At 72.0% G+C, this 55,556-nt stretch carries 43 protein-coding genes, 1 tRNA gene and 1 pseudogene; 23 read left to right on the top strand and 22 right to left on the bottom strand.

The features are described 5' to 3' along the window. Positions 1 to 105: 105 nt before the first annotated feature. The 4 genes from ACFVFQ_RS32815 to ACFVFQ_RS32830 all read right to left on the bottom strand — a co-directional run bounded on the left by ACFVFQ_RS32815 (position 106) and on the right by ACFVFQ_RS32830 (position 5,115). Positions 106 to 954: an EamA family transporter gene (locus ACFVFQ_RS32815; RefSeq protein WP_383423109.1), complete on the bottom strand. Its 849-nt coding sequence runs from the start codon at positions 952 to 954 to the stop codon at positions 106 to 108. Continuing rightward, positions 951 to 1,472: a YbaK/EbsC family protein gene (locus ACFVFQ_RS32820; RefSeq protein ID WP_383423111.1), complete on the bottom strand. Its 522-nt coding sequence runs from the start codon at positions 1,470 to 1,472 to the stop codon at positions 951 to 953. The genes ACFVFQ_RS32815 and ACFVFQ_RS32820 overlap by 4 nt, the downstream gene beginning before the upstream one ends. Before the next feature lie 84 nt (positions 1,473 to 1,556). After that, positions 1,557 to 3,209 carry a penicillin-binding transpeptidase domain-containing protein gene (locus ACFVFQ_RS32825; RefSeq protein ID WP_383423113.1) on the bottom strand — a complete coding sequence of 551 codons (1,653 nt, stop codon included), beginning with the start codon at positions 3,207 to 3,209 and terminating at the stop codon, positions 1,557 to 1,559. Between the two features lie 166 nt (positions 3,210 to 3,375). Next, positions 3,376 to 5,115: a dolichyl-phosphate-mannose--protein mannosyltransferase gene (locus ACFVFQ_RS32830; protein WP_383423115.1), complete on the bottom strand. Its 1,740-nt coding sequence runs from the start codon at positions 5,113 to 5,115 to the stop codon at positions 3,376 to 3,378. Positions 5,116 to 5,218: 103 nt separating this feature from the next. Here ACFVFQ_RS32830 and rsmI point away from each other — a divergent pair, with 103 nt between their 5' ends. From rsmI to ACFVFQ_RS32865, 7 genes are all read left to right on the top strand, one after another. Beyond that, entirely contained in the window at positions 5,219 to 6,127 is a 909-nt protein-coding gene (rsmI, locus tag ACFVFQ_RS32835; RefSeq protein WP_383423117.1) for a 16S rRNA (cytidine(1402)-2'-O)-methyltransferase, read from the top strand. Positions 6,128 to 6,369: 242 nt separating this feature from the next. Then, positions 6,370 to 6,846, top strand: coding sequence for a hypothetical protein (locus tag ACFVFQ_RS32840; RefSeq protein ID WP_383423119.1), 477 nt, complete (start codon positions 6,370 to 6,372; stop codon positions 6,844 to 6,846). Between the two features lie 33 nt (positions 6,847 to 6,879). Continuing rightward, a complete protein-coding gene (locus tag ACFVFQ_RS32845) occupies positions 6,880 to 7,755 on the top strand; it encodes a TatD family hydrolase (RefSeq protein WP_383423121.1) in 876 nt (291 codons plus the stop codon). Positions 7,756 to 7,817: 62 nt separating this feature from the next. Next, complete coding sequence (locus ACFVFQ_RS32850) at positions 7,818 to 9,026, top strand: ubiquitin-like domain-containing protein (RefSeq protein WP_383423189.1); 1,209 nt, start codon at positions 7,818 to 7,820, stop codon at positions 9,024 to 9,026. Beyond that, positions 9,023 to 9,922: a 16S rRNA (adenine(1518)-N(6)/adenine(1519)-N(6))-dimethyltransferase RsmA gene (rsmA, locus tag ACFVFQ_RS32855; protein ID WP_383423123.1), complete on the top strand. Its 900-nt coding sequence runs from the start codon at positions 9,023 to 9,025 to the stop codon at positions 9,920 to 9,922. The genes ACFVFQ_RS32850 and rsmA overlap by 4 nt, the downstream gene beginning before the upstream one ends. After that, entirely contained in the window at positions 9,919 to 10,848 is a 930-nt protein-coding gene (locus ACFVFQ_RS32860) for a 4-(cytidine 5'-diphospho)-2-C-methyl-D-erythritol kinase (RefSeq protein ID WP_383423125.1), read from the top strand. The genes rsmA and ACFVFQ_RS32860 overlap by 4 nt, the downstream gene beginning before the upstream one ends. A 130-nt stretch (positions 10,849 to 10,978) precedes the next feature. Beyond that, a complete protein-coding gene (locus ACFVFQ_RS32865; protein WP_383423127.1) occupies positions 10,979 to 12,367 on the top strand; it encodes a hypothetical protein in 1,389 nt (462 codons plus the stop codon). On the opposite strand, the gene ACFVFQ_RS32870 is transcribed toward ACFVFQ_RS32865, so the two are convergent. Further along, positions 12,345 to 13,226 carry a helix-turn-helix domain-containing protein gene (locus ACFVFQ_RS32870; RefSeq protein WP_383423129.1) on the bottom strand — a complete coding sequence of 294 codons (882 nt, stop codon included), beginning with the start codon at positions 13,224 to 13,226 and terminating at the stop codon, positions 12,345 to 12,347. The two genes, ACFVFQ_RS32865 and ACFVFQ_RS32870, sit on opposite strands and share 23 nt — an antisense overlap. A gap of 403 nt (positions 13,227 to 13,629) precedes the next feature. Between ACFVFQ_RS32870 and ACFVFQ_RS32875 the strand changes: the two are divergent. Beyond that, positions 13,630 to 14,489 (top strand): annotated as a pseudogene (locus tag ACFVFQ_RS32875) (helix-turn-helix domain-containing protein). Beyond that, positions 14,482 to 14,667, top strand: a complete 186-nt coding sequence (locus ACFVFQ_RS32880; protein WP_383423131.1) for a DUF397 domain-containing protein — start codon at positions 14,482 to 14,484, stop codon at positions 14,665 to 14,667. The pseudogene ACFVFQ_RS32875 and the gene ACFVFQ_RS32880 overlap by 8 nt, the downstream one beginning before the upstream one ends. Here ACFVFQ_RS32880 and ACFVFQ_RS32885 read toward each other — a convergent pair. Continuing rightward, positions 14,664 to 15,236, bottom strand: a complete 573-nt coding sequence (locus ACFVFQ_RS32885) for a Uma2 family endonuclease (RefSeq protein ID WP_383423133.1) — start codon at positions 15,234 to 15,236, stop codon at positions 14,664 to 14,666. The two genes, ACFVFQ_RS32880 and ACFVFQ_RS32885, sit on opposite strands and share 4 nt — an antisense overlap. A gap of 183 nt (positions 15,237 to 15,419) precedes the next feature. Here ACFVFQ_RS32885 and ACFVFQ_RS32890 point away from each other — a divergent pair, with 183 nt between their 5' ends. Further along, the gene (locus tag ACFVFQ_RS32890) at positions 15,420 to 17,222 is read left to right on the top strand and encodes an ABC-F family ATP-binding cassette domain-containing protein (RefSeq protein WP_383423135.1); all 1,803 of its coding nucleotides are present in this window, start codon (positions 15,420 to 15,422) and stop codon (positions 17,220 to 17,222) included. Positions 17,223 to 17,405: 183 nt separating this feature from the next. Then, entirely contained in the window at positions 17,406 to 18,101 is a 696-nt protein-coding gene (locus ACFVFQ_RS32895) for a response regulator transcription factor (protein ID WP_383423137.1), read from the top strand. On the opposite strand, the gene ACFVFQ_RS32900 is transcribed toward ACFVFQ_RS32895, so the two are convergent. Next, positions 18,071 to 18,400, bottom strand: a complete 330-nt coding sequence (locus ACFVFQ_RS32900; protein WP_383423139.1) for a hypothetical protein — start codon at positions 18,398 to 18,400, stop codon at positions 18,071 to 18,073. The two genes, ACFVFQ_RS32895 and ACFVFQ_RS32900, sit on opposite strands and share 31 nt — an antisense overlap. Positions 18,401 to 18,421: 21 nt before the next feature. Continuing rightward, positions 18,422 to 20,089 (bottom strand): sodium:solute symporter family protein, encoded by a 1,668-nt coding sequence (locus tag ACFVFQ_RS32905; protein WP_383423141.1) that lies wholly within the window; start codon positions 20,087 to 20,089, stop codon positions 18,422 to 18,424. Between the two features lie 278 nt (positions 20,090 to 20,367). Here ACFVFQ_RS32905 and galT point away from each other — a divergent pair, with 278 nt between their 5' ends. From galT to ACFVFQ_RS32925, 4 genes are all read left to right on the top strand, one after another. Then, positions 20,368 to 21,414 carry a galactose-1-phosphate uridylyltransferase gene (gene galT, locus ACFVFQ_RS32910; RefSeq protein ID WP_383423143.1) on the top strand — a complete coding sequence of 349 codons (1,047 nt, stop codon included), beginning with the start codon at positions 20,368 to 20,370 and terminating at the stop codon, positions 21,412 to 21,414. Then, positions 21,411 to 22,460, top strand: coding sequence for a UDP-glucose 4-epimerase GalE (galE, locus tag ACFVFQ_RS32915; RefSeq protein ID WP_383423145.1), 1,050 nt, complete (start codon positions 21,411 to 21,413; stop codon positions 22,458 to 22,460). Before galT ends, galE begins: the two co-directional genes overlap by 4 nt. An 81-nt stretch (positions 22,461 to 22,541) precedes the next feature. Continuing rightward, positions 22,542 to 23,714, top strand: a complete 1,173-nt coding sequence (galK, locus tag ACFVFQ_RS32920) for a galactokinase (protein ID WP_383423147.1) — start codon at positions 22,542 to 22,544, stop codon at positions 23,712 to 23,714. Between the two features lie 248 nt (positions 23,715 to 23,962). Next, the gene (locus ACFVFQ_RS32925) at positions 23,963 to 24,745 is read left to right on the top strand and encodes a LuxR C-terminal-related transcriptional regulator (RefSeq protein WP_383423149.1); all 783 of its coding nucleotides are present in this window, start codon (positions 23,963 to 23,965) and stop codon (positions 24,743 to 24,745) included. 18 nt (positions 24,746 to 24,763) lie between these two features. On the opposite strand, the gene ACFVFQ_RS32930 is transcribed toward ACFVFQ_RS32925, so the two are convergent. The 3 genes from ACFVFQ_RS32930 to ACFVFQ_RS32940 form a co-directional block, all read right to left on the bottom strand. Further along, entirely contained in the window at positions 24,764 to 26,782 is a 2,019-nt protein-coding gene (locus ACFVFQ_RS32930) for a beta-galactosidase (RefSeq protein WP_383423151.1), read from the bottom strand. 70 nt (positions 26,783 to 26,852) lie between these two features. Then, complete coding sequence (locus ACFVFQ_RS32935) at positions 26,853 to 27,626, bottom strand: SDR family NAD(P)-dependent oxidoreductase (protein WP_383423153.1); 774 nt, start codon at positions 27,624 to 27,626, stop codon at positions 26,853 to 26,855. Between the two features lie 62 nt (positions 27,627 to 27,688). Next, on the bottom strand, positions 27,689 to 28,186 hold the full coding sequence (locus ACFVFQ_RS32940) for a MarR family winged helix-turn-helix transcriptional regulator (protein ID WP_274915306.1): 498 nt from the start codon (positions 28,184 to 28,186) through the stop codon (positions 27,689 to 27,691). A gap of 195 nt (positions 28,187 to 28,381) precedes the next feature. Between ACFVFQ_RS32940 and ACFVFQ_RS32945 the strand changes: the two genes are divergently transcribed. Further along, a complete protein-coding gene (locus ACFVFQ_RS32945; RefSeq protein WP_383423156.1) occupies positions 28,382 to 29,206 on the top strand; it encodes a trans-aconitate 2-methyltransferase in 825 nt (274 codons plus the stop codon). A 6-nt stretch (positions 29,207 to 29,212) separates the two neighbouring features. Next, positions 29,213 to 29,356, top strand: a complete 144-nt coding sequence (locus ACFVFQ_RS32950; RefSeq protein WP_383423158.1) for a hypothetical protein — start codon at positions 29,213 to 29,215, stop codon at positions 29,354 to 29,356. 404 nt (positions 29,357 to 29,760) lie between these two features. Here the strand turns inward: ACFVFQ_RS32950 and ACFVFQ_RS32955 are convergent, their stop codons facing one another. Then, complete coding sequence (locus ACFVFQ_RS32955) at positions 29,761 to 30,462, bottom strand: TetR family transcriptional regulator (RefSeq protein ID WP_383423160.1); 702 nt, start codon at positions 30,460 to 30,462, stop codon at positions 29,761 to 29,763. Between the two features lie 7 nt (positions 30,463 to 30,469). Next, positions 30,470 to 31,492, bottom strand: coding sequence for an acyl-CoA desaturase (locus ACFVFQ_RS32960; protein WP_383423162.1), 1,023 nt, complete (start codon positions 31,490 to 31,492; stop codon positions 30,470 to 30,472). 262 nt (positions 31,493 to 31,754) lie between these two features. On the opposite strand from ACFVFQ_RS32960, the gene ppc reads away from it, so the two are divergent. Continuing rightward, on the top strand, positions 31,755 to 34,517 hold the full coding sequence (ppc, locus tag ACFVFQ_RS32965) for a phosphoenolpyruvate carboxylase (protein ID WP_383423164.1): 2,763 nt from the start codon (positions 31,755 to 31,757) through the stop codon (positions 34,515 to 34,517). Positions 34,518 to 34,595: 78 nt separating this feature from the next. Here the strand turns inward: ppc and pth are convergent, their stop codons facing one another. The 6 genes from pth to ACFVFQ_RS32995 form a co-directional block, all read right to left on the bottom strand. After that, positions 34,596 to 35,186: an aminoacyl-tRNA hydrolase gene (pth, locus tag ACFVFQ_RS32970; protein WP_383423166.1), complete on the bottom strand. Its 591-nt coding sequence runs from the start codon at positions 35,184 to 35,186 to the stop codon at positions 34,596 to 34,598. An 89-nt stretch (positions 35,187 to 35,275) separates the two neighbouring features. Further along, the gene (locus tag ACFVFQ_RS32975) at positions 35,276 to 35,857 is read right to left on the bottom strand and encodes a 50S ribosomal protein L25/general stress protein Ctc (RefSeq protein ID WP_383423168.1); all 582 of its coding nucleotides are present in this window, start codon (positions 35,855 to 35,857) and stop codon (positions 35,276 to 35,278) included. A gap of 209 nt (positions 35,858 to 36,066) precedes the next feature. Further along, complete coding sequence (locus ACFVFQ_RS32980) at positions 36,067 to 37,041, bottom strand: ribose-phosphate diphosphokinase (protein WP_274915312.1); 975 nt, start codon at positions 37,039 to 37,041, stop codon at positions 36,067 to 36,069. A 73-nt stretch (positions 37,042 to 37,114) separates the two neighbouring features. Continuing rightward, on the bottom strand, positions 37,115 to 38,599 hold the full coding sequence (glmU, locus tag ACFVFQ_RS32985; protein ID WP_383423170.1) for a bifunctional UDP-N-acetylglucosamine diphosphorylase/glucosamine-1-phosphate N-acetyltransferase GlmU: 1,485 nt from the start codon (positions 38,597 to 38,599) through the stop codon (positions 37,115 to 37,117). Between the two features lie 119 nt (positions 38,600 to 38,718). Then, positions 38,719 to 38,790 (bottom strand) — tRNA-Gln (locus tag ACFVFQ_RS32990). A gap of 29 nt (positions 38,791 to 38,819) precedes the next feature. Continuing rightward, on the bottom strand, positions 38,820 to 39,680 hold the full coding sequence (locus tag ACFVFQ_RS32995) for a hypothetical protein (RefSeq protein WP_383423172.1): 861 nt from the start codon (positions 39,678 to 39,680) through the stop codon (positions 38,820 to 38,822). Between the two features lie 156 nt (positions 39,681 to 39,836). Between ACFVFQ_RS32995 and ACFVFQ_RS33000 the strand changes: the two genes are divergently transcribed. Next, on the top strand, positions 39,837 to 41,267 hold the full coding sequence (locus ACFVFQ_RS33000; protein ID WP_383423175.1) for a sensor histidine kinase: 1,431 nt from the start codon (positions 39,837 to 39,839) through the stop codon (positions 41,265 to 41,267). 77 nt (positions 41,268 to 41,344) lie between these two features. Here ACFVFQ_RS33000 and ACFVFQ_RS33005 read toward each other — a convergent pair whose 3' ends face one another. Together ACFVFQ_RS33005 and ACFVFQ_RS33010 are read right to left on the bottom strand one after the other, a co-directional pair. Next, positions 41,345 to 41,899, bottom strand: a complete 555-nt coding sequence (locus tag ACFVFQ_RS33005; protein ID WP_383423177.1) for an SUKH-3 domain-containing protein — start codon at positions 41,897 to 41,899, stop codon at positions 41,345 to 41,347. 8 nt (positions 41,900 to 41,907) lie between these two features. After that, positions 41,908 to 42,441, bottom strand: coding sequence for a YwqJ-related putative deaminase (locus tag ACFVFQ_RS33010; RefSeq protein WP_383423179.1), 534 nt, complete (start codon positions 42,439 to 42,441; stop codon positions 41,908 to 41,910). A gap of 478 nt (positions 42,442 to 42,919) precedes the next feature. Here ACFVFQ_RS33010 and ACFVFQ_RS33015 point away from each other — a divergent pair, with 478 nt between their 5' ends. The 3 genes from ACFVFQ_RS33015 to ACFVFQ_RS33025 all read left to right on the top strand — a co-directional run bounded on the left by ACFVFQ_RS33015 (position 42,920) and on the right by ACFVFQ_RS33025 (position 49,657). Further along, positions 42,920 to 43,927, top strand: a complete 1,008-nt coding sequence (locus ACFVFQ_RS33015; RefSeq protein WP_383423181.1) for an HNH endonuclease — start codon at positions 42,920 to 42,922, stop codon at positions 43,925 to 43,927. Between the two features lie 8 nt (positions 43,928 to 43,935). Then, on the top strand, positions 43,936 to 47,070 hold the full coding sequence (locus tag ACFVFQ_RS33020; RefSeq protein ID WP_383423183.1) for an SUKH-4 family immunity protein: 3,135 nt from the start codon (positions 43,936 to 43,938) through the stop codon (positions 47,068 to 47,070). Between the two features lie 1,504 nt (positions 47,071 to 48,574). Beyond that, on the top strand, positions 48,575 to 49,657 hold the full coding sequence (locus ACFVFQ_RS33025; protein ID WP_383423185.1) for a cellulose-binding protein: 1,083 nt from the start codon (positions 48,575 to 48,577) through the stop codon (positions 49,655 to 49,657). A 97-nt stretch (positions 49,658 to 49,754) separates the two neighbouring features. Here ACFVFQ_RS33025 and ACFVFQ_RS33030 read toward each other — a convergent pair whose 3' ends face one another. Then, a complete protein-coding gene (locus tag ACFVFQ_RS33030; protein ID WP_383423191.1) occupies positions 49,755 to 51,371 on the bottom strand; it encodes an MFS transporter in 1,617 nt (538 codons plus the stop codon). Positions 51,372 to 51,842: 471 nt separating this feature from the next. Between ACFVFQ_RS33030 and mfd the strand changes: the two genes are divergently transcribed. After that, complete coding sequence (gene mfd, locus ACFVFQ_RS33035; RefSeq protein WP_383423187.1) at positions 51,843 to 55,385, top strand: transcription-repair coupling factor; 3,543 nt, start codon at positions 51,843 to 51,845, stop codon at positions 55,383 to 55,385. Positions 55,386 to 55,556: the final 171 nt, after the last annotated feature.

Consider the following 55,556-nt stretch of genomic DNA (forward strand, 5'->3'; position numbering starts at 1 on the left):
CCACAACGAACCCAGGGGCCCCGCCCCAAAACCCCAACTCCCCGCCGAAGGCGGGGAAGAGAACCCCCACGGCGGGAGAGCCAACAACGTGGGAAAAAACCGGCGTCAGCCGGCCAGCATCAGGCCGATCCCCACCACCATCACCCCCGCCGCCGCAACCCTCGGCAGGCCGAACCGCTCCTTGAAGAAGAGCGTTCCGATCACGGCGCCGACGATGATCGACGACTCGCGCAGTGCCGCGATGGGCGCCAGCGGCGCGCGGGTCTGGGCCCACAGCACGAGTCCGTAGGCGAAGACCGACAGCAGGCCGCCGAGCAGGCCGCGCAGGGCGAACGGCCGTAGTTCGGCGCCGAGTCGGCCGCGTCGGGTGGCCAGTGCGTAGGCGGGGATGGCCAGTCCTTCGAGGATCATCAGCCAGGCGATGTAGCCGAGCGGGCTGCCGGAGGCGCGGACGCCCAGGCCGTCGACGGTGGTGTAGGAGGCGATGGACAGGCCGGTGGCCAGCGCGGCGGTGATCGCCGGCCAGTGGGGGCGGGAGCCGGCGCCGCGGATGCCCCAAACGGCCAGTCCCACCAGGCCCGTTGAGGTCAGCGCGACGCCGGCCAGGGCCCAGCCGCCGGGTATCTCGTGGACGAAGACCGCGGCGAGGACGGTGACGACGAGCGGCGCGGTGCCCCGGGCGATCGGATACATCTGGCCGAAGTCGCCCATCCGGAACGACTGCATCAGCAGCGCTTGGTAGACGACGTGCAGCACCGAGGAGGCGAGCAGGTAGGGCCAGGCGCCGGCCGCCGGGAGCGGGGTGAAGCAGGCCAGCAGCGCGCCGCAGAGCGTGCCCCCGCCGCCGACGAGGGTGAAGGCCAGGAGTTGGTCGCGTATGCCGTGGGCCAGGGCGTTCCAGCTGGCGTGGGTGAGGGCGGCCAGCAGGACGGCCGCGACGACGAGCGGCGTCACGCGGTCTGCTCGCGGACGTCGACGACCTTGCCGCCGGCGTGGGCGATCAGCGTCTTCGGGTCGAGCGGGAAGACGGTGTGCGGGGTGCCGGCGGCGGCCCAGACGGTGTCGTGGGCGAGCAGGCCGCGGTCGGCGAGGACCGGCGTACGGGTGCGGTGGCCGAACGGCGGGACGCCGCCGATGGCGTAGCCGGTGGTCTCCCGGACGAGGGCGGCGTCGGCCCGCTTGACCTTCGTGGCGCCCAGTTCGGCCCGTACGCGCTCCACGTCCACCCGGGAGGCGCCGTCCATCAGGACCAGCACGGGCTCGCCGTCGGCCGCGAAGACCAGGGACTTGACGATCTGGGCGAGGTCGCAGCCGATGGCCGCGGCGGCTTCGGCGGCGGTCCGGGTGGCCTCGGGGAACGCGCGGACCTCGACGGTCAGGCCGAGGGCGGCCAGCGCCTCGGCGAAGCGCGGGTGGGCGTCGCTGACGGTGGCGGTCTCGGTGGTCTCGGTACCGGTTGCGGAATCGCTCATGGCCCGCACGGTAACGAAGGGTGTACGGGCCATGCGACCGCATTCCGGCAGCTGGGCGCCCCGGCAACGGGGCGCCCACGGGCGTCAGTTGGCGGCGAGCAGGGCGCGGACCAGCGGGCCCGCGTTGGTGCCGCCGTGGCCGCTGGCCGGGACGACCGCGGCGGCCGCCACGTCGTTGCGGTAGGCGGCGAACCAGGCGTTGGGCTTGTCCTGGTTGTCGACCTCGGCGGAACCGGTCTTGGCGCCGATGTCACCGCTGAGACCCTGCATCGCCTCGGCGCCCGTCCCGGACGTCGCGGTCAGCTTCATCAGCGACTTGAGGTTGGTGGCGGTGTCCGGCTTCATGGTGCGCGCCGCCTTGGCGAACGTCCGGTTGTCCAGCGACTGGGCGACGACGAACGGCTGGCGGAAGGTGCCGGACTGGGCGGTGGCGGCGACCGAGGCCATGTTCAGCGGGTTCATCCGGACGCCGCCCTGGCCGATCAGCGAGGCGGCCATCTGCGCGTCGTGCTGCACCGGGACGGTGCCGTCGAAGGTCGGGATGCCGGTGGCCCAGTTCAGCCCGATGCCGAAGACGTCCCGGGCCTCCTTGGTCAGGTCGTCGTCGCTGAGGTCCTTGGCGTGGCCGATGAAGGCGTTGTTGCAGGAGGCGGCGAAGCTCTGCGCGAAGGTGCCGTCCGGGATCTCGGACTTGTTGAGGTTCTGGAACTTCCAGCCGCCGACCGTGACGAACTTCGGGCAGGGGTCCTTCTTGTCCGGCGCCGTCAGCCCCTTGTCCATCAGCATCGCCGCGGTGACGATCTTCATCGTCGAGCCGGGCGCCAACGACCCCTGGGCGGCGACGTTGAAGCCGTTCGCGGGGGAGTTGGCGAACGCCAGGATCTCGCCGGTGCTGGGCTTCACCGCCGCGACGGACGCCGACTTCTTGCCCTTGACGGCGTTCTCGGCGGCGGCCTGGAGCTTGGCGTCCAGCGTGGTCTTCAGCGTGCCCGGGGTGCCCTGGGAGAGCACCTTGAGGGTCTTGTCGGGCTGCTGCTGGTTGCTGTCGGCGGCCTTGGCGCGGTGGATGTAGAGCTCCACGCCGGGCTTGCCGTTGGTCTTCGTGCCGTACTTGGTGCGCAGGCTGTCCAGCGCCGCGGTCAGCGTCGGGTGGTCCTTGGCGGTCAGCTCGGTGCCGTTGCGGTCCACCGCCTTGATCGGCGGCGCCTCGGCCTCGCCGGTGCGCAGCTCGTCGCCCTTGGCCAGGCCCGGGTAGAGCGCGGACGGCTGCCAGGCGACCTGCGGCTTACCGGTGGCCTTGTCGCGCTTGAGGGTCACCGCGCTGCCGTACGAGAAGGGGGTCTGCACGGACTTGTAGGAGATCTGCGCGCCGACCGTGTACGGCACCTTGTCGCCGGTCGGGGTGCCCGGCTTCAGCGTCACCTTGGTGAACTTCGCCTGCTGGGCGAAGGAGGCGAGCGCGGTGCGGGCGGCGTCCGGGGCGTCGGTCAGTGCGGCGGCCTTCGCGGCGTCGCCGGACTGCCAGGCCGTCAGGAACGCCTGCGCCGTGGTGTTGACTTCCTTGGCGGTCAGCGGGCCGGTCGGCACCGAGGCGCCGTCGCCCGATTTGGCATCGGCGGACCGAACGGCCTGCGGCGACGACCCGTCCGAGCCGCCGAACAGCGTGAAGCCGCCGACCACTCCCACCACCAGGGCCACCGACCCGCCGATCAGCCCGTACTTCACCTCGCGGCGCATGCCAACGATCCCCTCCCAGGAGCTTGAGGTCCTTAGGTACGCACCCAAGAACGCCCCTCGCACTCTAAGGGACACGGGCAAGCGGTGAGTCTCGATCAGGGCACGGTCCGGTGACGCACCGTCGAACCGTCGTGACGGTTTCGTCACAACCGGCGGCCGCGCCCGCTCAGACCCAGCTGTCGAACCACATCCGGTCGTGCCAGGCGCTCTTAGGGATCGGCAGGCCCGTATAGAGCGGATAGAAGTAGATGAAGTTCCAGACGATCAGCAGCACCAGGACGCCGGCGCCGACCGCGCCGAGGGTGCGGCGCCGCTCGTCGGCGCGCGGCGGCCCGATGAGCGCGCCGATCATCATCGCCAGCGCCAGGCACAGGAACGGCACGAAGACCACGGCGTAGAAGAGGAAGATGGTCCGTTCCTGGTAGAGGAACCACGGCAGATAGCCGGCCGCGACGCCGCAGCCGATCGCCCCGGCCCGCCAGTCCCGCTTAAACAGCCACCGCCACAGCACGTACAGCAGCGCGAAGCAGGCCGCCCACCACAGCAGCGGGGTGCCCAGCGCCAGCACCTCGCGGGCGCAGCCCTCGGCGGCGGTGCAGCCGTCCTGTCCGGCCTTGGGGTCCTCGTAGAAGTACGAGACCGGGCGGCCCAGGACCAGCCAGCTCCACGGGTTGGACTGGTAGGTGTGCGGCGTGGTCAGTCCGGTGTGGAAGGCGTAGACCTCGGTCTGGTAGTGCCACAGGCCGCGCAGCCAGTCCGGGAGCCAGGTGAAGGAGCCGTGCTGGCCCTCGGGGGAGGTGGCCCAGTCCCGGTAGTAGCCGCCCTTGGTGACGATCCAGCCGGTCCAGGACGCGAGGTAGGTGGCGAGGGCGACGACGACGGTGGAGACGAACGCGGGCAGCGCGTCGCACCGCAGCACCGCCCTAAACGGGTGCCGTGCGCCGGCCGTGCGCCGCGCCCCCATGTCCCACAGCACCGACATCAGCGCGAACGCGGCCAGGAAGTACAGGCCGTTCCACTTCGTCGCCGCGGACAGGCCCAGGCACAGCCCGGCCGCGATCCGCCAGGGCCGCCAGCCCAGCCGCAGCCGGCCGCCGACCTCGCCGTCCGGACGGGCCAGCCCCTCGGGCCCGTCGGGCAGCGCCGCCGCCAGCCTGGCCCGGGTGCGGTCCCGGTCCACCAGCAGGCAGCCGAAACCGGCCAGCACCCAGAACATCACGAGCAGGTCGAGCAGCGCGGTGCGGCTCATCACGAAGTGCAGCCCGTCCACCGCCAGCAGGGCGCCGGCCAGGCACCCCAGCGCCGTCGAGCGCAGCAGCCGCCGCCCGATCCGGCAGACCAGCAGTACCGACAGCGTGCCGAGCAGCGCGGTCATGAACCGCCAGCCGAAGGGGTTCATCCCGAACGCCCACTCGCCCAGCGCGATCAGCCACTTGCCCATCGGGGGGTGGACGACGTACGAGTGCTCCGGCGAGAGCAGGATCTGCGGGGGGTGGGCCAGCAGGGCGTCGTTGGCGTTCTTCGCCCAGGTGCCCTCGTAGCCGTACTGCAGCAGCGACCAGGCGTCCTTGGGGTAGTACGTCTCGTCGAATATCACCTTCCGCGGGCTGCCGAGGTTCCAGAACCTCAGCACGCCCGCGAACGCGGTCACCAGCAGCGGCCCGATCCAGCCCGACCAGCGGGCCAGCCGGGACGTGAGGTGGGGGCCGGCGCCGAGCAGCGCCCACACCCGCCCGTCCGGCTCGGGGAACGGCGCCACCAGCCGCGTCCGGATATCGGCCGACGGGCGGCCGGCGTATCCGAACCGGCGCAGGCGCCGCTGCCACACCGGGGGCCGGTCGGTCGGCTCCGAGGCGTGCGGGGCGGCCGCGTGCGTCGCGGTGGTGTCACTCGTCACCCGGCCCATCGTAGGGAAGCGGTACCGGAGGCGGGTGGCCCGCGCCGCGGGCCGGTGCCGCGCGTCACCGGCACGGGCCCGGGCACCGGCGCCGGGCTGGGAGGATGGGGAGGTGACTGGAACGCTCGTACTCGCAGGGACGCCCATCGGCGACGTCGCGGACGCCCCGCCGCGGCTCGCCGCCGAACTGGCCGCCGCCGACGTGATCGCCGCCGAGGACACCCGTCGGCTGCGCCGGCTCACCCAGGCCCTGGACGTGGTCCCGGCCGGCCGGATCGTGTCGTACTTCGAGGGCAACGAGGCGGCCCGCACGCCGGAGTTGGCCGACGCGCTGGCCGGCGGGGCGCGGGTGTTGTTGGTCACCGACGCCGGCATGCCGTCGGTCTCCGACCCCGGCTACCGGCTGGTCGCCGCCGCCGTCGAGCGGGGCGTGAAGGTCACCGCGGTGCCCGGCCCGAGCGCGGTGCTCACCGCGCTCGCGGTGTCCGGGCTGCCGGTGGACCGGTTCTGCTTCGAGGGCTTCCTGCCGCGCAAGGCGGGGGAGCGACTCTCCCGGCTCCGCGAGGTCGAGGGCGAGCGCCGCACCCTGGTCTACTTCGAGGCCCCGCACCGCCTGGACGACACCCTCGCCGCGATGACCGAGGTCTTCGGCGCCGACCGCCGCGCCGCGGTCTGCCGCGAGCTGACCAAGACCTACGAGGAGGTCAAGCGCGGCGGGTTGGGCGAGCTGGCGACCTGGGCCGCCGAGGGCGTCCGCGGGGAGATCACCGTCGTCGTCGAGGGCGCGCCCGAGAGCGGGCCGGGGGAGCTGGACGCCGAGGAGCTGGTGCGCCGGGTGCGGATCCGGGAGGAGGCCGGGGAGCGCCGCAAGGAGGCGATCGCGGCGGTGGCGGCGGACGCCGGGCTGCCCAAGCGGGAGGTCTTCGACGCCGTGGTGGCGGCCAAGAACGCCGCGAAGGGCACCACCAAGGGCGCGACCAAGGACGCGGCAAAGAATTCCGGGTCCGGGCTGCCCTCCTGAGCGTGCGCACGCTCGGGAGAGCATAAAAGCCCAGCTCACGGGCCTAATGCGACCGCCGGGAAGGTAAATGGTCGGCATCGAAGGTAAAGCGATCATCCCGGATCTGGTGCGTTTGTCCTACGAGCTGCCAAATCTGGGCCAATAGGTGCCAGGTCGGCTGCGCTCCCGTCGCGAAAGGCGTTTTCTGGGAACCGGGACGTTCGGTCCCCGGAGAGCTTGTCCAGCGGACAAGAGGAGCGCACATGAGCGACATCACCAAGACCACCGGCAGCGCTTCCGGCGCGGCATCCGCAAGTCCCCTCCCGCCCCAACCCCGACGGCCCGAGCCCGCCGCCCACGAGGCGTACGCCTTCTGCTGCATGAGCTGCGGCCACGGCTGGGAGCAGGCGTACGAGATCGAGCACCAGGTGGACCCCAAGGGCGTCACGCACGCCGTCTACTACGCGGACGGCGAGCGCGTCCCGTCCCCCCTGACCCATCCCACCTGCCTCAACTGCGGCGGCCACGTCGTCCGCATCATGCGCTCCGGGCAGGTCTCGATGGTGTCCGACGCGATCGCGCACCTGCACGAGCGTCCGCATCACCGGAAGACCACCCACCACGAGGAGGAGGCCGGTCCCCGCTCGGACGACGGCCGCACCGGCAGCACCGCCGACCCCGAGCGGCACCGCTGGCACCTCTCCGACCTGCTGCACCCCTTCCAGCACCACCACAAGTGAGGCGCCGGCCGCGGTCCTCGTAGGATCGCGGCCATGGCCCCGCAGGACAAAGACACCCCGCCGCCGCTGCCGGAACCGCTCCGGGTGCCGGTCGCGGACTCGCACACCCACCTGGACATGCAGGAGACGACGGTCGAGGAGGCCCTCGCCAAGGCGGCGTCCGTCGGCGTCACCACCCTCGTCCAGGTCGGCTGCGACGTGCACGGCTCCCGCTGGGCCGCGGACACCGCCGCCGCCCACGAGCGGGTGCACGCCGCCGTCGCCCTACACCCCAACGAGGCCCCGCGCATCGTGCTCGGCGACCCCGACGGCTGGTCCCGGCAGGGGGCGCGGGACGCCGGGGGCGATGCCGCCCTCGACGACGCGCTCGGCGAGATCGACGCGCTCGCCGCCCGCCCCGAGGTCCGCGGCGTCGGCGAGACCGGCCTGGACTACTTCCGCACCGGCCCCGAGGGCGCCGCGGCCCAACAGCGTTCGTTCCGCGCCCACATCGAGATCGCCAAGCGGCACGGCAAGGCCCTGGTCATCCACGACCGCGAGGCCCACGACGACGTGCTGCGCATCCTGCGCGAGGAGGGCGCGCCCGACCGGGTCGTCTTCCACTGCTACTCCGGCGACGCCGCGATGGCCAAGACCTGCGCCGAGGCCGGCTACTTCATGTCCTTCGCCGGCAACGTCACCTTCAAGAACGCGGGGCCGCTGCGCGGCGCCCTCGCCGTGGCCCCGCCCGAGCTCGTCCTCGTCGAGACCGACGCGCCCTTCCTCACGCCCGCGCCGTACCGCGGACGGGCCAACGCGCCCTACCTCATCCCGCACACCCTGCGCGCCATGGCCGAGGTCAAGGGCATGACCGAGGACGCGCTGGCCTTGGCAATCGCCGAGAACACCGCCCGCGCGTTCGACTACTGACCCCCGCGGCCCGACTCGCGCCACCCCCGCGCGAGTTGGGCCCGTCGCCCGCGCTCCGCTACATTCCGCGCTTGACCGGTTACCGGACGACACCCGTGGCAGGTGGAGCGTTGAGTCCTTCGCAGAGCGGACACCGCACCAGACGCGGCGGCCACCGCCGACGCCCCGCCGTCGACGCGCCCGAACACCTCCGCCGGCTGGTGCCCCGCGCCCTGGTCGTCGCCTTCCTCGCCGGCGGCACCACCGCGTTCGTCGCCCACGACAAGGCCGTCAAGCTCAGCGTCGACGGCCACCCCCGCACCCTGCACACCTTCGCCGACGACGTCGACGGGCTCCTCGCCGACCAGGACCTGGCCGTCGGCCCGCACGACATCGTCGCCCCCACCACCGACACCGACCTCGCCAGCGGCGAGGAGGTCGTCCTCCGGCACGGCCGGCCCGTCCACCTCACCCTCGACGGGCACCAACGCCGGGTGTGGACCACCGCCGCCACCGTCGAAGAGGCGCTGCACCAACTCGGCGTCCGCGCCGAGGGCGCCTACCTCTCCGCCTCCCGCTCCCAACCCATCGGCCGGCACGGCCTGGAGCTGGCGGTCCGCACCGAACGCACCGTGGTCTTCCGCGCCGACGGCCGCGAGCACCGGGTCCGTACCACCGCCGCCACCGTCCGCGAGGCCCTCGCCGAGGCCGGCCTGGCACTGCGCGACCAGGACACCACCTCGGTGCCGCCGGACAGCTTCCCGCGCGAGGGCCAGACCGTCTCCGTGCTGCGGATCACCGGCACCACCGAGGTCCGCGAGGAGCCCGTCCCGTTCCGCACCGTCAAGCGGCCCGACCCGCACCTGACCCGCGGCACCGAGGAGGTCGTCCGCCCCGGCGCGCCCGGGCTGCGGCGGGTCACCTACCGGCTGGAGACCGTCAACGGGGTCCGCCGCAAGCCCCGGAAGATGGCGGTCGAGACGGTCACCGCGCCCCGCCCGCGGATCATCCGGGTCGGCACCGCCGCCCTGCCCACCTCGGTGCGCGGCGCCGACGGCCTCGCCTGGGGCGCGCTCGCCCGGTGCGAGGCCGGCGGCCGGCCGGACGCGGTCGACGCCACCGGCACCTACGGCGGCCTCTACCAGTTCGACGTCGCCACCTGGCACCGGCTCGGCGGCACCGGCCGCCCCCAGGACGCCCCCGCCCAGGAGCAGACCTACCGGGCCAAGAAGCTCTACGTCACCAGGGGCGCGAGCCCCTGGCCGGTCTGCGGCCGTAAGCTGCACGGGTGAGCGAGCGCAAGACCACCGACGAATCCGGCCCCCTGCTGGGCCCCGCCGATGTCCGGGAACTGGCCGCAGCGCTGGGCGTACGCCCGACCAAGCAGCGCGGCCAGAACTTCGTCATCGACGCCAACACCGTCCGCCGGATCGTGAAGACCGCCGACGTCCGCCCCGACGACGTGGTCGTCGAGGTCGGTCCGGGCCTCGGGTCGCTGACCCTGGCCCTGCTGGAGGTCGCCGACCGGGTCACCGCCGTCGAGATCGACGACGTGCTCGCCGCGGCCCTGCCCGCCACCGTCGAGGCCCGGCTGCCCGAGCGCGCCGACCGCTTCGCGCTGGTCCACCAGGACGCCCTGCACGTCACCGAGTTGCCCGGCCCGGCGCCCACCGCGCTGGTCGCCAACCTCCCCTACAACGTCGCGGTCCCCGTCCTGCTGCACATGCTGGAGCGGTTCCCGACCATCGAACGCACCCTGGTCATGGTCCAGGCCGAGGTCGCCGACCGGCTCGCCGCCGGCCCCGGCAACAAGGTCTACGGCGTCCCCTCGGTCAAGGCCAACTGGTACGCCGAGGTCAAGCGGGCCGGCGCCATCGGCCGCAACGTCTTCTGGCCCGCCCCCAACGTCGAGTCCGGCCTGGTCTCGCTCGTCCGCCGGGCCGAGCCGCTGCCCTCCCGCGTCTCCCGCCAGGAGGTCTTCGCCGTCGTCGACGCCGCGTTCGCCCAGCGCCGCAAGACGCTGCGGGCCGCCCTCGCCGGCTGGGCGGGCTCGGCGCAGGCCGCCGAGGCCGCGCTGGTCGCCGCCGGCGTCTCCCCACAGGCCCGCGGCGAGTCCCTGACCATCGAGTCCTTCATCGCCATCGCCGAGCACAAGGTCCCGGCCGCGGACCAGGAGGCCCCCCGATGACCCGCAGCGTCACCGTCCGCGTCCCCGCCAAGGTCAACGTCCAGCTCGCGGTCGGCGGCCGCCGCCCCGACGGCTTCCACGACCTGGCCAACGTCTTCCTCGCCGTCGGCCTCTACGACGAGGTCACGGCCACCCCCGCCGACGCCCTCACCCTCACCTGCACCGGCCCCGACGCCGACCAGGTCCCGCTCGACGACTCCAACCTCGCCGCCCGCGCCGCCCGCGCGCTGGCCGCCCGCCACGGTCTCGACCCGCACGTCCACCTCCACATCGCCAAGGACATCCCGGTCGCCGGCGGCATGGCCGGCGGCAGCGCGGACGCCGCCGGCGCCCTGCTGGCCTGCGACGCCCTCTGGGGAACGGCCACCCCGCACTCCGAACTCCTCTCCCTCTGCGCCGAGTTGGGCAGCGACGTGCCGTTCAGCCTGGTCGGCGGCGCGGCGCTGGGCCGGGGCCGTGGCGAGCTGTTGGAGCCCCTCCCCGTCGGCGGCACCTTCCACTGGGTCTTCGCGGTCGCCGACGGCGGCCTGTCCACCCCCGCCGTCTACAAGGAGTGCGACCGCCTGCGGGACACCGCGGGCCTCGGCGCGACCACCGCCGACGTCCCCGACCCGGAGCCGTCCCCGGCACTCCTGGACGCCCTGCGCGCCGGCGACGCCACCGCGCTGGCCGGGGCGCTCGCCAACGACCTTCAGGCGGCGGCCCTTTCGCTCCGCCCGGCGCTGGCGGCCACCCTCGCCGCCGGCACCCACGCCGGCGCGCTGGCGGCCCTGGTCTCCGGCTCCGGCCCGACCACGGCCTTCCTGGCGCCCGACGCCGAGGCCGCCGAGCGGATCGCCGCCGCCCTGCGCGCCTCGGGCACCTGCCGCACGGCCCGCGCCACGTCCGGCCCCGCCCCCGGCGCGACGGTCCTCACCAACGGCTAGACCCACCACGGCCGTTCGGTGGCTCTTCGGTGGCTTGCGGCTCTTCGGTGGCTTTTCGGTGGCCGATCCGTGTCCGTACCGTGTCCGCCGCCCGGCAACCGTTCGACACGCCGTTCGAGTCTGATCGTGCATGACGGATTCACGAGCGGGCATCGGACGGCGACGCGCGACCACGGTGGGGGCGGCCGCCCTGGCGGTCGTGCTCGGCGGGGCGGTGGCCTCCTGCGGTCCGGAGGGGGCCCAGGGGGAGGAGCGGCCCGGGCGGGCGAAGCTGACGTTCAAGGACACCCCGCACACGCAGTACCTCCGGTGGTACTCCGAAGCGGACCGCACCGAACTCGGCCCCCAGAACGAGCTGTTCTATGTCGATCTGGCGGCGACCCGGCTCTCCCCGGGCACGAGCCCGCTGAGCGCCCGGAACATCAAGGTGACCGTCGACCTGTCGGCCGTGAAGACGGCGACGTACCACACCATGAGCGCGGAGAACGGATGCAAAGCCTCCGGTCACCTCGTCACCTGCACCCCGAAGAACATCGGAACGGGTGACTCCGCGAACCTGCTGCTGTTCCAGATGACGTCGCGGGCGAGCGCGGTGAAGGGCCAGGCCGAGCCCGTGAAGATCACCGTGTCCAGCGCCAACGCCCCCACCATCCACCACACCACACAACTGGTCCACGGCGCACCGCGCTTGACCGCGCCCACGGAAACGGAGCGGACCGGTGTGCAGCCCGGCTCCGCGCTGGAGCTGCGGCCGGCCTTCGGCAACCAGGGGCAACTCGACGTCGACGATGACCTCAACGTCGTGGTGCGGGTGAACGGGCAGGCGACGCTGCGCGAGCGGTACCGCAACTGCCGCTACGACAAGGCCGAGGCGCCGACCAGGGCGGTGTGCACGTTCCCCGGCCCGCTGCGGGCGGGGGCGGCCTACGAGACCGCCGAGCCGATCACCGCGGCGATCGCCGACACCGGGCGCCAGGGACACTTCACCTACGCCGTGTACCGGGCTCAGGACACCCCGGCCTCCGCACTGCTGCCCGCCTCGGCCCCGCGGGGAACCGCCGCGCCGCTCGCCCTCCGCCCCGTCGACGGCGCCGAGTTCACCGGATACAGCGCCGACCAGGCCGTCAGCGGCACCATCTTCCGCACCACCCGGACCGACGACGCCCAGGTCAACGGCTTCACCCTCAGGGGCAAGGTCGGCAAGGAGACCTCGCTCGACCTGATGGATGTGGACGGCTACTACGAGGGCGACACGGTGCTGACCCTGCCGGAGGGCATCAGCGTGGCGGGGAGCCGCGAGGGCGACGTGAGCGAAGACCTCTACTGCTCCTACCTCGACAGGAAGAACCGGAAGGTGCTCTGCCCCAGCCCCCGAACCACCCAACCGACGCTGCGCTTCCGCATCGACAAGCGGGTCGAGGGCGCGCGGGGCACGATCTCCGTGCAACCCGACCCGGTGCATGCGGACCCGGACCCGTCCAACAACAGCGCCCCGATCAGGGTGGAATACGTCGACTGACGGCTCCGGCGTCGGAGCGGCAGTCGCCGCACAGTCCCGGCTGCGGTGAGCGGAAGGCGCGTTCGCAGCCGTCGCAGGTCTGGAGGGGGGCGGGGCGTGCGGGCGTCGGGGGCGCGGCCGGGAGGGGTGGGGGAAGTAAGGCCGTGAGGCGGTGGGCGAGGAGGGCCGCTGGACTTCGGAGGTCGGACGGTAGATCGGCCGCGAGGGTGCGGCGTACGGCGTCGGGTGGCGCCTCCCGTTCGAGCCAGGTGGCCACGGCGGGGGTGAGGCGCGCCACGTCCGCCTCGGAGAGCAGCAGGCGCGGATCGTCGCGCCGCAGCTCCGTGAGGATGCGGTGGGCCAGGCGCGCCCCGTCCGGGCTGGGGCGACGCGGTGCGGGAAGCGGCGTACGTGCCGGTTTCGGTGCTGGTTTGGGTTTCGACGTCGGCTTCGCCTCGTGTTCCCGTTCCGGCCTCGGAGCCCGTTGGGCGGGACGGGCCGTGGGACAGGGACCCGCCCCCGGCTGGTTGTACGAGACCGTGCGCGTCACCACCTGCCCGCTCGGCAGCCGCTCCCGCGTGCGCTTCAGGTACCCGGCCGTCTCCAACTCCCGCAGCGCGGAGGCGATCCGCGCCTCGCTCTCGGGGAAGCGGGCGGTCAGGCACTTGATGCCGATGCGTGCCCCGGCGGGCAGTGACTGGATGTGCAGGGCGAGCCCGATCGCGACGAGCGACAGCCCACGGTGCTGGGCGAGGTGGTTCCCGACCACCGTGAAGTGGCTGGTGTGACGGGAGTTGACGTGAATGACACCGGACGAGGGAGTTGGTGCGGGAACGCGGGACATGGGACGGGCGGGCGCGCTAGGGTTCTTGAGAGCCATCGGGAAGGTTGTGTCTTCCTTGTTGGTTAGGCCCTCGTTCGGGATGGCCGTCCCGGCCGGGGGCCGAAGTATGTGTGCGGTGGTGCACTTGTCGCGGCGAGCATATGCCGCTCAACCCTCCTGAAATCCAGCCGAGTTGGCTCAAGTCACCCGTGTGGGTGGCGGGAGCGGTGGGGAGGTCGGAGGGGTTGGGGGAGGTGCTTTCCCCGGTCTTTGAGTCTTTACGTCGCGCCGGGCCGCGACGTGGCCCACCGGGTCGCGGGAACGCACGACCCGGTGGCACCCGAGCGAGCCACCCACATGTGCGCATTGCGAAGAATCGCCCACGCGGCGGCCCCGCCCGCGCGTAGCGTGCCGGGGAATCGCGTTGTACCAGGCAACCAGCAAGCAGCGGTGGTGAGTTATGTCCCCTCGCAAAGACACCGATCCTTCGGCCAGTGTCCCGTGCTTCTACGGCGCCGAGTTGCGCTATCTACGTGAGCAGGCCGGGCTGACGTTGGAGCAGTTGGCGGAGGGTAGCTTCCGCGGCATCCCGTTGATCAGCCGCATCGAGCGCGGCGAGTGCGGCATGCCGATGGACCTGGCCATCCACATCGACAAGAGGCTCGACACCAACGGATTCTTCGAGCGCCGCTGCGAGGCGGTGGCGAAGGCCCGGCGGGCGGGTCACGCGGAGTACTTCGCGGACGTGTTGGAGATGGAGCAACGGGCGGAGGCGATCGATGACTGGGCGCCGATGCTCGTTCCTGGCCTGCTCCAGACACCCGCGTACACGCGGGCGGTCGTACGAGCAGCGCATCCTCGGGAGGCGGACGCAGAGGTCGAGGGGAAGGTGACGGCCCGGATGACCCGAGCGGCGATCTTCGAGGCGGAGAGGCCCCCGAAATTCTGGGCGATCCTCAACGAGTCAGTGATCCGCTGTCAGGCACTCCGGGCGAACAGATGGCGGAACTGCTGGAGCACATCGCAAAGGTGGTCAGGGACACGCACTCGATTGTGCAGATCGTTCCGGAAGTCGACGGCCTCCATCCGTTCATGATGGGCATGACCAGGATCATGACGTTCTCAGACGCGCCTCCGGTCGCTTACACCGAGGGCTTGCACAGCGGCCAACTCATCGACTATCCGCCGCTCGTGAAGCAGTACCGCGAGTCGTACGATCTGCTCAGGGCCGCCGCACTGTCGCCCGCGGCGTCTCTGTCCGAGATCGAGACAGCGGCAGGGGTCTTCCGAAATGGCAAGCACGGCAAGCGACTTGAGTAACGCTACGTGGCGTAAGAGCAGCTACAGCAACGGCTCTGGTGGCGAGTGCGTCGAGGTGGCCGACAACCTCCCCGGCATCGTCCCCGTCCGGGACAGCAAGGATTCGCAGGGGCCCGCGCTGGTCTTCTCCGCTGCCGGGTGGTCGTCGTTCGTGTCGGCCCTCAAGGGCGACGCCTAGAGCTCGTCGATGACGGTCAGGTCGATGTCGATGGGGTAGGGCACGGTGAGCTTGACGCGGTCGTGGTAGATGCCGGTCAGCGCGTATGTGCCGGTGGCTTGGCCGAGCTCGTGGACCTGGACGACCGGGTGGTCGTCCGAGCCCGCCATCTCGACCAGCCAGAAGTGGGGGATGCCGGCCGCGGCGTACCTGCCCGGCTTCAAGTTGCGGTCGCGGGCTTCGGAGTCCGGTGAGACGACCTCGACGGCGAGCAGGACGTCGGCTGCCGTGAAGTGGTCCTGGTCCAGGCCGGTGTCGGCTTCGGCGCGCACGACGGAGATGTCGGGCTCGGGGCCGTTGTGCCTGTCGAGGATGACGGTCATGTCGCGGACGACCTTGGCCTCGGCGGGGCGGCTCGCACGCAGGCCATGCTCCAGGAGGCTGACCGTGCAGGAGTGGAAGAGGTTCTGCGGGGCCGCGAAGACCAGGCTTCCGTCGATCATTTCCGTGTGCGGCGGGAGGTGCGGCAGCGTGAACAGGTCGTCCACCGTGTACCCACCCACCGGGGGCCTCGGCCAGTGTCGTTCCATGGGCGGGATTCTTCGGCCTGTCGGCTCACGGGAGCGGCCGTATCGGGGTCGCGTCATCACAAGGGGTGACGGACAAGGTGCCCTCGCGCCCGCCTCCTCCTGCCCCCAGGGCACCCCTCCCGCGCCGACTACCCTTGGAGCCCGACCGAGCCCCGTCAGGGGGACGCACAGACCAGGAGTGAGATGGCCGCCAACCTCGTCAATCTGGAAGCCGTCGACAAGGTGTACGGGACGCGTGCGCTGCTCGACGGCGTCTCCCTCGGCGTCAACGAGGGGGACCGGATCGGCGTCGTGGGTCGTAACGGCGACGGCAAGACGACGCTGATCCGGATCCTCGCCAAGTTGGAGGACGCCGATGTCGGGCGGGTCACGCATGCCGGGGATCTTCGGCTGGGCGTGCTGACCCAGCACGATTCGCTGGACCCGGCCGCGACCATCCGGCACGAGGTGATCGGGGACCTCGCCGATCACGAGTGGGCCGGCAACGCCAAGATCCGGGACGTGCTGACCGGGCTGTTCGGGGATCTGCATCTCCCCGGCTTCACCGACGGCCTGGACACCGTCATCGGGCCGCTGTCCGGTGGCGAGCGGCGGCGGATCGCGCTGGCCAAGCTGCTGATCGCCGAGCAGGACCTGATCGTGCTGGACGAGCCGACCAACCACCTTGATGTGGAGGGCATTTCGTGGCTGGCGCGGCATCTGGCCGGCCGGCGGTCCGCGCTGGTGGTCGTCACCCACGACCGGTGGTTCCTGGACCAGGTGGCGACCCGGATGTGGGACGTGCAGCGCGGCACCGTCCACGAGTACGAGGGCGGGTACAGCGACTACGTCTTCGCCCGGGCGGAGCGGGAGCGGATCGCCGCCTCCGAGGAGGCCAAGCGGCAGAACCTGATGCGGAAGGAACTGGCCTGGTTGCGGCGCGGTGCGCCGGCGCGGACCAGCAAGCCGCGGTTCCGGATCGAGGCGGCCAACGAACTGATCGCGGATGTGCCGCCGCCGCGGGACAGCAGTGAGCTGATGAAGTTCGCCACCACGCGGCTGGGCAAGACGGTCTTCGAGTTGGAGAACGTCACCGTTCAGGCCGGGCCGAAGGTGTTGCTGAAGCATCTGACGTGGCAGTTGGGGCCGGGGGACCGGATCGGTCTGGTGGGCGTCAACGGCGCGGGGAAGACCTCGCTGCTGCGGACGTTGGAGGCGGCCGCCCGTAGCGGGGGCGAGCAGCAGCCGGCGGCCGGCAAGGTCGTGGTCGGCAAGACCGTGAAGCTGGCCTACCTCTCGCAGGAGGTCGCCGAGCTCAATCCGGCGCTGCGGGTGCTGGAGGCCGTCCAGCAGGTCCGGGACCGGGTGGACCTCGGCAAGGGCCGGGAGATGACGGCGGGTCAGCTGTGCGAGAAGTTCGGGTTCACCAAGGAGAAGCAGTGGACGCCGGTGGGGGACCTCTCCGGCGGTGAGCGGCGGCGGTTGCAGATCCTGCGGCTGTTGATGGACGAGCCGAACGTGCTGTTCCTCGATGAGCCGACGAACGATCTCGATATTGAGACGTTGACGCAGCTGGAGGATCTGCTCGACGGGTGGCCGGGGTCGATGATCGTCATCAGCCACGACCGGTACTTCGTGGAGCGGACCACGGACCGGGTCTTCGCGCTGCTGGGCGACGCGGCGCTGCGGATGCTGCCGCGCGGCCTGGACGAGTACCTGGAGCGCCGTCAGAAGGTGATCGAGGCGGCGACGCCGGCGCCCGCGCAGCCGGCCGCCGCGGCGCCGAAGAAGCCGGCCGCGGTCAATCGCGCGGCGCAGAAGGAGCTCCAGCGGATCGAGCGACAACTGGACAAGATCGGGGAGAAGGAGGCGGCGCTGCACGCGCAGATGGCCGAGCACGCCACCGACTTCGAGAAGATCGCCGGGATGGATGCCGAACTGCGTAAACTGGGCGCGCAGCGCGAGGAGTTGGAGCTGCGCTGGCTGGAGCTGGCGGAGGACGCGTAGGGCTGGTCGTGCGCCCTCGCCGCCCCGCGCGCGGCTCGTGCGCGGGGGCGGCAATCGGCCCCAAATGGCGTGGATTCCCGCGTTCCGGTGGTGTTCTCCAGCCTAGGGGGAGCGGATCGGCAGCCGAGCGTGTAGCTTCCCGGGAACACACAGCCGGGCAGCGACGTGGAGGGGGCTGGTTCGATGGGCGTGCGGCTCATGGTGGTCGACGATCACCGCCTGCTCGCCGAGGCGCTCGCCTCGGCCCTGAAGCTGCGCGGGCACCGCGTCCTGGCGGCCGCCGCGCCCAGCGCCGGGGCCGCGGAGCTGGTGGTGAGCCGGGCGCCGGAGGTCTGTCTGCTGGGCACCGCCGGGCCCGCCGAGCCGGGCGCGTTCGAGCCGGTCGTCCGGATCAAGAAGGAGCGGCCGCAGGTCGCGGTGGTGGTGCTCGGGCCGGTGCCCAGCCCGCGCGGGATCGCCGCCGCCTTCGCCGCCGGCGCCTCCGGCTACGTCCGCAACGACGAGCGCATCGAGGGCGTCGAACGGGCCATGATCAAGGCCCGGGCGGGCGAGGCGGCGGTCGCCCCGCAACTGCTCCAGCAGGCGTTCGAGGAGCTGCTGCACCCCGCCGCGCAGCCGGACGACGAGGGGGCGCGGCTGCTGTCGCTGCTGACCCCGCGCGAGGTCGAGGTGCTGATCCGGGTCGCCGAGGGCGAGGACACCCGGGTGATCGCGGCGGGCATGGACATCGCGCCGAGCACCGCCCGCACCCATGTGCAGCGGGTGTTGATGAAGTTGGAGGTCGGCTCCCGGTTGGAGGCGGCCGCGCTGGCCGCCCGCACCGGGCTGCTGGAGCGGGTCCAGCGGGCTCAGCCGCCCGCGCCGCGCCCGGCCTCCTGACCGTCCCTCGGGTCCTGTGGGGTCGCGTCGTCCATCGCGGCCGGCGGGGCGAGGGGCCGCAGCCGCAGCCAGACCAGGAAGGCCGCCCCGAGCACGAACATGCCCAGGCCCGTCCAGAGGTTGACGTTGATGCCCTGGGCCTTCTTCAGGTCCGCGTCGGAGGCGGTGAGCCCGGCGACGGTGACCAGCACGCCGTAGACGACGAACAGGCCGCCGATGATGCGCCGGACGTCGAAGAGCCGGGCGGCGGTGGCCGACCTGCGCTCCAACTCGCTCACTTCGTGCTGTAGTTCAGACATGGTGGGTCTCCGGGGCTTCGTTCAGAGCGAGTAGGGCAGGTAGCACAGCGCGGCGAGGGCGACGGCGCCCCAGCCGAGCAGCGCGGGCTTGCGGTACCAGGCGTCGTCGCCCTTGGCGGGCGGTTCTTCCAGGCCCGGCGCGGTCGTTCCCCAGACCAGTCCGGCCAGTTCGGCCGCCGGCTTGGGCTCGGTGAAGAGCGTGACGGCGACCATCACCACCGCGCCGGCGACGAAGCCGACGATCGCGGAGACGAAGTTGGCGCCCTGGTCGGTGGGGATGGCGATGATGCCCTGCTTGTAGATCCAGAAGTAGTTGACCATCGCGGCGGTGGTGCCGGCGAGCAGGCCCCAGACGCCGGACTTCATCGACGCCCGCTTCCAGCACATCCCGATGATGAAGACCACGAACATCGGCACGTTGAAGAAGGAGAACAGGGTCTGGAGGTAGCCCATGATGTTGGAGAACGACGAGGCGATGAAGGCGGTGCCGATCGAGGCCAGCACGCCGATCGCGGTGATCAGCCGGCCGAAGCGCAGGTAGTAGTCGTCGGGCCGGCCCGGCTTCACGTACTTGGCCCAGATGTCGTAGGTGAAGACGGTGTTGAAGGACGAGACGTTGGCCGCCATGCCGGCCATGAAGGCGGCCAGCAGGCCGGTGACGGCGATGCCCAGCACGCCGTTGGGCAGCAACTCCTGCATCAGGTAGGGGATCGCGTCGTTGTACTGCAGGCCGCCCGGGGCGCCGATCTTCGGCACGAGGACGGCGGCGACCAGCCCCGGGATCATCACCAGGAAGACGATGAACATCTTCGGGAACGCGGCGATGAGCGGGGTGCGTTGGGCGGCGGAGAGGTTCTTGGCGGACAGTGCGCGCTGCACCTCGGCGAAGTTGGTGGTCCAGTAGCCGAAGGAGAGCACGAAGCCGAGACCGAGGACGATGGTCAGCCAGTTGGCGCCCAGCGGGTTGGCCTGGCCTATGCCCGTACCGCCCCAGGCCGTAAGGAAGTTGTGGCCGTGCGAGGCGGTGAGCGAGTGGGTCAGGCCGCCCCAGCCGCCGACCCGCTTGAGGCCGAGGACGGCCAGCGGGATGAGCGCGGCGAGGATCACGAAGAACTGGAGGACCTCGTTGTAGATCGCCGAGGAGAGCCCGCCGATGGTGATGTAGGCGAGGACGAAGAGCCCGGCGACGACGATGGCCACCCACTGCGGCCAGCCGAGCAGCGCCTCGACGACGATCGACAGCGCGTAGAGGTTGACGCCCGCGATCAGCACGGCGGCGAAGGCGAAGAGGACCGAGCTCAGCAGGTGCGCGGACTTGTCGAAGCGCTGGAGCAGGAACTCCGGTACCGAGCGGACCTTGGAGCGGTAGTAGAAGGGCATCATGACCAGGCCGAGGAAGACCATGGCCGGGATGGCGCCGATCCAGTACCAGTGGACGACGGCGACGCCGTACTGGGCGCCGGTCGCCGCCATCCCGAGGATCTCGGTGGCGCCGAGGTTGGCGGCGACGAAGGCGAGGCCGGTGACCCAGGCGGGCAGCGACCGTCCGGAGAGGAAGAAGTCCAGGCTCGTCTTCACGCTGCGTCGGGCGGCGAACCCGATGCCGAGGACGACGACGAAGTAGAGGGCCAGGATCGTGTAGTCGAGCCCGTTGGTCGGGAGGCGTAGCCCTTCGGCCAGAGTGATCATGGGGGACTCATTTCGGGAGCACAGCGTTGTGCGCGGGGGTGTGCGCGAAGCGAACGCACAAAAAAGTACGCACAGGCGACCGAAAACTGAATAGTTTTGTTTGATTCAGTTGTTTGATCATGGCTGAACGGTGTTGATTCTGCGGCGATTTGCCGGTTGAGTCCGCTATGCCTGGCCGAGAAGTCGCCCCCGATCCCGCGTTGACGATGCTGTTGGGTTGTGCTTCATTGTGTTTGTTTCTGTTTGGGTGGTGTGGTCGCCATGATGAGGAGCTCCCGGTGAAGAAGACGACGACCCGGCTCGCGGACGGCCGGGAGCTGATCTACTACGACGCCTCCGGCGCCACCGACCGCACCGCCGTCGACCCCCGCCCGCTCGACCCGGTCGCCACCGCCTCCGAGATCCGCGCGGACCCGCTCCTCGGCGACGCCGTCGCCATCGCCTCGCACCGCCAGGGCCGCACCTACCACCCGCCGGTCGACGCCTGCCCGCTGTGTCCCTCCCGCGCCGGCCGGCCCACCGAGATCCCCGCCGACTCCTACGACGTCGTCGTCTTCGAGAACCGCTTTCCCTCCCTCGCCGGCGACCACGGCCGCTGCGAGGTGGTCTGCTTCACCCCCGACCACGACGCCTCGTTCGCCGACCTCACCGAGGAACAGGCCGCCCTGGTCCTCACCGCCTGGACCGACCGCACCGCCGCCCTGTCCCAACTCCCGGGCGTGGCACAGGTCTTCTGCTTCGAGAACCGCGGCGCCGAGATCGGCGTCACCCTCGGCCACCCGCACGGCCAGATCTACGCCTACCCCTTCACCACCCCGCGCACCGCCCGGATGCTCGACTCCCTGGCCGCCCACCGCGCGGCCACCGGTCGCAACCTCTTCGACGACGTCCTCGCCCGCGAACGCGCCGACGGCCGCCGCCTCGTCCTCGACGGCGCACACTGGGTGGCCTTCGTCCCCTACGCCGCCCACTGGCCCTACGAGGTGCACCTCTACCCCAAGCGCCGGGTCCCCGACCTGCTCGCCCTCGACGAGGCGGCGCGCACAGAATTCCCACAGATCTACCTGGAAGTCTTGCGCCGGTTCGACCGGATCTTCGGCCCGCAAGCGGACCCGACGCCCTACATCTCCGCCTGGCACCAGGCGCCCGTGCACGCCGCGGACCGCGACCAATTCGCCCTCCACCTAGAGCTCTTCACCATCCGCAGGACTCCCGGCAAGCTGAAGTTCCTCGCGGGTTCCGAGTCCGGCATGAACGTGTTCATCAACGACGTGCCGCCGGAAGCCGCGGCCGAACGACTGCGAGAGGTGGCGACCACGCCATGAGCAAGTACCTGGTGACCGGCGGGGCGGGCTACGTGGGAAGCGTGGTGACCCAGCACCTGCTGGAGGCCGGCCACGAGGTCACGGTCCTCGACAACCTCTCCACCGGCTTTGGCGACGCCGTCCCCGCCGGCGCCGCGTTCATCGAGGGCGACCTCCACGACGCCGCCCGCTACGTGGACGACTCCTACCGCGCCGTCCTGCACTTCGCCGCGTTCTCCCAGGTCGGTGAGTCCGTCGCCAAGCCCGAGAAGTACTGGCGGAACAACGTCGGCGGCAGCATGGCCCTGCTGGCCGCGATGCGCGACGCCGGCGTGCGCACCCTGGTCTTCTCCTCCACCGCCGCCACCTACGGCGAACCGGTCGGCACCCCGATCACCGAGACCGACCCCACCGCCCCCACCTCCCCCTACGGCGCCAGCAAGCTGGCCGTCGACCACATGATCAGCGGCGAGGCCACCGCCCACGGACTGGCCGCCGTCTCGCTGCGCTACTTCAACGTCGCCGGCGCGTACGGCAGTTGCGGTGAGCGCCACGACCCGGAGTCGCACCTCATCCCGCTCGTCCTCCAGGTCGCCCAGGGCCGCCGCGAGGCGATCTCCGTCTACGGCGAGGACTACCCCACCCCCGACGGCACCTGCGTGCGCGACTACATCCACGTCGCCGACCTCGCCGAGGCCCACCTCCTCGCCCTCGGAGCGGCCCGCCCCGGCGAACACCTCATCTGCAACCTCGGCAACGGCAACGGCTTCTCCGTCCGCGAGGTCATCGAGGCCGCCCGCAAGGTCACCGGCCACCCGATCCCCGAGGTCACCGCCCCCCGCCGCCCCGGCGACCCCGCCATCCTGGTCGCCTCCGCGCACACCGCCACCACCCACCTCGGCTGGCACCCCACCCGCCCCGACCTGCACCAGATCGTCGCGGACGCCTGGGAGTTCGCCAACCGCGCCAGCGGGCCCGCTATTTCCAGCGACTCCAGCGCGTCCGCCCTCTCCAGCCCGTCTGCCAATTCCCACGCGTCCGCTATTTCCAGCCCGTCCGGCGTTTGAGGACGAGCCCGCCAGGGCGATCCCTGGCGGCACCCCCACGCACCCGCACTGGCCCCACAACCACCGCACGAAGGACCCCGCGTGAACGACACGTCGCCCGGCGCAGCCCCATCCGCGGCGGCCTTCCGCCAGGAATACGGCGCGGCCCCCGCCGGGGTATGGGCCGCCCCCGGCCGCGTCAACCTCATCGGCGAACACACCGACTACAACGCCGGCTTCGTGATGCCCCTGGCCCTCCCGCACACCACCCTCGCCGCCGCCGCACCCCGCACCGACGGCCTGCTCCGCCTGACCTCCGACGGCGCCGCCGGCGGCACCGTCGAGCTGCGCCTGGACACCCTCCACCGCACCCCGGACGCCGGCTGGGCCGCCTACCCCGCCGGCGTCGCCTGGGCGTTGCGCGAGGCGGGCCACCGGATCGGTGGCGCGGACCTGTACTTCACCAGCACCGTCCCGCTCGGCGCCGGACTCTCCTCCTCCGCCGCCCTCGAAGTCGCCACCGCCCTGGCCCTGAACGACCTTTACGGCCTGGGCCTGCCCCGCCCCGAACTGGCCCGGCTGGCCCAGCGCGCCGAGAACGCCTTCGTCGGCGTGCCCTGCGGAATCATGGACCAGACCGCCGCGGCCTGCTGCACCGCCGGCCACGCCCTCTTCCTCGACACCCGCGACCTCACCCACCGCCACGTCCCGTTCGATTTGGCGGCCGCGGGGCTGCGCCTCCTGGTCGTCGACACCCGCGTCCGGCACCAACTCGGCGACGGCGCATACGCCGAGCGACGCGCCGGATGCGAACGGGGCGCGCGGGCGCTCGGAGTGCGCGCCCTGCGCGACATCCCCGTCGCGCTTCTGCCCGAGGCCCTGGAAAAGCTGGCCGACGACCCGGTCGTGCGGGCCCTGGTCCGACACATCGTCACCGAGAACGACCGCGTCGAGCAGGTCGTCGCCCACCTCGACGCCGGCCGCCCCCGCGCCATCGGCCCCGTCCTCACCGCCGGACACGCCTCGCTCCGCGACGACTTCAGGATCTCCTGCCCCGAGCTCGACCTCGCCGTCGAGGTCGCCTGTGCGGCCGGCGCGCTGGGCGCCCGGATGACCGGCGGCGGCTTCGGCGGCTCCGCGCTGGTCCTGGTCGAGGAGGCCGCCGCGGAGCCGGTCACCGAGGCGCTGCGCACCGCGTTCGCGGCCGCCGGCCACACCCCGCCGCGGGTCTTCCCGGCCGTCCCCGGCGCCGGCGCCCGCCGGCTGACGCCCTGAGCCCACCGGCCGGGCCGTGCGCCCCCGTTGCTCCCGTCACTTTCGTCAATCGCCTTCCGCTTCCGCACCCCGTCCGTACGCTGGCTTAGGCGTCGGCGGGGGGTCGGCGCGGATCAGGGGGCGGGACCGTGCGGGACCGCGTCCGGGGTGGGCGGCCCGGGCCGCGGCGCGCGCCGCACGGCCGGAGGCGATCTTCAATCCGGGCGCCGTGCCCGCTATGGTCCGTTCACCGAGACAGGGGGTCTTGCGTGCAACGAATCCGGGTCCTGGTGGTGGACGACCACCGCATCTTCGCCGAATCCCTGGCGGCCGCGCTGGCCGCGGAAGTGGATGTGGACGTCGCCGCCGCGGGCAGTGCCCCGGCGGCGCTCCGCACCCTCGAAAGGGCCGCCGCGGACGGCCGCCGCTTCGACGTCCTGCTCGCCGACGCCGACCTCGCCGCGCCGCTGATGGCCGTGCCGCCCCAGGGACCGGCCCGCGACGGGGTGCCCCGCGAGGGCCCGCCCCGCGGCCACCCGCTCGACGGCATCGCGCTCGTCTCCGTCCTGCGCAACAGCCATCCGTACCTGCGCACCGTGGTCCTCGCCGACCGGGACGACCCGCGCCGGGCCGCCGCGGCGCTGCTCGCCGGCGCCTCCGGCTGGGTCGCCAAGGACTCCTCGCTCTCCCGGCTGCTCGCGGTCATCCGCGGGGTGCTGCGCGAGGAGACGCATCTGCCGCCGGCGCTGCTCACCGGCGTCCTGCGGGAGCTGACCGCGGCCCGCAAACACCGCAGCGAGAGCGAGCGGTTGGTGGAGTCGCTGACCCCGCGCGAACGCGAGGTGCTGCGCTGCATGGTCGCGGGCCTGGGCCGCAAGGCCGTCGCCGAACGGCTCTTCCTCTCCCCGCACACCGTCCGCACCCACATGCAGAACGTGCTCGGCAAGCTGGGCGTGCACTCCACCCTCGCCGCGGTCGCCCTGGCCCGCCGCGCCGGCGTCGGCCCCGCCGACCTCGAACCGGCCACGGCGGGGCCGCTCACCATGCCCTAGGGCAGCCCCCCGGGCGGGTCACGCCACCGTGCCGTCCCCGTCCCCGTCCGGTCCCGGCCCGGTCAGCACCGCCACTCCCCGGGCGGCCAGCGTCACCCGCGTCACCGCCGCCGCCCGGGGCTCCCTCGCGTCCACCAGCGGCTGAGGCAGCGCCACCTGAACCGCCCGGCTCCCGTGGTTGAGCAGGAACAGGTACCGGCCGCCGGCGCCCTCCCGCACCGCCGCCTGCACCCCCGCCGGCAGCCCGGGCAGCACCGGCGCCACCCCGGCGGCCGCCCGCACCCCGTCCAACAGGGCCCGCAGCAGCGCCGGTTCCAGCCGGGTGCCCACGTACCACGCCTCGCCCCGGCCGTACGCGTGCCGGGTCACCGCCGGCCCGCCGGCCAACTCGCCGTCGACGAACCGCGCCACCGCCTCGGCGCCCTCCACCACGATCTCCTCGGACCACAGGTCCGCCCGCCCGGCCAGCGCCCCGTCGCCGACCGCCACCGACCGCCCCTCGGCCAGCGGCCAGAACTCCGCCACCCGCAGCCCCAACACCTCCCGCAGCACCGCCGGATACGCCCCCGGGTGCACCCGGTCGCAGGCGTCGACGATGCCCGAGAAGAACGACACCACCAGGTGCCCGCCGCCGTGCACATACGCCGTCAGCCGCGCCGCGTCCCGGGCGGTCAGCAGGTAGAGGTTGGGCACCACCACCATCGGGTAGTCGGCGAGCTCGGCCTGCGGCGGCACCACGTCGCACGCCACCCCCGCCTCGAAGAGCGGCCGGTAGTGGTCCAGCGCGATCCGCGAGTGGGTAAGCGCCGTGGACGGCCGGGAGTCCAGCTCCAGCGCCCACCAGCTCTGCCAGTCCGCCAGCAGCGCCACCGACGCCCGCGACCGGGTCCCCTCGATCCCCGGCACCGCTGCCAACTCCCGCCCCAGCTCGCACACTTCCCGGAAGATCCGGGTGTCTCTCCCGCCGTGCGGCACCATCGCCGAGTGGAACTTCTCCGCCCCGCCGCGCGATTGCCGCCACTGGAAGAACAGCACCGCGTCCGCGCCCTGCGCCACCGCCTGCCAGCTCCACAGCCGCATCGCGCCGGGCGGCTTCGGCCCGTTCCTCGGCCGCCAGTTGACCGCCCCCGGCGCCTGCTCCAACAGCAGCCACGGCTGCCCGCCCCGCGCCGAACGCATCAGGTCGAAGACATAGGCCGCCCGGACGTGCTCGTCCGCCGCGTGCGGGTCCTGGTAGAAGTCCAGCGCCATCACGTCCATCGACGGCGCCCAGCCGAACGCGTCCACCGGCTTGTGCTGCGGCATCAGGTTCGTCGTCACCGGCACCCCCGGCGTCACCCGGGTGAGCACCTCCCGCTCGGCCAGATAGCACTCCCGCAGCGCCTGATCGCAAAACCGCAGATAGTCCAGCTGCTGCGCCGGGTTGGGGAAGGTCGGCGCGGCCCGCGGCGGCAGCACCTCGGCGAAGTCCCCGTAGCCCTGCGACCAAAACGCCGTCGACCAGGCGTCGTTGAGCGCCGCCACGCTCCCGTAGCGCTCCCGCAGCCACCGCCGGAAGTCCTTGGCGGACACGTCGCAGTAGCACTGCCGGGTGTGGCACCCGTACTCGTTGCCCACGTGCCACATCTCCAGCGCCGGATGGCCCGCGTACCGGGCCGCCAACTCCTCCACCAGCCGCACCGCGTACGCCCGGTAGACGGGGCTGGAGGGGCAGTAGTGCTGCCGCGCGCCCGGCCAGCGCCGCCGCCCCTCGGCGTCCTGCGGCAACACCTCCGGGTGCGCGTGGCTCAGCCACGGCGGCGGCGACGCGGTCATGGTCGCCAGGCACACCCCGATCCCGGCGCCGGCCAGCCCGTCCAGCACCCGGTCGAACCACCCGAAGTCCCATTCCCCCGGCCGCGGTTCGACCTTCGCCCAGGAGAAGATGCCGGCCGTGACCATGGTGACGCCGGCCGCCTTCATCAGCGCCAGGTCCTCGGCCCACACCTCCTCGGGCCACTGCTCGGGGTTGTAGTCGCCGCCGAATCGGATGCCCATCGGACCCCCTGGTCGCCTGTGGGATTCCGGCGCCGCGCACCGCCACGGGCGCCGCCCCCAAGGGTCTGCCTCACGAGGAGTTCTTGTACACGCTCCACCCGCCGTCGACCACCAAACCCGCCCCGGTGACGAACGACGCCTCACCGGACAGCAGGAACGCGATGGCCGCCGCGACCTCCTCGGGCCGCCCCAGCCGCCCGGCCGCCGTCTCCGCCGCGCTGGCCCGCCGCCGCTCCTCGTCGATGCCGTCCCACGCGGCGGTCTCCACCGGCCCCGGCAGCACGCAGTTGACCCGCACCGCGGGCCCGTACTCCGCCGCCAACTGCCGCCCGAGCCCGGTCAGTCCGGCCTTCGACGCCGCATACGCCGGCCGTCCCGGCAACCCCACCAGCGCGTGCACCGACGACGTGAGCACCACCGCGCCCCCGCGCGCCCGCAAGTCCTCCAATGCGGCCCGCACGCCCAGGAACGCCCCGGTCAGGTTCACCGCCAACTGCCGGTCCCACTCGGCCGGTGAGGTCTGGTCGGCCGGCGCCACGTGCGGCAGATACGCGTTGGAGACCAGCCCGTCCACCGGCCCGTACCGGGTGCGCGCCGCCTCGACCGCCCGCCGCCAGTCGTCCTCGACGGCCACGTCGCAGTGCGCGTACGAGGCCCGGCCGCCGGCCGCCCGGATGCGTCTCGCGGTGCGCTCCCCGCGGGCGTCGTCGATGTCCAGCAGCAGCACCGCGGCGCCCTCGACCGCCAACCGGTGCGCGGTCGCCGCCCCGATGCCGCCGGCGGCGCCGGTGACCAGCACCGTCCGCCGAACGAACCGTCGCCCCACGGTCTCCTGGTGGCTCATCCCGCGATCAAAGCCCACCCCACGGCTACCGGGCAAGAGGACCCGGGGTGTCGACCCCGGTCCTAAACCGGCACGTTGTCAAACGGTCCGGTCAACCGACGCAGAAGACCGGCCAATTCCTGACGCTGCTGCCGTGACAGTTCGGCCAAGATGGCGCGCTCCTGCGTGAGCAGCCCGGCCAGCGACTCGTCGGCCTTGTCGCGCCCCTTGGCCGTGAGCCTGACCAGCACTCCTCGCCGGTCGCTGGGGTCCGGAAGCCGCTCGACCAGTTCCTTCTTGGCGAGCCGGTCGATGCGGTTGGTCATCGTGCCGGAGGTGACCAGCGTCTGGGTCAAGAGGGCACCGGGGGAGAGTTGGTACGGGGCGCCGGCGCGTCGCAGCGCGGTCAGCACATCGAATTCCCAGGGCTCCAGCCCGACCTCGGCGAACGCGAGACGGCGGGCCCGGTCGAGGTGTCTGGCCAGCCTGGAGACGCGGCTGAGCACCTCAAGCGGCTCCACGTCGAGGTCCGGGCGCTCGCGGCGCCATGCTGCGACCAGTCGATCGACCTCGTCCTCCATGGCGATCAGTGTAAAGGGTCTGTCGATGTTAAGTCTCTTGACATCAAGCATCTCTACGTGAAGATATATTTCCGTGGACTCTTGGGCATCGTGGGCCCGAGCGCCAGAGATGGCCAGAACTCGACCGCCCACCGATAGGAACGCTCCACAACTAAAACCGTGCCCGGCCCTGCACCAGCAAAGGGGTTATCGAACATGCACGACGCACCGACGTGGGACCCACAGCAGTACCTCCACCACTCCGGACATCGCACCCGCCCGTTCCACGACCTGATCGCCCGGATACCGCAACTCCCGCGCCCCGGCCGCCCCGCCCGCATCGCCGACCTCGGCTGCGGCCCCGGCAACGTCACCGTCCAACTCGCCGACCGCTGGCCCGACGCCCACATCACCGGCTTCGACAACTCTCCGGACATGCTCAAGGAGGCCGAGAGCTACGCGGGCCCGACCCCCGGCGGCGGTCACCTCGACTTCGCCACCGCCGACGCCACCCACTGGACCCCGGAGGAGCCCTACGACCTGATCGTCTCCAACGCGGCCCTGCAATGGGTCCCCAACCACCCCGATTCCTTCGCCCGTTGGATCGACGCGCTCACCCCCGGCGGCACCTTCGCCTTCCAGGTCCCGGGCAACTTCACCTCGCCCAGCCACGCCCTCCTCGGCGAACTGTGCGACTCCCCCCAGTGGCGCGACCGCCTCACCAGCCACGGCCGCCGCTTCGTCCACATCCTCGACCCCGCCGACTACCTCATCCGCCTCACCGACCTGGGCTGCACCGCCGACGTCTGGGAGACCACCTACGTCCAACTCCTCCAGGGCGACGACCCGGTCCTCGACTGGGTCAAGGGCACGGCCCTGCGCCCCGTCCTCACCGTCCTGGAGAACGACCCGGAGGCCCGTGAGGCCTTCCTCACCCAATACCGCGACGCACTCCGCGCCGCCTACCCCACCGGCCCGCACGGCACCGTCTTCCCGTTCCGCCGCATCTTCGCGGTGGCCCGGAAACCCGCCGGCCGATAGCTCCGCATGAGCACCGGCCTCGACCACATCCAGCTCGCCGCCGGCCTGGGGAGGCAGGAGAAGGCTGCTGGTTCGAGGCCGGCGCGGATCCGCGCGGCGCGCCACGACCCCATTCCGCCGACCCCTGACGACGAGGGCTGCTCGCCGTAGCGGCGGAAAACTCAACGACCACCTGGCAACGCCCTCCTGGGACGCGACCGCGTAGCCGGCATCAGCATCAGCCGAGCCGAGACGGCGGGAAAGCCGCCCACGGCGCCGGGTCGGAGGGGATGTCCCGGAGCCCGCCCGCAGGATCTGGAGCAAAGCCCCGGGTAATCCTCATCTACACACCAGAGGCGCCCGCACCGAGGACGGGCTCCGGGGCAGCCCCTCCGACCCCACCCACCGAAGAGTGGGCGCGAAAACCCCAGCCACCACGAAACCGGCCAGCCAACAACGCGGGCCGACCACAAACAACACCCCGCCGCCACGGCGCGCAACCCCCAACCCACAGGGCCCGGCGGAAGACCCAACCCACCAACACCCCAACGTGGGAACCCCCCAGCGGCCAAGCGTCAACTCTTCCGATGCCCTATCAACCGAGGCCGAGCCTCCAGGTTCCCCAACCCATGCCACGCCAGGTTCACCAAGTGCGCCGCCACCTCCGCCTTCTTCGGCTTACGGGTGTCGACCCACCACTGCCCCGTCAACGCCACCATCCCCACCAGCGCCTGCGCATACAGCGGCGCCAGCTTCGGATCGAAGCCCCGGGCCTTGAACTCCAGGCCCAGGATGTCCTCGACCTGCGTGGCGATGTCGCTGATCAGCGACGCGAACGTGCCCGTCGACTGCGCGACCGGCGAATCCCGCACCAGGATCCGGAAGCCGTCCGTGAAGGTCTCGATGTAGTCGAGCAGCGCGAACGCCGCCTGCTCCAGCAGCTCCCGCGGATGACCGGCGGTCAGCGCGCCGGTCACCATGTCCAGCAGCTGCCGCATCTCGCGGTCCACGACCACCGCGTACAGCCCCTCCTTGCCGCCGAAGTGCTCGTAGACCACCGGCTTGGAGACCCCGGCCTTCGCCGCGATCTCCTCCACCGACGTGCCCTCGTAGCCGCGCTCGGCGAACAGCGTGCGGCCGATGTCCAGCAACTGCTCACGGCGCTCCGCACCGGTCATCCGCACCCGGCGGGCCCGCCGGGTACCCGAGGACGAGGACGCGGTGCCCCCCGAGGACTTTCTCTTACTGCCGTTGCTCGCGCTGCTGTCGATCGCCACCCGTCAATCATGCCCCCAGCGGGGCCTGCTCCTCGCCCCGGGCGCCGTCCTTGCGCCGGGCGTCGATCCGGGCCGCGCTCGGCCATCGCACGTCATACGCCCACCCCGCCCGCTCGAACCAGCGGATCAGCCGGGCACTGGAATCCAGCTGGCCCTTCATGACCCCGTGCCGGGCACTGGTCGGGTCGGCGTGGTGCAGGTTGTGCCAGGACTCACCGCACGACAGCACCGCCAGCCACCACACGTTGCCGGAGCGGTCACGGGACTTGAACGGCCGCTTGCCGACCGCGTGACAAATGGAGTTGATCGACCACGTCACGTGGTGCAGCAGCGCCACCCGCACCAGCGAGCCCCAGAAGAACGCCGTCACGGCGCCCTGCCACGACCAGGTCACCAGCCCGCCCACCAGCGGCGGCGTCAGCAGCGACACCACCGTCCACAGCACGAACTGGCGGGAGACCCGACGGATCGCCGGGTCCTTGATCAGATCCGGCGCGTACTTCTGCTGCGGCGTCTGCTCCTCGTCGAACATCCAGCCGATGTGTGCCCACCACAGGCCCTTCAGCAGGGCCGGCACTGTCTCGCCGTAGCGCCACGGCGAATGCGGATCGCCCTCCGCGTCGGAGAACTTGTGGTGCTTGCGGTGATCGGCGACCCAGCGGACCAGCGGCCCCTCCACCGCCAGCGACCCCATGATCGCCAGCGCGATCCGCAGCGGACGCTTCGCCTTGAACGCGCCGTGCGTGAAGTACCGGTGGTAGCCGATGGTGATGCCGTGGCAACCGATGAAGTACATCGCCACCAGCAGACCGAGGTCCCACCAGCTCACGCCCCAGCCCCAGGCCAGCGGCACCGCCGCGACCAGGGCCAGGAACGGCACGATGATGAACAACAGCAGGGAGATCTGTTCCAGGGATCTGCGCTGCTCACCGCCGAGCGTCGCGGACGGCACGGCGGAGGCGGCAGAGGAACCGGCGGGCGCGTCAAGCGGCATCGGCGACTCTTCCACGGCTTTGGGACCAGCGGTCATGTGGTGTCCCTCGTCGGGGGCTCGGGGGCACGGCTACGGCCCTACGGGACCGTAACCTACGGTCTCGTAAGTATGGCAGCGACACCACCCCGGGCAAGGCCGTGACAGGCCCCGCCCCGCCGGCCGCGCCCGATGCCCACCCTGCGGACGGTGTGATCCCAGGCCAGGGGTAGATGCCTATCCTGGGGACGTCGGACAGCGCGGTCCGCACCCCGCACAGACGTGCTCAATGACTGCACCATCCCCGCAAGGAGCCGCATCCGTGAGCAGTGCCGACCACACCCCCGCCGAGTCCGCCGCCGCCAAGGCCACCCCCACCACCGGCGGCAACGGCGCCCTGCGCGCCGACATCCGCCGCCTCGGCGACCTCCTCGGCGAGACCCTCGTCCGGCAGGAAGGCCAGGACCTCCTCGACCTCGTCGAACAGGTCCGCGCCCTGACCCGCACCGACGGCGAGGCCGCCGCCCGGCTCCTCGGCGAGACCGACCTGGCCACCGCCGCCAAGCTCGTCCGCGCCTTCTCCACCTACTTCCACCTCGCCAACGTCACCGAGCAGGTCCACCGCGGCCGCGAACTGCGCGCCAAGCGCGCCGCCGAGGGCAGCATCCTGGCCCGCACCGCCGACATGCTCAAGGACGCCGACCCCGAGCACCTGCGCGCCACCGCCCGCAACCTCGGCGTCCGCCCCGTCTTCACCGCCCACCCCACCGAGGCCGCCCGCCGCTCCGTCCTCACCAAGCTCCGCAAGATCGCCGAGCTGCTGGACCACCGCGACGCCGCCGACCGCCGCCGCACCGACCTCCGCCTCGCCGAGAACATCGACCTCATCTGGCAGACCGACGAACTCCGCGTCGCCCGGCCCGAACCCACCGACGAGGCCCGCAACGCCATCTACTACCTCGACGAACTCGGCCGTGGCGCGGTCGGCGACGTCCTGGAGGACCTCGCCGCCGAACTGGAGCGCGCCGGCACCGAACTCCCCGCCGGCACCCGCCCGTTGACCTTCGGCACCTGGATCGGCGGCGACCGCGACGGCAACCCCAACGTCACCCCCCAGGTCACCTGGGACGTCCTGATCCTCCAGCACGAACACGGCATCACCGACGCCCTGGAACACGTCGACGAGCTCCGCGGCGCCCTCTCCAACTCCATCCGCAACTGCGGCGCCACCGACGAACTCCTCGCCTCCCTCCAGCGGGACCTCGACCTCCTCCCCGAGATCAGCCCCCGCTACAAGCGCCTCAACAGCGAAGAGCCCTACCGCCTCAAGGCCACCTGCATCCGCCAGAAGCTCCTCAACACCCGCGACCGCCTCGCCGCCGACACCCCCCACGTCCCCGGCCACGACTACCTCGGCACCAGCGAGCTCCTCGACGACCTCACCCTCATCCAGACCTCGCTGCGCGCCCACCGCGGCGGCCTGATCGCCGACGGCCGACTGGAGCGCACCCTGCGCACCATCGGCGCCTTCGGCCTCCAACTCGCCACCATGGACGTCCGCGAGCACGCCGACGCCCACCACCACGCCCTCGGCCAGCTCTTCGACCGCCTCGGCGAGGAATCCTGGCGCTACGTCGACATGCCCCGCGACTACCGCCGCAAGCTGCTCGCCAAGGAACTCCGCTCCCGCCGCCCCCTCGCCCCCAGCCCCGCACCCCTGGACGAGGCCGGCGCCAAGACCCTCGGCGTCTTCCGCACCATCCGCAAGGCCAAGCAGACCTTCGGCCCCGAGGTCATCGAGTCCTACATCATCTCCATGTGCCAGGGCTCCGACGACGTCTTCGCCGCCGCGGTCCTCGCCCGCGAGGCCGGCCTCATCGACCTGCACGCCGGCTGGGCCAAGGTCGGCATCGTCCCCCTCCTGGAGACCACCGACGAGCTGAAGATCGCCGACCAGCTCCTCGACGACATGCTCTCCGACCCCTCCTACCGCCGCCTCGTCGCCCTCCGCGGCGACGTCCAGGAGGTCATGCTCGGCTACTCCGACTCCTCCAAGTTCGGCGGCATCACCACCAGCCAGTGGGAGATCCACCGCGCCCAGCGGCTGCTCCGCGACGTCGCCCACCGCCACGGCGTCCGCCTGCGCCTCTTCCACGGCCGCGGCGGCACCGTCGGCCGCGGCGGTGGCCCCTCCCACGACGCGATCCTCGCCCAGCCCTACGGCACCCTCGAAGGCGAGATCAAGGTCACCGAACAGGGCGAGGTCATCTCCGACAAGTACCTCGTCCCGTCACTGGCCCGCGAAAACCTGGAACTGACGGTCGCCGCCACCCTCCAGGCATCCGCCCTGCACACCGCCCCCCGCCAGTCCGACGAGGCCCTCGCCCGCTGGGACGCCGCCATGGAGACCGTCTCCGACGCCGCCCACCACGCCTACCGTCGCCTCGTCGAGGACCCCGACCTCCCCGCCTACTTCTTCGCCTCCACCCCCGTCGACCAGCTCGCCGACCTCCACCTCGGCTCCCGCCCCTCCCGCCGCCCCGACTCCGGCGCCGGACTCGACGGCCTCCGCGCCATCCCCTGGGTCTTCGGCTGGACCCAGTCCCGCCAGATCGTCCCCGGCTGGTACGGCGTCGGCACCGGCCTCAAGGCCGCCCGCGAAGCCGGCCTCGGCAGCGTCCTGGACGAAATGCACGAACACTGGCACTTCTTCCGCAACTTCCTCTCCAACGTCGAAATGACGCTGGCCAAGACCGACCTGCGGATCGCCCAGCACTACGTCGACACCCTCGTCCCCGACGACCTCAAGCACGTCTTCGACACCATCAAGACCGAACACGAACTCACCGTCGCCGAGGTCCTCCGCGTCACCGGCGAGGACGAACTCCTCGACGCAAGCCCCGTGTTGAAGCAGACCTTCCACGTCCGCGACGCCTACCTCGACCCCATCTCCTACCTCCAGGTCTCCCTCCTCAAGCGACAGCGCGACGCCGCCACCGCCGGCCAGGAACCCGACCCCCTCCTCGCCCGCGCCCTCCTCCTCACCGTCAACGGCGTCGCCGCCGGCCTCCGCAACACCGGCTGACCGGCACCCCACACACGACGACGGGCCCGCCCGGAGCAACCACTCCGGACGGGCCCGCCGCCATCCCCCGCACCCCGCCTACGAGTTGTACGTCGACTGCGCCCGCTCCAACCCCTCGATGACCAGGGCCTCCACGGCATCCGCCGCCCGGTCCACGAAGTAGTCCAACTCCTTGCGCTCCGCCGACGAGAAGTCCTTCAGCACGAAATCCGCCACCGGCATCCGCCCCGGCGGCCGCCCGATCCCGAACCGCACCCGGTGGTACTCCGCCCCCGACGACTTCGTGATCGACTTCAGCCCGTTGTGCCCGTTGTCGCCGCCCCCCAGCTTCAACCGCAACGCACCGAAATCGATGTCCAACTCGTCATGCACCGCCACGATGTTGGCCACCGGCACCTTGTAGAAGTCCCGCAACGCCGTCGTCGGCCCACCCGACAGATTCATGAACGACGACGGCTTCGCCACCACCACCCGACGGCTCAACGGACCCGGCGGACCGATCCGCCCCTCCACCACCTGGGCCCGCGCCTTGTGCGACTTGAACCGGCCACCCATCCGCTCCGCCAGCAGATCGGCCACCATGAAGCCCACGTTGTGGCGGTTGCCCGCATACTCCGGGCCCGGGTTGCCCAGCCCCACGATGAGCCAAGGGCTCGCCGCATCCGTCATGTCCACGTCTCCTCAAAAACGCCCCAACCGCCGCCCGGCGCCGGACGGCGCCGCGACAGCGGTTGGGAAGAAAACTACCGCGGAGCGACTCAGCCCTCCGCGCCCTCGCCCTCAGCCTCGGCCGGAGCCTCCGCCTGCGCCGCGATGACCTGCAGCACCGCGGTGTCCTCCTCGACCGCCAGCGACACACCGGCCGGCAGCTCGATGTCCTTGGCCAGCACCGTGTGACCGGCGTCCAGACCCGCGATGGAGACGGTGACCGACTCCGGGATGTGCGTCGCCTCGGCCTCGACCGGCAGCGTGTTCAGCAGGTGCTCCAGCAGGTTGCCACCCGGCGCCAGCTCACCCTCGGTCTGGATCGGCAGCTCGACGGAGACCTTCTCGCCCTTCTTCACCGCGAGGAAGTCCACGTGCACCAGGAAGCGACGGATCGCCTCACGCTGCACCGCCTTCGGAATCACCAGCTCGCTCTTGCCGTCCACATCCAGGCGGATCAGCGCGTTCGGCGTCTTCAGCGCCATCATCAGCGCGTGGCTGTCGACCGCCACGTGCTTCGGCTCCGCGCCGTGCCCGTAGATGACACCCGGAACCTTCTCCTCGCGACGCAGACGCCGCGCCGCGCCCTTGCCGAACTCGTCCCGGGACTCAGCGGCGAGCTTGATCTCAGCCATGTCAGCACTCCTCGTATCCGAAAAAAACCTCTGCGGGGCGTCACCCGGCCCACGACAGACCAGCTACGAAGAGCGCGTCGATAACGGAGTACCACCGCAAAAGGGCGGCCTCCCTCGCCGAGCAACCCCAAGAGTCTACCCGGCCAGAAAGGCCGCCCCAAAGTCGATCTAGCCGGCCACCGCCGACCACCGACCCAACGCGACGAAACTCACTGCTCGTCGAAGAGGCTCGTCACCGAACCGTCCTCGAACACCTCACGGATCGCCCGCGCGACCGTCGGCGCCATCGACAGCACCGTGATCTTGTCCAGCTCCAACTCCGAAGGCGTCGGCAGCGTGTTCGTGAACACGAACTCGCTCACCTTCGAGTTCTTCAGCCGATCCGCCGCCGGACCCGACAGCACACCGTGCGTCGCCGTCACGATCACGTCCGCCGCACCATTGGCGAACAGCGCCTCGGCCGCCGCGCAGATCGTGCCACCGGTGTCGATCATGTCGTCGACCAGGACACACACCCGGCCCTTCACATCACCGACGACCTCGTGAACCGTGACCTGATTCGCCACGTCCTTGTCCCGGCGCTTGTGCACGATCGCCAGCGGCGCACCCAGCCGGTCACACCAGCGGTCCGCCACCCGCACCCGACCCGCGTCCGGCGAAACCACCGTCAGCTTGTCCCGGTCCACCTTCGCGCCCACGTAGTCCGCCAGCACCGGCAGCGCGAACAGATGGTCCACCGGGCCGTCGAAGAAGCCCATGATCTGGTCCGTGTGCAGATCCACCGTGACGATGCGGTCCGCGCCCGCCGTCTTCATCAGATCCGCGATCAGCCGCGCCGAAATCGGCTCACGACCACGGTGCTTCTTGTCCTGCCGGGCATACCCGTAGAACGGCACGACCACGGTGATGCTCCGGGCCGAGGCCCGCTTCAGCGCATCGATCATGATCAGCTGCTCCATGATCCACTTGTTGATCGGAGCCGTGTGGCTCTGGATCAAAAAGCAGTCCGCACCGCGCGCCGACTCCTGGTAACGGACATAGATCTCACCGTTGGCGAAATCGAAAGCCTTCGTCGGGACCAGGCCCACACCCAGCTGGTGCGCGACCTCCTCAGCAAGCTCGGGGTGGGCGCGGCCGGAGAAGAGCATCAGCTTCTTCTCGCCGGTCGTCTTGATCCCGGTCACAGCACATCTCCTTGCATCACGGTTTGCGTGCGCTCATCACGGTACGCCCCGCACGGCATACCCGTCGGCACAGTCACCGCTCACCCTCGGACGCCACGTCAGAACCCTGACCCGACTCCGAATCGCGAGCGGACGAAGCGGCCTGCGCGGCGGCGCTTCCGGGCCGCTTACGCGCGACCCAACCCTCGATGTTCCGCTGCTGGCCGCGCGCGACCGCCAACGAACCCGGGGGCACATCCTTGGTAATGACCGAACCGGCCGCGGTGTACGCGCCGTCCCCGATCGTCACGGGCGCCACGAACATGTTGTCCGAGCCCGTCTTGCAGTGCGACCCCACCGTCGTGTGGTGCTTCGCCTCACCGTCGTAGTTCACAAACACGCTCGCCGCACCGATGTTGGTGTGCTCACCGATCGTCGCATCCCCGACATACGACAGATGCGGCACCTTCGTGCCCTCGCCGATCTGCGCGTTCTTCATCTCGACGAACGTCCCGGCCTTCGCCTTCACGCTCAGCCGCGTCCCCGGACGCAGGTACGCGTACGGACCCACCGAAGCCTTAGGCCCCACCTCGGCACCCTCCGCCACCGTGAACGCCACCGACGCCCCCGCACCCACGACCGTGTCCTTCAGCCGCGACTGCGGACCCACCTCGGAGCCCGACCCCAGATGCGTCGAACCCAACAACTGCGTCCCCGGCTGCACCGTCGCGTCCTGCTCGAACGTCACCGACACGTCCACCCACGTCGACGCCGGATCCACCACCGTCACACCGGCGAGCATCGCCCGCTCCAGCAGCCGTGCGTTCAACAGCCGCCGCGCCTCGGCCAACTGCACCCGGTTGTTGATCCCCAGGATCTCCCGGTGGTCCGCCGCCACCGCGGCCCCCACCCGGTGCCCGGCCGACCGCAGAATCCCCAGCACGTCCGTGAGGTACTCCTCACCCTGACTGTTGTCCGTGCGCACCTTGCCCAGCGCCTCCACCAACAGCCGCGCATCGAACGCGAACACCCCGGAGTTGATCTCCCGGATCTCCCGCTGCGCCTCGCTGGCGTCCTTGTGCTCGACGATCTCGGTGACCGCGCCGGACGCCCCGTCCCGCACGATCCGCCCGTAGCCCGTCGCGTCCGGCACCTCGGCCGACAGCACCGTCACGGCGTTCTTGTCCGCCGCGTGCGTCTCGCTCAGCTTGGCCAGCGTCTCGCCGGTCAGCAGCGGGGTGTCACCGCACACCACGACGACCGTGCCGTCGAGCGTGACGCCGTCGCCGCTCAGCTCCTCCAGCGCCGTGCGCACGGCGTGGCCGGTGCCGTTCTGCTCGTACTGCACGGCGGTGCGGGCGGCGGGATCGATCGCGGCGAGGTGCTCGCGCACCTGCTCGCGGGCGTGGCCGACGACCACGACGAGGTGCTCGGGGTCCAGCTCACGGGAGGCGGCCACGACATGGCCGACGAGGGATCGGCCGCAGATCGCGTGCAGGACCTTGGGGGTCGTCGACTTCATGCGGGTTCCCTCACCCGCTGCGAGAACGACGACGGCGGCCGGGCGGTTGGCGCTCACGGGATGCCCTTCGGCTTCTTGGCTTCTTCGGGTGGTGGACATCCGAAGGATACCGGGGCGTATTGCGGGGGAAACGAGCGCGGGTCCTGACCGATAGATCAGGACCCGAACCTTGCTTGCTCCCCTGCCAGGACTCGAACCTGGAACAAATCATCCAAAGTGACCCGTGTTGCCAATTACACCACAGGGGAATATAAAGCGGACCAAACCGGACATCCCGTCAGGGCGTCCGCTTGGCACCCAACACTATGCCGTACCACCAGCCTTCAATGCGACGGTATAGGTCAGCGCTTTGCAGCACGCGGATCACCAGGCAGCCGTAGTAGCCCTCTCCCGTGTTCCTGCGGACGGTCTTCGGATTGTGCTTCTTGATCGTGGTTTTCTGGAGCGCGGAGACGTCGACCCCTACGAGATCGGCCCAGTGGCGCTCGGCGGCGGGCACGTCCGCAGTGACATGAATCATCACGCGGTAACGCAGACGTTCCGGTTCGACGCCGAGCATCCGCAGCCAGGCCAGGAAGACCTCGATCACGCCCGGATCGCTGTTGACGAAGACGACGTGCTCCCGCCGGGCATGCGGTTTGTCCTTCATGCCCTCGGCCCAGTACAGCGCTGCGCCGATGAAGAGCAGTTCCCGGTCCGACAGGGCGCCGACCTCGGCCTCTGCCGCGTCCTTGGTGCGCCGGCGTTCCTCGTCGCGCACCGCCAACTCGTGGTCCCAGCGCTTCCGGCCGGCGATCCGGGCCTGTTCCGACGGTGATCGTCGGGGAGGCTTCGGCAGATCCCGCACCCAGAGTGAGATCGAGCTCTTCGAGCAGCCCAGTTCGAGTTGGATCTGGTCGTAGGTCAGGCCCTGCGTGCGGAGCTCGCGGGCCTTGGCGCGCAGGTCGTTCTTGGCGTTGGGGCGCTTGGTCCACTCCGGGACCGGTACGCCTTCCAGGAGGCGGTTGAGGAGGTCGTTGTTGTGGACGTGCAGTCGGTCGCGGATCTGGCGGCGGCTGAGGCCGGCGCGGCGGAGGGCGACGGCGCGGGGGCGTAAGGCTTCGTAGTCGTGGTGCGAGGGGGAGTGGGTGTGCGTCATGGGGACAGGCTGGCGGGGTGCCGGTACCCAGCGAGGCGAAAATGCGAGCGATTCAACAGTTCGAGCGATAGCTGGCCGTAGTGGTGGGTAACGGGCCGGTCAGTGTGCTGGGGCGGGGCCCTGGGAAGCGGGGTCGGCGCCCGTACGCTGGTCGGTATGACCGCAACGGGGGCAAGTGAGAGCGTGGCCGCGCGAGGGACGCCGGGGGGCGGTCCTTGGTGGTGGGCGCGGCGTCGTAGCGCGGTGCTGGACGTGGTGCTGGCGGTGCTGTCGACGGCGGAGTGCGTGGCGGAGGGGGTGCCGTTCGCGCACACGGCGGGGGTGCCGGTGGCGGTGGGGGTGCTGCTGGGGCTGGTGGCCGGGCCGGTGCTGTTGGTGCGTCGGCGGTGGCCGGTCGTGGTGGTGCTGGTGTCGATCGCTGTGATGCCCGCGGAGATGGGTGTGCTGCTGGGGGTGGTGGGGCTCTACACGTTGGCGGCGTCGGATGTGCCGCGGCGGATCATCGGGCTGTTGGCCGGGATGACGGTCGCGGGCACGGTGCTGACGACGTTCCTCAGCATGCGGCAGGACGTGGCGACGGAGCCGTCCTTCCATCCGCCGGTGTGGTTCGTGGTGTTGATGGCGTTGACGGTGGGGCTGGTGTTGTCGGCGCCGCCGGTGTTGTGGGGGTTGTACGTCGGTGCTCGGCGGCGGTTGGTGGAGAGCCTGCGGGAGCGGGCGGACGGTCTGGAGCGGGAGCTGTCGCTGCTGGCGGAGCGGGCCGAGGAGCGGGCGGAGTGGGCCCGTAACGAGGAGCGGACGCGGATCGCGCGGGAGATGCACGACGTGGTGGCGCACCGGGTGAGTTTGATGGTGGTGCATGCGGCGGCGTTGCAGGCGGTGGCGCTGAAGGATCCGGAGAAGGCGTCGCGGAACGCCGCTTTGGTGGGGGACATGGGGCGGCAGGCGTTGACGGAGTTGCGGGAGATGTTGGGGGTGTTGCGGACTGCGGAGGGGTCGGCGGTGCTGGGGTCGGGGGGGTCGGACGACCCCGAGCGGTTGGCCGCGGTGGCGTCGCGGGTGTCGCAGCAGGCGGCCGGGGGCGCGGCGGCGGAGTCGGCGGCGGACGGTGGGTCGGCGGCCGGTGGTGAGCCGGAGGGGGATGGTCCGTGGTTGTCGGAGTTGGGGGAGTTGGTGGAGCAGTCCCGGGCGGCGGGGATGGCGGTGGAGTTCGCGGTGCAGGGGGACGGCGATGGTGCGGAGGAGACGGCCGTGGCGGGGGCCGGTGGGCCCCGGTATGCGGCGCGGGTGGAGCAGACCGTGTATCGGGTGGTGCAGGAGGCGTTGACGAACGTGCACAAGCACGCGCCGGGTGCGCGGGCGCGGGTGCGGTTGGCGCATCGGGCCGGCGAGGTGGCGGTGCAGGTGGAGAACGGGCCGTCGGAGCGGGGGGCGACGGACGCGGGTCTGCCGAGCGGCGGGAACGGCCTGGTGGGGATGCGGGAGCGGGTGTCGGCGCTGGGTGGCGTGTTTGTGTCCGGGCCGACGGAGGCGGGGGGCTTCAGGGTGTCGGCGGTGGTGCCGCTGGAGGCGTCGGCGGCGGCGTAGGCGGTCCGCGGGCTCGGGCCGTGTCGCCCGTTCTGCCCGTCAGCCGGCCGTTGGCCCGTTGATCAAGGTGGCGTGGGTCAGGCGTCGTTGGCGACCGTGAGGCGGCTCGGGCGGGTGCCGAGGATGAGGGTGCCGAGGGCCTGGTCGAGGTCGGGGCCGAGGTACCAGTCGCCGGTGTGGTCGAGGCTATAGACGCGGCCCTCGGTGTCGATGGCGAGGGCGGCCTGGGGGTGGGTGGTGCCGCGGGTGGCCTTGGTGTCGGGGAGGTGTTCCTGGCCGAGCGGGGCGACGTGGGTGTCGAGGGCGCGGCCGAGGTCGCCGAGGGTGCGGGCGAGGTGGAGTCCGAGGAGCGGGTCGATGACGAACGGGGTGGGGGCGATGTGGCGGCCGGGGCCGGGGCCGGTGATGCGCAGGCCGCCGAATTCGGCCCAGGCTTCGACGGCGGCGGGGAAGACGGTGTGGCGGTGGCCGGCGGGGGAGGTGTGGGCGCGGAGGGTGTCGGCCCAGCTTTCGGCCTGGTGTATGTCCCAGCGGCCGGGTTGCCAGCCGGCGTCTTGGAGGGCGATGTCGACGGCGGCGGGGAAGCGGGTGGAGCCGGTGCTGTCGGCGGCGGGGGTGTGGGCGGGCGGCATGGTGGTGGTCAGCTCCCTTGGGACGTCGTGGCCCCGATGGGCATGACGCCGAAGTGGGCGAGGAGTGCGTCGCAGGAGCGGCAGGGGGGTGCGTAGCTGCCGTGTTGGGGGTCGCCGTCCTCGCGGATGTGGCGTGCGGTGATCTTGGAGTGTTTCAGGGAGCGGCGGGCCTCGCCGTTGGTGAGGGGTTTGCGGGAGGCGCGTTTGCCGCGGTTGCTCTCGACGGCGGTGAGGTGGCGGGAGAGCAGGACGGCTTCGGGGCAGCGGCCGGTGAAGCGGTCGCGCTGGGCGGTGGTGAGGGTGTCCAGGAAGTCCTGGACGAGGGGGTGGAGGGTGGGGGGCTGTTCGGCCTTGCTGGCGGTGCAGGTGAGGGTTTGTCCGCGTACCGACAGGGCGGCGCCGATGGTGGGGAGGATGCCGTCGCGGCGGTGGTGCAGGGTGGGGGCGCGGTCGGTGTCGGCGGTGCCGCTCCAGCCGATGCGCGGGTCGCCGCTGGTGCGAGGGTCGCCGACGGCGGTCGTGTGGTGTGCGGTGGTGGTCATGGTGGTGCTTCCCTCCCTGCAATCCCCCCGGTTTGCGGAGGTCAGATTGCCAAATGTGCTGGGCGTTGCGGTAGTCGGGCGCGCTGTCGGGGATGTCACTGGGATGTGACGGTTCGTCGGGTGGCCGGTAACGGTCCTGGTGGGCGGGTGCGGTGGGGGGTGTGGAGGGTGGCGGGCGGGGTGGGTGAGGTGAGGGTGTCATGGGGCTGACGGACGGTGCCGTTGGAATACGAGTTGGGGTGCGGGCCAGGGGTGCAAACGGGAGGCGTCGCGGCGCCAAGGTGCAAAGGGGGGCGCCCGGGGCGGGGAGCGGGCGCGGGCGGGAGGCGTCGCGGGGGGAGGGGCGGGGGTGGCGAAAAGGGGAGATGTCACCTAAGCATCGGCGGCGTCGTGGGGCGGTGGTCGGGTGGCGGGAGGGGGTGTTGCGGCACCGCATAGGCTGTGCCCCAAAGCCAGCTTCAGCCAGGGGGCAACCGCGATGACGACAGGTCGGCAAGGGCTGGGGGCGCACCCCGGCCTCCAGGCCCCAGGACGTCCCGTGCCACCGAACTCGGCCTATGCCGGGCAGGTCGTGCATTTCCCGGATCCGGTGCGGGCCGCGCGGTATCCGGCGGGCGTGCGGATGGACGGGAACGGCTTCCCGGACTTCTCGCCGTACGCGCGCGCGGCGGCGGAGATCGCCGAGCCGCCGGAGGGCTTCGGCGTCGACGAGCTGCGGTTGACGGACTTCGTGTCGGCGAACGCGGCGCTGCACGCGCAGGGGCACGAGCTGTGGATAGACGTGCCGTCGGTGGCGACGCCACACGGTTGGACCTGGCACCACGTGGCGGGGACCCGGCGGATGGAGCTGGTCCCGGTCGAGGTGAAGGCGCTGCTGCGGCACCACGCGGGGCTGGCGACGGCGGCGGTGGCGCACGACAAGCGCGGGACGCGGCCGTTGCAGGAGACCCGACCGGTGCATTTCGGGCTGCCGCGGCGGGAGTTGGCGGTGACCGAGGAGCAACTGGCGCAGGCCGAGGAGGCGCTGGGCTACCGGCTGCCGGGGGCGTACCGCTCGTTTCTGAAGGCGGCGGGCGGCTGCGCACCCGTAGGGGCGGCGTTGGACGCGGAGTTGGGACTCCTGGTCGACCAGCCGTTCTTCACGGTGCGCGACGACGCCGCGGTGAACGACCTGGTTTATGTGAACAAGTGCCTGCGCGACCACTTCACCAAGGACTACCTGGGGGTGGCGTTCGCGCAGGGCGGGGTGGTCGCGGTGAAGGTGCGTGGCGAGGCGTTGGGCTCGGTGTGGTTCTGTCCCTACGACGACGCCCGGGATCAGGACGGGTGGTCGGTGCAGGAGCGGGTGGAGCGGCTGATGTTGCCCTGTGGTGCGGATTTCGATGACTTCCTCCAGCGACTGGCGGGCAATCCGCCGGAGTTGGAGACGGTGGCGAACCTGATGGTGGACGGCGGTTTCGCGTACGCCGTGCCGATGGGGGGCTGAGCGCGGTGGTGACGTTCGCGCAGGCGCAGGAGCGCGCGGAGCAGTGGGTGAACGGCGAGGTGCCGCCGGCGTTCCACCGCGAGGTGCGGGTGCGGGAGTTCGCGTTGGGCTTCGTGGCCTGGGCGGAGGACCGCGAGGGTGGCCCGGTGGGCGAGGGCGGCCGGAGCCGGCTGGTGATCGCGCGGGACAGCGGGGAGACCACGCTGTGGCCGGGGCTGCCGGTGGGCGAGGTGATCCGCCGTTACGAGGAGGAGTACGGCGCGCCGGCGGACGGCGGGTACGCGGCGGCGGAACCGCCGCAACGGATCGACCTGGAGGCCACGTCGTTCCTGCTGACGCCACCGGAGTGGCTACAGGAGGCGGCGGATGCGATGGGGATCGGGGGGCGGAAGAGCGGGACTTTCGGGGGGAGTTCTGGGGTCGGGGGTGGTTCCGGTTCTGCGTCCGGGTCTGGTTCCGAATCGGCTGGTTCTGGATCTGGTTCTGGTTCTGCTGCTGGGGCTGAGGCTGATGTGGAGTCTGGTTCTGCTCCCGGCTCTGGTTACGGGTTCGGTGTCGGTGCGGAATACGTGAACGCTTCTGCGGGGGGCTCTGGGGACGGGGACTCCCCGGACTCCGGGGGCTCCGGGGGGTCTTCTGAGGTTTCCCCCGGGGCTTCTTCTGGGGAGCGGGCCGGATCGGGGCCCGCCCCGGAGGCCGTTCCCGGGCCCGCCGCGGCGGACGCCTGGGCCGACGTCAGCGTGAACGCCGGGCCGGACGCCGCACACGCCACGCCCCCGCCCGCTTCTCCCTCCACCTCGCCCTCGTCCTCGGGGGACGACGCGCCGTGGGCCGCCGCGGACACCACCGCCGGCGGCGACGGCGAGGGCCTTTCGGTGGCGCCGCCGCAGACCGTGTTCGCGCCGCCGCTCGCCGGTTCCGACGACGAGGACACCCCGTCGACGCCGCGCGTGCGCCCCGACGCCAAGACCGAACTGATGCGAGGCGGCAGCCAGTTGCCGCGTACGAAGATCGAGTCCGGGCCGCCTCCGCGGGACGGCGGGGCGTCCGGCGGGGCGGGCGCGGCCGCTACCAGCGGGCTGCCCCCGGCGCCCCCGATGCCGCCCGCGCCGCCCAGCATGCCGCCGGCCCCGCCGGCCCCGCCCGCGCCGTCCGTGGCGCCGGCCAACCTGCGCGACCTGCCGCCGCCGACCGGGGCGCCGGTCGCCGACGTCCCGCCGCCGCCCGACGCGGTGCCGCCGCCCCTTGGAGCGCAGGCCGAAGCGAGCGCGTCCCCCGGGGCGCAGCAGCCGAACGCGCGCCCCGGTGAGGGGCCGGCGTCCGGCCCGGCAGCCGACTCGGCGTCCCCGGGCCCGGCGGCGGCCGGTGCGCCGGCCGGCGGTTATGTGCCGACGCAGCTGGTCTCCCAACTGGACGCCGCTGAGCTGGACTTGAGTGCGGTGGACGGGCCCGGCGAGGGCTCCGCCGGAGGTTCCGGCGAGGGCTCCGGTCAGGCATCTGGCGAGGGCTCTGACCGGGGTGCTGAGCAAGGTGCTGGTGGCGCGGCTGGTTCCGGGGGCGGCGGGGTGCACGCCGCCGCGACGATGCTTGCGGACGGCGCGGCCCTCCAGGCCCCGATGCCCGGCCCGGGCGACGGCACGGGTGTGCCCGGCGGTGCTGGTGGGCCCGGGGTGCCGCCTCCGCCGCCTCCTCCTGGGCCGATTGGCGGGCCCGGGCCGATGGGGGCGTCGGGTGCGTCGGGTCAGTCCGGCGCGTCGGGCCACGCCGGTCCGTCGGCGGGCGGCCAGGGTGGTCCGGGCGGTCCGCCTCCGCCGCCGCCTGCGCCTCCCGCGCCGTCGAACGGCGGTGCGGGGGCCGACGGCGGGGTGCACGCCGCGGCCACGATGCTCGCGTCCGGCGCCGCGCTGTCCGGCGGCCCGGGCGGTCCCCAGGGAGCGGGCCAGGGTGGCCCCGGCATGCCGCCGGCCGCCGGCCAGGGCGGTCCCGGAACGCCGTCCGCCGCCGGCCCCGGCATGCCGCCCGCTCCGCCGATGGCGCCGCCGGCGCAGCCCGGCCCGCCGCCGGGCCCGCCCGGTGCGCCGGGTCCCGGAGTCCCGGGCACCGGGGCGCAGGGCGCCGCCCCCGGCGCGTACGGCTATCCGCAGCCGCCCAGTGGCCAACCGACCGTCGGACCCGGCTACATGGCCGTCCTGAGCTACCGCGCACCGGACGGCAGCGAGCAGAAGATCGTGCGCCGCTCGGCGCCCGGTACGCCGCACCCGGAGTGGCAACTGCTGCACGAGTTGCGGGCGATGAACGTCCCGCCGCAGCAGGTCGTGGAGTTGCACACCGAGTTGGAGTGCTGCGACCTGCCCGGTGGCTACTGCGCCCGTATGGTGCGGGAGTCCTGGCCGCAGGTGCGGATCAGCCACACCGCCGCGTATGGCACGGACCACGCGTCGCGGCAGCAGGGCGTCCGTCATCTGGTCGAGCACCAGGGCGAGTTGCACCAGGTCGCCGACGGGCCGGCGCGGCCCGCGCCGGTGCGGGTGCCGCTGCCGCACCCGTCGCAGGTGCAGCCGGTGCCTCCGGTGCCGCCGCAGGCGATCGGGCACGAGCTGGAGCAGTCGTTCGGGCCGCAGGGGATCTTCCGCTTCGACCAGCGGGCGGTCTCCCGGCAGGGTGTGCCGGAGGTCGTCGCGCACACGCTGGTGTGGGCCGGGCTGCCGGTCGACTTCGGGCCGTTCTTCTGGGCGCAGGCGCAGCCGGGGCGTCCGGTGCCGACGCTGGCGGAGCTGGCGGCGGAGCGGCGGGTGCAGCCGGCGCCGGACGCGGGCTCGTACCTGGTCATGGGCAACGACTTCGGCCGCCAACTGTGCGTCCAGTACGGGACCGCGAACATCGTCGCGGTCCCGTTGGAGGCGGGGCCCGGCGGGCAGTCCGTTGCGCCACAGTTCGTGAACACGGGGCTGCCGGAGTTTGTGCGGTGCCTGGCGATGCTGGGGCGGATGTGGCGCCTGCGGTACGGGCTGACGCCCGAGCAGGCCGGCCGGTGGACGGTGGACTTCCAGGCGCAGCTGGTGGCGTTGGACCCGCCGGCGCTGGGGTCGCCGGAGACGTGGTGGTCGGTCCTGCTGGAACAGATGTGGGACGGCCTGCTGTAGCGGTGTGTGGGCCTTCCCACGTTGGGGTTTTGGTGGGTTGGGTATGCCGCCGGTCCCTGTCGGTGGGTGGTTGCGCGCCGTGGCGGCGGAGGTGTGGTTGGTGGTCGCCCCGCGTTGTCATCTGTCTGGCTCGGTGGTGGCTGGGGTGGCCTCGCCCACTCTTTGGTGGGTGGGGGTCGGAGGGGCTGCCCCGGAGCCCGTCCTCGGTGCGGGCGCCTCTGGTGTGTGGGTGAGGATTACCCGGGGCTTTGCTCCAGATCCTGCGGGCGGGCTCCGGGACATCCCCTCCGACCCGGCACCGTTGGCGGCTTTCCCGCCGCGTCGGTCCGGGGCAGCTACGCGGTCGCGTCCCCTGGGTAGCGTCGCCGACCTCGGCCCGCCGGTCGCCTCCCCGACTGCGCCCCGCCTGTGCGGCCCCCTGTGTCCTGCCTGTGCGGCCCGACTGTGGGGGCGTATCCCCAACCCTCCTCACCATCCCCACCCGTCCGACTACAATCCGTAATGGAACGTGGAACTCCCCACCCGTCCGCGTTCGTTGTCGGATAAGAGGAGGCGGCGGCGAGCAAGGCACGGGGCGGCGGCCCACTCCTGGCTCGGACCGCCGACGGCTGAGCCCGCGAGTGACTCAACCCCCAACCACCCCCAACAACCCCCCAGCCACCCCAACCATCAACCACTCCGCCGCGACCGTGCCGGCCGTCGTCGGAGCCAGGGGCCGCCGTCGGGTAACTGCCAACGTTCCGCGGCCTGCGAGCCACCGGCGAGCCACCAACGTTCCGTGGTCTGTGAGTTGGGCTGGTGGCGGTGGGTCCACCGGCGGGTGGTCGGCGACGGTGTAGGCCGGAGGGGATGTCCCGGGGTGCGCCCGCAGGATCTGGAGCAAAGCCCCGGGTATTCGTCATCTGACTGACCAGAGGCGCCCGCACCGAGGACGTACCCCGGGACAGCCCCTCCGGCCCCACCCACGGTGAGAGGCCGCAAAGCGCCAGCCCCCACCGGGCGGAAGCCGCCAGGCGCGGGCCCCCACCGGGCGGAACCCGCAAGACGCCCACCCCGCCGGAGGCCGCAGCCAACGCCGCAGTCAACTCCGGCCGCAGCCCACAACGCAGGGCCCGGCCGCGAATACCCCTCCCGCCGCCACGGCGAGCAACCAAGAACCGGCAGGGTCCGGCGGAATCGGCCCGGCGCAAGAACCGGCAGGGCCCGGTGGCGGTCCCGGGTGGCGGAAGCGGGTGAAAGCCGGCGGAATGCGGGGGTGCCGTAACCGTGGCGTGGGGGCGGCGTTGTGCCGTCGAGGGCGTCAGGGCGGGTCCCGGGCAACCCCCCCTCGCGGGCGAAGATCCAATTCCGGCTTCTGGTGGCAAATGACGCATCCTTGGGGGAGGGAATGGGCGGAGTGTCGTGATGGAGCCGCTTCGGGCCGATCCAGAAAGATGTGCGCGGGACTGTGCGGAAGTAAGCGGGGTCCGCGCGACTGCTGTGCGCAGGGAGAGGGGCTTGAGGGATGAGTACTTCGGTTTCGCCACACGGGTTCGAGACCGTGCGAGGGCGCGGCTATCGCCCGGAGGACGTGGATCGGCGCGTCGAGGGGCTCTCGATCGACCGTGATTCCTGTTGGGAACGCGCTGCCCGGTTGACGGTCCTGTCCAACGAGATGGAGGCCGAACTCGCCGAATTGCACGCCTACGTGGCGCAGCTGCCGGAGCAGACGTACGAGACGCTGGGCAAGCAGGCCCGGTTGATCCTGACGACGGCGGAGTCCGAGGCGGCGCGGTTGCGGTCCGAGGCGGAGGCGGACGCGGAGCAGGCGCACGACGACGCGGCCGGCTTCGCGCAGGAGCTGCAGACCGCGGCGGACAAGGCGGCGCAGCGGATGCGTGCGGAGGCCGAGGAGGACGCGCGGCGCATCGAGAAGGCGGCCGCCGAGGAGGTGGCGCGGATCGTGGCGGAGGCCATCGAGGAGGCCGAGCAGCTGCGGACGCAGGCGGCGGCGGAGCTGACGGAGACCCGGCGACGCACCGAGCAGTTGCTGAAGGACCAGGAGGTGCGGCACACCGAGGAGTGGGACGCCCTGGAGCGGGAACTGGCCGGCCTGGAGTCCGAGATGGATCAGCGGGTGGCCGAGCTGGAGGCCCACGGCGAGGCGGTGCGGGCCGAGCGGCGGCGGCTGACGGCGGAGACCGAGGAGGCCGCGCGGCACCGGTCCGAGGACGCCGAGGCGCAGGCGGCGGAGCTGTTGGCGCAGGCCCGGGTCGAGGCGGAGCGGATCGAGCGGGCCGCCGAGCGGGTCGTGCGGGAGCACGACGAGAAGCGCGAGGAGCTCCGGATCCATATGACGCATGTGCGCAACAGCCTGGCGGCGTTGACGGGGAAGGACCCGGCGGAGTTCGCCGACTCGGGCACGGGTACGGGGACGGGGGCTTCCGCTGCCTCCGCTTCCGGTTCTGGTTCTGCTTCTGGTTCCGCTTCGGGGGGCGGGGCCGGTGTGCGGGTCGACGTCGACCACGATCCGGACAACGAGGAGACGTTGGAGACGGAGTTGCCGCGGGTGGAGCGGGTGGAGGGGCACGGTTCGGGCCGGCGGTAGCCGGCACGACGGCGGTCCCGCGGCCGGGTGGCTCCGGCCCGACGGCTCGGGGCTGCCAACGGCCCCGACCGAGACGGCCGTTGCCCGCCGGCGGCGATCAGTCAGCCCGCCTGTCCGTCCGCCTGTCCGTGGCGTTGCACCCGGTGTCCGTGCCGTCGTCGCCATTTCCCCCGTCCTCGTCCGCGGCAGAGGTGAGAGTCGCCCCGGCCGCCCCAGTCGCCCCGGCCCCCGGATGGGCCTCGGCGTGGAGGGGGAAGCGGCGGGGTGCCAGGAGGAGGACGGCGAGGAAGGCGAGGGCGGCGGCCGCGGCGGCGCCCAGGTAGACGTGTTCGACGGAGGTGGCGACGGCGCGCCGGAGGTAGTCGGCGGTGCCGGTGACGAGGGCGCCGGCGTGTTGGAGGGCGTGCGAGACGGCGTCGAGGTCGTGCGGCAGGCCGGCGCGGATGGCGGCGGGGGCGTGGGTGAGGCGGTCGTTGAGGGTGGCGTTGGCGATGGCGCCGAAGAGGGCCGCGCCGAGGGACTGGCCGACCTGGCGGCAGAAGAGGATGGATGCGGTGGCGGTGCCGCGCTCGGCGTAGCCGACGGAGGACTGGACGCCGATGATCAGCGGGAGTTGGAAGAGCCCGAGGGCGGCGCCGAGGGCGAGCATGAGCAGGGCGGGCTGCCAGGCGGCGCCGGGGTAGGGGAGCAGGGGGAAGGCGGCCAGGACGAGGGCTGCGGCGCCGATGCCGAGGAGGGCGCAGTTGCGGATGCCGATGCGGTTGTAGACGCGGCTGCTGAGGGCGGCGGATATCGGCCAGCTCAGGGTCATGACGGAGAGCACGAAGCCGGCGGCGGTGGGGGCGAGGCCGAGGACGGCCTGGGCGTAGGTGGGGAGGAAGACGGTCGGCGCGACCATCAGCAGGCCGAGGGCGCCGAGGGCGAGGTTGACGGCGGAGATGGTGCGGCGGCGCCAGACCCAGCCGGGGATGATCGGGTCGGCGGCGCGGCGTTCGATCAGGACGGTGGCCGCGGTGGCCAGGGCGCTGCCGGTGAGCAGCAGGAGGGACGGGGCGGAGAGCCAGGGCCAGGCGGTGCCGCCCTGGACGACGGCGGTGAGCAGCAGGCCGCCGGCGGCGAAGATGGCGAGGGCGCCTGGCCAGTCGACGCGGGTGCGCTGCCCGGGGGCGTCAGTCGTCAACGTGGGGCGGTCGCGTCGGGTGTCGTGGAAGTGCCGGATGATCAGCCAGAGGGCGACGGTGCCGACGGGCAGGTTGATGAGGAAGATCCAGCGCCAGTCGCCGTAGGTGGTGAGCAGGCCGCCCAGTCCGGGGCCGGCGACGGCGGAGACGGCCCAGACGCTGGAGAGCTTGGACTGGATCTTGGGGCGTTCCTTCATCGGGTAGAGGTCGGCGGCGATGGTCTGGACGGTGCCCTGGAGGGCGCCGCCGCCCAGGCCCTGGAGGACGCGGAAGGCGATCAGGGAGCCCATGTTCCAGGCGCCGGCGCAGGCCAGGGAGCCGATCAGGAACAGGACGATGCCGGTGAGCAGGATCGGCTTGCGGCCGTGGGTGTCGGAGAGCTTGCCGTAGACGGGGAGGGTGACGGTGACGGCGAGGAGGTAGCCGGAGAAGAGCCAGGAGAAGACGGTGAAGCCGCCGAGGTCGCCGACGATCTGGGGGACGGCGGTGGCGATGATCGTCGAGTCGAGGGCGGCCAGGGCCATGCCGAGCATCAGGGCGGCGACGACGGGGCCGCGGCGGGCGGCGGTGCGGGCGTCGGATGGTCGGTTCCCGGTGGCGTCGTTCCGGTCGGTGCCGTTCGGGTCGGTGCTGTTCCGGCTGGTGTCGTGGCTGTCGCCGTGGCTGTCCTGGGTGGTGCGGTTCACCGGGGTCCCCTCCTGCCGTGCTGCGGCCGGGCCGAGGCGTCGCCCGGCCGCGGCTGACGCGGCTACGTGTGATCGGCTACGTGTGGTCGGCGCGTATACGTGTAGTCGGCACGGTTCCGGGGACACCCTTGCACGCGCGGTGGCCGGGCGGAACGGGGTTTCTCGCAGGGTGGGACGGCGGCGGGCGGCCGCTGGGGCGGCCGGTTGTCAGTGGGCCGGCGTAAGGTGGTCAGCCCTGGTCCGATTGCGCCCGTCGGCGCCTATGCGAGGGGTGGCGGACCGGTCGCGTTGTTCGCCTCGCTGGGACGGAAACCTTTCATGAGCCTGAGTGGTCTGCTCGACGCCGTCGCATTGGACCCGGCGCTCGCCGAAGCGGTCAAGGCCGCGGCCGACGGGCACCGCCCGCATGTCGATCTGGTCGGGCCGCCGGCCGCCCGCCCGTTCGCGGTGGCGGCGCTGGCGCGGCAGGGCGGCCGCCCGGTGCTGGCGGTGACGGCCACCGGCCGGGAGGCGGAGGATCTGGCGGCCGCGCTGCGCTCGCTGATGCCGGCCGGCGAGGAGAACTCCGTCGTGGAGTTCCCGTCCTGGGAGACGCTGCCGCACGAGCGCCTCTCGCCGCGCTCGGACACCGTCGGCCGCCGCCTGGCGGTGCTGCGCCGCCTGGCGCACCCGAGCGCCGACGACCCGACGGCCGGCCCGGTCTCGGTCGTGGTCGCGCCGATCCGCTCGGTGCTCCAGCCGCAGGCCAAGGGGTTGGGCGAGCTGGTGCCGGTGAGCCTGCGGACGGGGCAGAGCGCCGATCTGGAGGAGGTCGTCGACGGCCTGGCGGCGGCCGCCTACGCGCGGGTCGAACTGGTCGAGAAGCGCGGCGAGTTCGCGGTCCGCGGCGGCATCCTGGACGTCTTCCCGCCCACCGAGGAGCACCCGCTGCGGGTGGAGTTCTGGGGCGACGACGTCGAGGAGATCCGGTACTTCAAGGTTGCCGACCAGCGCTCCCTGGAGGTGGCCGAGCACGGGCTGTGGGCGCCGCCGTGCCGGGAGCTGCTGCTGACGGACGAGGTGCGGGAGCGGGCCGCGGCGCTGGCCGAGGACCATCCGGAGCTGGGCGAGCTGCTGGGGAAGATCGCCGAGGGGATCGCCGTCGAGGGCATGGAGTCCCTGGCCCCGGTGCTCGTCGACGACATGGAGCTGGTGCTGGACGTACTGCCGGCCGGCAGCATGGCGGTGGTCTGCGATCCGGAGCGGGTGCGGACCCGGGCGGCGGACCTGGTGGCGACGAGCCAGGAGTTCCTTCAGGCGTCCTGGGCTGCCAGCGCCGGTGGCGGCGCGGCGCCGATCGACGTGGGCGCGGCGTCCCTGTGGGGCATCGCCGATGTCCGGGAGCACGCCCGGGAGTTGGGCATGCCGTGGTGGTCCATCTCGCCGTTCGCCGCCGATGAGGAGGTGGAGGGCGACGGGGACACCCTGAAGCTGGGGATGCACGCCCCGGAGACGTACCGCGGGGACACCCAGCGGGCGTTGGCCGACACCAAGCAGTGGCTGGCGGACGGCTGGCGCACGGTGTTCGTCACCGAGGGCCACGGCCCCGCGGCCCGTACGGTCGAGGTGCTGGGCGGGGAGGGCATCGCCGCCCGTCTGGAGGCCGACCTCGGCGAGATCGCGCCGTCCGTCGTGCATGTGGCCTGCGGCTCGATCGACAACGGCTTCGTCGATCCGGGCCTGAAGATCGCGGTGTTGACGGAGATGGACCTGTCGGGCCAGAAGGCCGCCGGCAAGGACGCGGCCCGGATGCCGGCCCGTCGCCGTAAGCAGATCGATCCGCTGACCCTCCAGGCCGGCGACTTCATCGTCCACGAGCAGCACGGCGTGGGCCGGTACATCGAGATGGTGCAGCGCACCGTCCAGGGCGCCACCCGCGAGTATCTGCTGGTGGAGTACGCGCCGGCCAAGCGCGGCCAGCCCGGGGACCGGCTCTACATCCCCACCGACCAGTTGGAGCAGGTCACCAAGTACGTGGGCGGTGAGGCGCCGACGCTGCACCGGCTCGGCGGCGCGGACTGGACGAAGACCAAGGCGCGCGCCAAGAAGGCGGTCAAGGAGATCGCCGCCGACCTGATCAAGCTGTACTCGGCGCGGATGGCGGCGCCCGGCCACGCCTTCGGCCAGGACACGCCCTGGCAGCGGGAGTTGGAGGACGCGTTCCCGTACGCCGAGACGCCCGACCAGCTCACCACGATCGCCGAGGTCAAGGAGGACATGGAGAAGTCGGTCCCGATGGACCGGCTGATCTGTGGCGACGTCGGCTACGGCAAGACCGAGATCGCGGTCCGCGCGGCCTTCAAGGCGGTCCAGGACGGCAAGCAGGTGGCGGTCCTGGTGCCCACCACCCTCCTCGTCCAGCAGCACTACGGCACCTTCACCGAGCGCTACGGCCAGTTCCCGGTCAACGTCAAGGCGCTGTCCCGGTTCCAGACCGACACCGAGGCGAAGGCGACGCTGGAGGGCCTCAAGGACGGCGCCGTCGACATCGTCATCGGCACCCACCGCCTCTTCTCCTCCGAGACCAAGTTCAAGGACCTCGGCCTGGTCATCGTCGACGAGGAGCAGCGCTTCGGCGTCGAGCACAAGGAGCAGCTCAAGAAGCTCCGCGCCAACGTGGACGTCCTGACGATGTCCGCGACGCCGATCCCGCGCACCCTGGAGATGGCGGTCACCGGCATCCGCGAGATGTCGACGATCACCACGCCCCCCGAGGAGCGGCACCCGGTCCTGACCTTCGTCGGCCCCTACGAGCAGAAGCAGATCGGCGCGGCCATCCGTCGCGAACTGCTCCGCGAGGGCCAGGTCTTCTACATCCACAACCGCGTCGAGTCGATCGACCGCGCCGCGGCGCGGCTGCGCGAGATCGTGCCCGAGGCGCGCATCCAGACCGCGCACGGTCAGATGGGCGAGTCCCAACTGGAGCAGGTGGTGGTCGACTTCTGGGAGAAGAAGTTCGACGTCCTGGTCTCCACCACGATCGTGGAGTCCGGCATCGACATCTCCAACGCCAACACCCTGATCGTCGAGCGCGGCGACAACTTCGGCCTCTCCCAACTGCACCAGCTGCGCGGCCGGGTGGGCCGCGGCCGCGAGCGCGGCTACGCCTACTTCCTCTACCCGCCGGAGAAGCCGCTCACCGAGACCGCGCACGAGCGCCTCGCGACGATCGCCCAGCACACCGAGATGGGCGCCGGCATGTACGTGGCGATGAAGGACCTGGAGATCCGCGGCGCGGGCAACCTCCTGGGCGGCGAGCAGTCCGGCCACATCGCGGGCGTCGGTTTCGACCTCTACGTCCGGATGGTCGGGGAGGCGGTGGCCGACTACCGCGCGTCCCTGGAGGGCGGTGTGGAGGAGGAGCCGCCGCTGGAGGTCAAGATCGAGCTTCCGGTGGACGCGCACGTTCCGCACGACTACGCGCCGGGCGAGCGGCTGCGGCTCCAGGCGTATCGGGCGATCGCCTCGGCCAACTCCGAGGAGGACATCGCGGCGGTCCGCGAGGAGCTCACCGACCGCTACGGCAAGCTGCCGGAGCCGGTGGAGAACCTCCTCCTGGTCGCCGGCCTGCGGATGCTGGCCCGCTCCTGCGGCGTCACCGACATCACCCTCCAGGGCTCCAACATCCGCTTCGGCCCGGTGGAGTTGCGCGAGTCCCAGGAGCTCCGCCTGAAGCGGCTGCATCCCCGTACGGTCCTCAAGCCGGCGGCGCGGCACGTGCTTGTGCCGCGGCCGACGACGGGGAGGATCGGGGGGAAGCCGGTGGTTGGGCGCGAGTTGCTCGCGTGGGTTGGTGAGTTCCTCACGACGATTTTGAGCTGACCCGCGCGTTTGCGACGGCCCGCACGTTTTTGGGTTTCCCGCCGTGGGGGTGCTCGCCGTTGGCGGGTTGTTGTTGGGCGGGGGCCGCGTTCTGCTTGGTGGTGGGTGGCGGGGGTGGGCCTCCGGCGCCTGTGTTGTGGACTGCTTCGCTTTACGTCCACAACACAGGCG

Origin of the sequence: Streptomyces sp. NPDC057743, from assembly GCF_042798755.1 — a bacterium.
Classification (GTDB): Bacteria; Actinomycetota; Actinomycetes; order Streptomycetales; family Streptomycetaceae; genus Streptomyces.

Bases quoted from the DNA above. Each gene is read 5' to 3' on its own strand.
- ACFVFQ_RS32865 (WP_383423127.1), top strand. From the start codon at position 10,979: ATGACGGATTCACGAGCGGGCATCGGACGGCGACGCGCGACCACGGTG.
- ACFVFQ_RS33000 (WP_383423175.1), top strand. From the start codon at position 39,837: ATGACCGCAACGGGGGCAAGTGAGAGCGTGGCCGCGCGAGGGACGCCG.
- ACFVFQ_RS32860 (WP_383423125.1), top strand. From the start codon at position 9,919: ATGACCCGCAGCGTCACCGTCCGCGTCCCCGCCAAGGTCAACGTCCAG.
- ACFVFQ_RS32950 (WP_383423158.1), top strand. From the start codon at position 29,213: ATGAGCACCGGCCTCGACCACATCCAGCTCGCCGCCGGCCTGGGGAGG.
- ACFVFQ_RS33005 (WP_383423177.1), bottom strand. From the start codon at position 41,899: ATGCCGCCCGCCCACACCCCCGCCGCCGACAGCACCGGCTCCACCCGC.
- ACFVFQ_RS32870 (WP_383423129.1), bottom strand. From the start codon at position 13,226: ATGGCTCTCAAGAACCCTAGCGCGCCCGCCCGTCCCATGTCCCGCGTT.
- galE (WP_383423145.1), top strand. From the start codon at position 21,411: ATGAGCAAGTACCTGGTGACCGGCGGGGCGGGCTACGTGGGAAGCGTG.
- ACFVFQ_RS32820 (WP_383423111.1), bottom strand. From the start codon at position 1,472: ATGAGCGATTCCGCAACCGGTACCGAGACCACCGAGACCGCCACCGTC.
- ACFVFQ_RS32845 (WP_383423121.1), top strand. From the start codon at position 6,880: ATGGCCCCGCAGGACAAAGACACCCCGCCGCCGCTGCCGGAACCGCTC.
- ACFVFQ_RS33025 (WP_383423185.1), top strand. From the start codon at position 48,575: ATGAGTACTTCGGTTTCGCCACACGGGTTCGAGACCGTGCGAGGGCGC.
- ACFVFQ_RS32890 (WP_383423135.1), top strand. From the start codon at position 15,420: ATGGCCGCCAACCTCGTCAATCTGGAAGCCGTCGACAAGGTGTACGGG.
- ACFVFQ_RS32940 (WP_274915306.1), bottom strand. From the start codon at position 28,186: ATGGAGGACGAGGTCGATCGACTGGTCGCAGCATGGCGCCGCGAGCGC.
- ACFVFQ_RS32945 (WP_383423156.1), top strand. From the start codon at position 28,382: ATGCACGACGCACCGACGTGGGACCCACAGCAGTACCTCCACCACTCC.
- ACFVFQ_RS33010 (WP_383423179.1), bottom strand. From the start codon at position 42,441: ATGACCACCACCGCACACCACACGACCGCCGTCGGCGACCCTCGCACC.
- ACFVFQ_RS33030 (WP_383423191.1), bottom strand. From the start codon at position 51,371: ATGCTCGGCATGGCCCTGGCCGCCCTCGACTCGACGATCATCGCCACC.
- ACFVFQ_RS32960 (WP_383423162.1), bottom strand. From the start codon at position 31,492: ATGACCGCTGGTCCCAAAGCCGTGGAAGAGTCGCCGATGCCGCTTGAC.
- mfd (WP_383423187.1), top strand. From the start codon at position 51,843: ATGAGCCTGAGTGGTCTGCTCGACGCCGTCGCATTGGACCCGGCGCTC.
- ACFVFQ_RS32825 (WP_383423113.1), bottom strand. From the start codon at position 3,209: ATGCGCCGCGAGGTGAAGTACGGGCTGATCGGCGGGTCGGTGGCCCTG.
- ACFVFQ_RS32830 (WP_383423115.1), bottom strand. From the start codon at position 5,115: ATGGGCCGGGTGACGAGTGACACCACCGCGACGCACGCGGCCGCCCCG.
- ACFVFQ_RS32895 (WP_383423137.1), top strand. From the start codon at position 17,406: ATGGGCGTGCGGCTCATGGTGGTCGACGATCACCGCCTGCTCGCCGAG.
- pth (WP_383423166.1), bottom strand. From the start codon at position 35,186: ATGACGGATGCGGCGAGCCCTTGGCTCATCGTGGGGCTGGGCAACCCG.
- ACFVFQ_RS33015 (WP_383423181.1), top strand. From the start codon at position 42,920: ATGACGACAGGTCGGCAAGGGCTGGGGGCGCACCCCGGCCTCCAGGCC.
- ACFVFQ_RS32975 (WP_383423168.1), bottom strand. From the start codon at position 35,857: ATGGCTGAGATCAAGCTCGCCGCTGAGTCCCGGGACGAGTTCGGCAAG.
- ACFVFQ_RS32995 (WP_383423172.1), bottom strand. From the start codon at position 39,680: ATGACGCACACCCACTCCCCCTCGCACCACGACTACGAAGCCTTACGC.
- ACFVFQ_RS32905 (WP_383423141.1), bottom strand. From the start codon at position 20,089: ATGATCACTCTGGCCGAAGGGCTACGCCTCCCGACCAACGGGCTCGAC.
- ACFVFQ_RS32900 (WP_383423139.1), bottom strand. From the start codon at position 18,400: ATGTCTGAACTACAGCACGAAGTGAGCGAGTTGGAGCGCAGGTCGGCC.
- ACFVFQ_RS32935 (WP_383423153.1), bottom strand. From the start codon at position 27,626: ATGAGCCACCAGGAGACCGTGGGGCGACGGTTCGTTCGGCGGACGGTG.
- ACFVFQ_RS32885 (WP_383423133.1), bottom strand. From the start codon at position 15,236: ATGGAACGACACTGGCCGAGGCCCCCGGTGGGTGGGTACACGGTGGAC.
- ACFVFQ_RS32930 (WP_383423151.1), bottom strand. From the start codon at position 26,782: ATGGGCATCCGATTCGGCGGCGACTACAACCCCGAGCAGTGGCCCGAG.
- ACFVFQ_RS32840 (WP_383423119.1), top strand. From the start codon at position 6,370: ATGAGCGACATCACCAAGACCACCGGCAGCGCTTCCGGCGCGGCATCC.